45 protein-coding genes and 2 pseudogenes are annotated in these 48185 nt (G+C 71.6%); 14 read left to right on the forward strand and 33 right to left on the reverse strand.

The window, feature by feature from the left end:
• Positions 1 to 5: 5 nt before the first annotated feature.
• Positions 6 to 452 carry a DMT family transporter gene (locus tag BM396_RS07910; RefSeq protein WP_043385103.1) on the reverse strand — a complete coding sequence of 149 codons (447 nt, stop codon included), beginning with the start codon at positions 450 to 452 and terminating at the stop codon, positions 6 to 8.
• 100 nt (positions 453 to 552) lie between these two features.
• Between BM396_RS07910 and BM396_RS07915 the strand changes: the two genes are divergently transcribed.
• Entirely contained in the window at positions 553 to 1446 is an 894-nt protein-coding gene (locus tag BM396_RS07915) for a LysR family transcriptional regulator (protein WP_043385101.1), read from the forward strand.
• A 5-nt stretch (positions 1447 to 1451) separates the two neighbouring features.
• Here BM396_RS07915 and BM396_RS07920 read toward each other — a convergent pair whose 3' ends face one another.
• The 10 genes from BM396_RS07920 to BM396_RS07965 all read right to left on the reverse strand — a co-directional run bounded on the left by BM396_RS07920 (position 1452) and on the right by BM396_RS07965 (position 15483).
• Positions 1452 to 2045, reverse strand: coding sequence for a biliverdin-producing heme oxygenase (locus tag BM396_RS07920; RefSeq protein ID WP_043385097.1), 594 nt, complete (start codon positions 2043 to 2045; stop codon positions 1452 to 1454).
• Positions 2042 to 4657, reverse strand: coding sequence for a histidine kinase dimerization/phosphoacceptor domain -containing protein (locus BM396_RS07925; protein WP_043385094.1), 2616 nt, complete (start codon positions 4655 to 4657; stop codon positions 2042 to 2044). The genes BM396_RS07920 and BM396_RS07925 overlap by 4 nt, the downstream gene beginning before the upstream one ends.
• A gap of 84 nt (positions 4658 to 4741) precedes the next feature.
• The gene (locus BM396_RS07930; RefSeq protein WP_043385160.1) at positions 4742 to 6127 is read right to left on the reverse strand and encodes a dihydrolipoyl dehydrogenase; all 1386 of its coding nucleotides are present in this window, start codon (positions 6125 to 6127) and stop codon (positions 4742 to 4744) included.
• A 134-nt stretch (positions 6128 to 6261) separates the two neighbouring features.
• On the reverse strand, positions 6262 to 7278 hold the full coding sequence (gene truB, locus BM396_RS07935) for a tRNA pseudouridine(55) synthase TruB (protein ID WP_051044951.1): 1017 nt from the start codon (positions 7276 to 7278) through the stop codon (positions 6262 to 6264).
• 67 nt (positions 7279 to 7345) lie between these two features.
• Positions 7346 to 7774: a 30S ribosome-binding factor RbfA gene (gene rbfA, locus BM396_RS07940; RefSeq protein ID WP_043354641.1), complete on the reverse strand. Its 429-nt coding sequence runs from the start codon at positions 7772 to 7774 to the stop codon at positions 7346 to 7348.
• 103 nt (positions 7775 to 7877) lie between these two features.
• Positions 7878 to 10808: a translation initiation factor IF-2 gene (gene infB / locus BM396_RS07945; protein WP_043385089.1), complete on the reverse strand. Its 2931-nt coding sequence runs from the start codon at positions 10806 to 10808 to the stop codon at positions 7878 to 7880.
• 76 nt (positions 10809 to 10884) lie between these two features.
• A complete protein-coding gene (locus tag BM396_RS07950; RefSeq protein ID WP_043354654.1) occupies positions 10885 to 11607 on the reverse strand; it encodes an RNA-binding protein in 723 nt (240 codons plus the stop codon).
• 25 nt (positions 11608 to 11632) lie between these two features.
• A complete protein-coding gene (gene nusA, locus BM396_RS07955) occupies positions 11633 to 13276 on the reverse strand; it encodes a transcription termination factor NusA (RefSeq protein ID WP_043354656.1) in 1644 nt (547 codons plus the stop codon).
• Positions 13277 to 13340: 64 nt separating this feature from the next.
• Positions 13341 to 14105, reverse strand: a complete 765-nt coding sequence (gene rimP, locus BM396_RS07960) for a ribosome maturation factor RimP (RefSeq protein ID WP_043385087.1) — start codon at positions 14103 to 14105, stop codon at positions 13341 to 13343.
• Positions 14106 to 14472: 367 nt separating this feature from the next.
• Positions 14473 to 15483 (reverse strand): aldo/keto reductase, encoded by a 1011-nt coding sequence (locus BM396_RS07965; RefSeq protein WP_043354665.1) that lies wholly within the window; start codon positions 15481 to 15483, stop codon positions 14473 to 14475.
• Between the two features lie 209 nt (positions 15484 to 15692).
• Between BM396_RS07965 and BM396_RS07970 the strand changes: the two genes are divergently transcribed.
• The 3 genes from BM396_RS07970 (at position 15693) to BM396_RS32115 (ending at position 17574) form a co-directional block, all read left to right on the forward strand.
• Positions 15693 to 16622 (forward strand): protein-methionine-sulfoxide reductase heme-binding subunit MsrQ, encoded by a 930-nt coding sequence (locus tag BM396_RS07970; RefSeq protein ID WP_051044952.1) that lies wholly within the window; start codon positions 15693 to 15695, stop codon positions 16620 to 16622.
• Between the two features lie 68 nt (positions 16623 to 16690).
• Entirely contained in the window at positions 16691 to 17086 is a 396-nt protein-coding gene (locus BM396_RS07975; protein ID WP_043385158.1) for a hypothetical protein, read from the forward strand.
• A 110-nt stretch (positions 17087 to 17196) separates the two neighbouring features.
• A complete protein-coding gene (locus BM396_RS32115) occupies positions 17197 to 17574 on the forward strand; it encodes a hypothetical protein (RefSeq protein ID WP_139239466.1) in 378 nt (125 codons plus the stop codon).
• Between the two features lie 12 nt (positions 17575 to 17586).
• Here the strand turns inward: BM396_RS32115 and BM396_RS32695 are convergent, their stop codons facing one another.
• Entirely contained in the window at positions 17587 to 17763 is a 177-nt protein-coding gene (locus BM396_RS32695; protein WP_164706367.1) for a hypothetical protein, read from the reverse strand.
• Positions 17764 to 17900: 137 nt separating this feature from the next.
• Entirely contained in the window at positions 17901 to 18299 is a 399-nt protein-coding gene (locus BM396_RS07980) for a DUF4174 domain-containing protein (RefSeq protein ID WP_043385084.1), read from the reverse strand.
• A 124-nt stretch (positions 18300 to 18423) separates the two neighbouring features.
• Between BM396_RS07980 and BM396_RS07985 the strand changes: the two genes are divergently transcribed.
• Both BM396_RS07985 and ssb read left to right on the forward strand, forming a co-directional pair.
• Positions 18424 to 19443 carry an NADP-dependent oxidoreductase gene (locus tag BM396_RS07985; RefSeq protein WP_043385082.1) on the forward strand — a complete coding sequence of 340 codons (1020 nt, stop codon included), beginning with the start codon at positions 18424 to 18426 and terminating at the stop codon, positions 19441 to 19443.
• 168 nt (positions 19444 to 19611) lie between these two features.
• Positions 19612 to 20187 carry a single-stranded DNA-binding protein gene (gene ssb / locus BM396_RS07990; protein WP_043354664.1) on the forward strand — a complete coding sequence of 192 codons (576 nt, stop codon included), beginning with the start codon at positions 19612 to 19614 and terminating at the stop codon, positions 20185 to 20187.
• Between the two features lie 304 nt (positions 20188 to 20491).
• On the opposite strand, the gene BM396_RS07995 is transcribed toward ssb, so the two are convergent.
• The 7 genes from BM396_RS07995 to xth form a co-directional block, all read right to left on the reverse strand.
• A complete protein-coding gene (locus tag BM396_RS07995) occupies positions 20492 to 20968 on the reverse strand; it encodes a hypothetical protein (protein WP_043385080.1) in 477 nt (158 codons plus the stop codon).
• Positions 20969 to 21131: 163 nt separating this feature from the next.
• Complete coding sequence (locus BM396_RS08000) at positions 21132 to 21431, reverse strand: GCG_CRPN prefix-to-repeats domain-containing protein (RefSeq protein WP_043385077.1); 300 nt, start codon at positions 21429 to 21431, stop codon at positions 21132 to 21134.
• 139 nt (positions 21432 to 21570) lie between these two features.
• Positions 21571 to 21885 carry a hypothetical protein gene (locus BM396_RS08005; RefSeq protein ID WP_043354509.1) on the reverse strand — a complete coding sequence of 105 codons (315 nt, stop codon included), beginning with the start codon at positions 21883 to 21885 and terminating at the stop codon, positions 21571 to 21573.
• Positions 21886 to 21974: 89 nt separating this feature from the next.
• On the reverse strand, positions 21975 to 22262 hold the full coding sequence (locus BM396_RS08010) for a hypothetical protein (protein WP_244538838.1): 288 nt from the start codon (positions 22260 to 22262) through the stop codon (positions 21975 to 21977).
• A gap of 91 nt (positions 22263 to 22353) precedes the next feature.
• Entirely contained in the window at positions 22354 to 23136 is a 783-nt protein-coding gene (locus BM396_RS08015) for an SDR family NAD(P)-dependent oxidoreductase (RefSeq protein WP_043385070.1), read from the reverse strand.
• A gap of 277 nt (positions 23137 to 23413) precedes the next feature.
• The gene (locus BM396_RS08020; protein WP_043354517.1) at positions 23414 to 24292 is read right to left on the reverse strand and encodes an SDR family oxidoreductase; all 879 of its coding nucleotides are present in this window, start codon (positions 24290 to 24292) and stop codon (positions 23414 to 23416) included.
• A gap of 276 nt (positions 24293 to 24568) precedes the next feature.
• A complete protein-coding gene (xth, locus tag BM396_RS08025; protein WP_043385065.1) occupies positions 24569 to 25378 on the reverse strand; it encodes an exodeoxyribonuclease III in 810 nt (269 codons plus the stop codon).
• A 160-nt stretch (positions 25379 to 25538) separates the two neighbouring features.
• Here xth and BM396_RS08030 point away from each other — a divergent pair, with 160 nt between their 5' ends.
• Entirely contained in the window at positions 25539 to 26279 is a 741-nt protein-coding gene (locus BM396_RS08030; protein WP_043354521.1) for a lysophospholipid acyltransferase family protein, read from the forward strand.
• Positions 26280 to 26288: 9 nt separating this feature from the next.
• Here the strand turns inward: BM396_RS08030 and BM396_RS08035 are convergent, their stop codons facing one another.
• Both BM396_RS08035 and BM396_RS08040 read right to left on the reverse strand, forming a co-directional pair.
• Positions 26289 to 27200: a LolA family protein gene (locus tag BM396_RS08035; protein WP_043385062.1), complete on the reverse strand. Its 912-nt coding sequence runs from the start codon at positions 27198 to 27200 to the stop codon at positions 26289 to 26291.
• A gap of 283 nt (positions 27201 to 27483) precedes the next feature.
• Positions 27484 to 30747: a DNA translocase FtsK gene (locus BM396_RS08040; protein WP_091994749.1), complete on the reverse strand. Its 3264-nt coding sequence runs from the start codon at positions 30745 to 30747 to the stop codon at positions 27484 to 27486.
• 343 nt (positions 30748 to 31090) lie between these two features.
• Between BM396_RS08040 and BM396_RS08045 the strand changes: the two genes are divergently transcribed.
• The 3 genes from BM396_RS08045 (at position 31091) to BM396_RS08055 (ending at position 34186) form a co-directional block, all read left to right on the forward strand.
• Positions 31091 to 33154, forward strand: coding sequence for an NAD(+) synthase (locus tag BM396_RS08045; RefSeq protein WP_043387802.1), 2064 nt, complete (start codon positions 31091 to 31093; stop codon positions 33152 to 33154).
• A 116-nt stretch (positions 33155 to 33270) separates the two neighbouring features.
• The gene (locus tag BM396_RS08050) at positions 33271 to 33501 is read left to right on the forward strand and encodes a hypothetical protein (protein WP_043351157.1); all 231 of its coding nucleotides are present in this window, start codon (positions 33271 to 33273) and stop codon (positions 33499 to 33501) included.
• A 280-nt stretch (positions 33502 to 33781) separates the two neighbouring features.
• The gene (locus BM396_RS08055) at positions 33782 to 34186 is read left to right on the forward strand and encodes a PilZ domain-containing protein (RefSeq protein WP_043351152.1); all 405 of its coding nucleotides are present in this window, start codon (positions 33782 to 33784) and stop codon (positions 34184 to 34186) included.
• 3 nt (positions 34187 to 34189) lie between these two features.
• Here the strand turns inward: BM396_RS08055 and BM396_RS08060 are convergent, their stop codons facing one another.
• Positions 34190 to 34627 carry an HIT family protein gene (locus BM396_RS08060; protein WP_043387800.1) on the reverse strand — a complete coding sequence of 146 codons (438 nt, stop codon included), beginning with the start codon at positions 34625 to 34627 and terminating at the stop codon, positions 34190 to 34192.
• A 193-nt stretch (positions 34628 to 34820) separates the two neighbouring features.
• On the opposite strand from BM396_RS08060, the gene BM396_RS08065 reads away from it, so the two are divergent.
• Both BM396_RS08065 and BM396_RS08070 read left to right on the forward strand, forming a co-directional pair.
• Positions 34821 to 35780, forward strand: coding sequence for a cation diffusion facilitator family transporter (locus BM396_RS08065; protein ID WP_043351145.1), 960 nt, complete (start codon positions 34821 to 34823; stop codon positions 35778 to 35780).
• Positions 35781 to 36327: 547 nt separating this feature from the next.
• Positions 36328 to 36588, forward strand: a complete 261-nt coding sequence (locus BM396_RS08070; RefSeq protein WP_236952722.1) for a PepSY domain-containing protein — start codon at positions 36328 to 36330, stop codon at positions 36586 to 36588.
• A gap of 74 nt (positions 36589 to 36662) precedes the next feature.
• On the opposite strand, the pseudogene BM396_RS31835 reads toward BM396_RS08070, so the two are convergent.
• The 6 genes and pseudogenes from BM396_RS31835 to BM396_RS08095 form a co-directional block, all read right to left on the reverse strand.
• Positions 36663 to 36758 (reverse strand): annotated as a pseudogene (locus tag BM396_RS31835) (IS1595 family transposase); the annotation flags it as partial.
• Positions 36758 to 37612, reverse strand: coding sequence for an SDR family oxidoreductase (locus BM396_RS08075; protein ID WP_043387799.1), 855 nt, complete (start codon positions 37610 to 37612; stop codon positions 36758 to 36760). The gene BM396_RS08075 and the pseudogene BM396_RS31835, both read right to left, overlap by 1 nt.
• A 10-nt stretch (positions 37613 to 37622) precedes the next feature.
• Positions 37623 to 37802 (reverse strand): DUF1328 domain-containing protein, encoded by a 180-nt coding sequence (locus BM396_RS08080; protein WP_043351142.1) that lies wholly within the window; start codon positions 37800 to 37802, stop codon positions 37623 to 37625.
• Positions 37803 to 37914: 112 nt separating this feature from the next.
• Positions 37915 to 39285 (reverse strand): chloride channel protein, encoded by a 1371-nt coding sequence (locus BM396_RS08085; RefSeq protein WP_170867473.1) that lies wholly within the window; start codon positions 39283 to 39285, stop codon positions 37915 to 37917.
• A gap of 112 nt (positions 39286 to 39397) precedes the next feature.
• The gene (locus BM396_RS08090) at positions 39398 to 39685 is read right to left on the reverse strand and encodes a GCG_CRPN prefix-to-repeats domain-containing protein (protein WP_043351140.1); all 288 of its coding nucleotides are present in this window, start codon (positions 39683 to 39685) and stop codon (positions 39398 to 39400) included.
• A 284-nt stretch (positions 39686 to 39969) separates the two neighbouring features.
• The gene (locus tag BM396_RS08095; protein WP_043387797.1) at positions 39970 to 41358 is read right to left on the reverse strand and encodes a deoxyribodipyrimidine photo-lyase; all 1389 of its coding nucleotides are present in this window, start codon (positions 41356 to 41358) and stop codon (positions 39970 to 39972) included.
• A gap of 541 nt (positions 41359 to 41899) precedes the next feature.
• Here BM396_RS08095 and BM396_RS08100 point away from each other — a divergent pair.
• On the forward strand, positions 41900 to 43012 hold the full coding sequence (locus BM396_RS08100) for an NHL repeat-containing protein (RefSeq protein WP_043387796.1): 1113 nt from the start codon (positions 41900 to 41902) through the stop codon (positions 43010 to 43012).
• A gap of 115 nt (positions 43013 to 43127) precedes the next feature.
• Here BM396_RS08100 and BM396_RS08105 read toward each other — a convergent pair whose 3' ends face one another.
• A complete protein-coding gene (locus BM396_RS08105; RefSeq protein ID WP_043387794.1) occupies positions 43128 to 44540 on the reverse strand; it encodes a phosphatase PAP2 family protein in 1413 nt (470 codons plus the stop codon).
• Between the two features lie 138 nt (positions 44541 to 44678).
• The gene (dctP, locus tag BM396_RS08110) at positions 44679 to 45812 is read right to left on the reverse strand and encodes a TRAP transporter substrate-binding protein (RefSeq protein ID WP_244538839.1); all 1134 of its coding nucleotides are present in this window, start codon (positions 45810 to 45812) and stop codon (positions 44679 to 44681) included.
• Between the two features lie 147 nt (positions 45813 to 45959).
• Between dctP and BM396_RS08115 the strand changes: the two genes are divergently transcribed.
• Positions 45960 to 46529 carry a tyrosine phosphatase family protein gene (locus BM396_RS08115; protein WP_043387791.1) on the forward strand — a complete coding sequence of 190 codons (570 nt, stop codon included), beginning with the start codon at positions 45960 to 45962 and terminating at the stop codon, positions 46527 to 46529.
• Between the two features lie 12 nt (positions 46530 to 46541).
• Here the strand turns inward: BM396_RS08115 and BM396_RS08120 are convergent, their stop codons facing one another.
• Both BM396_RS08120 and BM396_RS08125 read right to left on the reverse strand, forming a co-directional pair.
• Positions 46542 to 47678 (reverse strand): branched-chain amino acid ABC transporter substrate-binding protein, encoded by a 1137-nt coding sequence (locus tag BM396_RS08120; RefSeq protein ID WP_043387790.1) that lies wholly within the window; start codon positions 47676 to 47678, stop codon positions 46542 to 46544.
• Positions 47679 to 47828: 150 nt separating this feature from the next.
• Positions 47829 to 48185, reverse strand: a pseudogene (locus BM396_RS08125) (sugar transporter); the annotation flags it as partial.

A 48185-nucleotide genomic window follows, 5' to 3' on the forward strand; every position in this document is an offset into this window, starting at 1 on the left:
CGGCTCTACCGGCGGATCAGCACGACGCCGCCGATCAGGAGCGCGACCCCGAAGAGGCGGGGCAGATCGACGGGCCGTTGCGCCAGGCCGAGCAGACCAACCTGATCGAACAGCACCGAGGCGAGCATCTGGCCGGTGACCAGAAGGGCGAAGAAGGTCGCGGCGCCGAGCTTCGGGACGAGCAGGATGGCGAACCCGATGAACAGCGCGCCGAACAGGCCGCCGCTCCAAGTCCACCACGGGATCCGCCCGGCCACGCTTACGGCCGGGGCGGGATCGCGCAGGGCTACGGCGAGCAGAGCCATGCAGGCGAGACCGACCGCGTAGCTGGAGACGCCAGCCCAGGACGCCGAGTCGAGGCCCGCGCGCAGGTTGGCGTTCAGGATCTGCTGCAGGACGAGTCCGGCGCCCGCCAGGACGGCGAGCAGGGCGGAGAGTGCGAAGGCGAGCATCGAGAACGGGCCTCTCGGGTCAGGGTGCCGGGCCTCATTGACAACCGGCACGGTCGATGCCGTCAAATGCCGCCAAGACCCGATTCCATGCACGTTCGGCATGATCAACCCCGCGCATCTCGACCTCTTCCGCGCCGTGATGCGTCACGGCGGCATGACGCGTGCCGCCGAGGTCCTGGGGATCGGTCAACCCCACATCAGTCGTGCCATCGCACAGCTCGAGGCGACACTCGGCTTCACGCTGTTCGTGCGCGGCCACGGCAGCGCCCTCCCGACCCCGGAAGGCGAGGCCTTCGCCCACGAGGTTGCGCAGACGTTCGCCGGGCTGGATCACCTGCGACAAGCCGCGTGCCGCATCCGCGAGCGCGGCACCGGCGGTCTCCGCGTTGCCTGTCAGCCTTCCCTGGCCGCCGGGCTGCTGCCCCGCGCGATCCGGCGGCTCGACGCGGAATGCCCCGGTCTCCGCATTTCCGTCCACGTCCCGAGCCCGGACACGATCTGGTCCTGGGCCGCCTCGGGCCAATGCGATCTCGGACTGGCCCGGCCGCGGTCCGGCCATGCGGGCGTGATCGCCGAGACGTTCCTGCGGGTCGCCGCCGTGTGCGTGCTGCCCCGCGGGCACGCCCTGGCCCGCCGACGGGCCATCACGGCGGCGGATCTCGCCGATGTGCCGTTGATCGCGGCCGGATCGAGTCCCGTGCAGGCGGCGACCGAGGCGGCCTTCGCGCAGGCCGGCGTGACCCCGCATTTCGCCCTGATGGCCGAGTACACCGCGGCGCGCTGCGGCCTCGTCGCCGAGGGTCTCGGAGTCGCCATCGTCGACCCGGTTCCGGCCCGAGCTCTCGGCGGATGTCCCGTCGTGCTTCGGCCGTTCCGGCCCGAGATCCCCATCGAGACCGTGCTGGTGCGGCCGGCGGGACGGCCGCCGGGGCGCCTCGCCGAGCGGCTGATGGTCCATCTGGCGGCGGAGCGTGACGCCCTCGGCGTACGCTGATCGGCTCAGGCGGCGACCGGAGTCTCCGGACCGGGACCGAGCCACGCGCCCATCGCCGAGAAGGTCGACACGGCCGCGCCGGTGAGCGCGGCCTCCGCGGCCGGGTCCTCGCCGAAGATCTCCAGGCGCGTCCGGAAGGCTGCCCACATCGCCCCCGCGGCGGGCCCGTGCGCCCGGTAATAGGCGAGGCCGTCGCCGGAGAAGCCGTGCAGGCCGGCGATGTGGCGGCCGATCAGCTGGCCGCCCAATGTCGAGCCTTCCAGCACGTAGAGCGCGCCCATGGCGGCGGCCGGTCCGTCGAAGACCAGGGAGGTCGGTCGCGGGAGCGCCGCGACCGCGGAGGGCGTCAGGCCGAGATGGTCGAGATCGGCGGCGAGGCGCGTGAGACGGCGGCGCGGCGCCAGGAAAACCTCGTCGGCGAGCCCGGACCCGATGGCGGATTCCCAGACCGCGTGGAACCCGTAGAGACGCCCCAGCAGGTTGCGGTAGCCGCTCAGGGTCGCGACCCGCGCCTGCCAGTCCAGGGACGCCTCCAGCGCCCGGTGAGCCGGATCGGTCGCGGCACGCAGCCGCGCATGCAGGCCGTCGCGGGTTCTCACGCGGTGATCGTGAAGCAGGCGCCGGGATTGTTGGCGACGGTGAGCTTGGCGTTGATCTGATCGAGCATCGCCCGGATCAGCTTCATGCCCAGTCCCGAGCCCTTGCTCCGCGCCTTGGCGTCCGCCCAGTCGTCGGGCAGGCCCGATCCGTCGTCGCAGACCCGCAACTGGACCTCGCCGGGGCCCGATGCCGAGACGCTGACCTCGACACGGCCGCCGCCTGTCGGGTTGGCCGCATACTTGAAGGCGTTGGTGACGAGTTCCGTCGCGATCAGCGAGAGCGCCACCGCCTTGCGGTAGGGCACCATCAGGCCCGGCTCCGCAGAGAGATCGACGGCATGCCCGTCGCCTGCCAGCCCCGCGAGGTCGTTGCACAGGCTCTCGATGGTCTGGCCGAGATCCACCTCGTCGAACCGGTCGGCCTGGTACAGGCTGTCATGCACCCGCGCGACGCTCATCACCCGCGCGGAGGTGTCGGCGAAGGCCTGCCGCGCCTCGCCGTCGGCGATCTGGCGCCGCTGCATCTGCAGGAAGGCCGAGACGATCTGCAGGGAGTTCTTCACCCGGTGGTCGATCTCCCGGGTGAGCAGATCCTTCTGCTCGAGGAGGCGCTCCTTCTCGGCGAGCAGGCCGGTGAGCTCGTCGATCTTGCGGCGTTGGCGCAGCACCACGCCCTCGACGGCCTCCGCCAGGGAGCCGGCGAGGTGGACCTGCCATTCCGCCCAGGGCGCGGCGAAGCCGGTGCGCTCCTCGACCCAGCGCTCGAAGGAGCGGCGGGGCAGCACCGCCACCGGGCCGCTGCCGGCCAGGACGGGCTTGCGCGGGTCGCCACCCCAGGTCACCGTGCTGGGCACCTCCGGCCGGAACCACAGCAGCAGGTTCTCGCGCGAGGCATCGACGAAGACGGCGAGCAGGCCGCTGGCGATCTCCCGATGCGGACCCGCCTCCGGATAATCCGCGGTGAAGCTGTCGCTGCTGTAGGCGACCTCGCCCGCCGGCACGCCCGCCCGCAGCCAGCCCGCGATCGCCGCCACCATGTCGACCGGCGGCGTCCGCCCGATCCCCGTGACCCGGTCGCCTGAAACGATGCCGGCGCCGGTGGCGCCGAACAGGTCGAGCAGCGTCGTCGTGCCGCCGGTCAGGGCCGCCACGAAATCGTCGGATCGGGTCAGGCCGCGCACGAGACGCCCCTCGACGTCGAGATGAGCCTGCCGCTCGGCCCAGAGCCGGCGCGATTCGATCTCCTGCACCCGCATGGCGAAGGCGTCGGTCAGCACCGTGGCGGCCGCACGGGTCTCCGGCGTGACGTAGTGCGGGCGGCGATGGTGCCCGATCATCAGGCCCCAGAGCCGCCCCTCGACCATGATCGAGATCGACATGGAGCCGTTCACGCCGAGATTGCGCTGGTACTCCAGGTGGATCGGCGACAGCGTGCGGTGCTGAGCGAAGGTCAGGTCGATCGGGCCGTTGCCGGCGCCGGGCGCCGAGACCAGCCCGACGGGCACGCTGTCGCGATCGATGACGAAGCGGCTCTTGGCCTTGGTGTAGAGGGCCCGGGCCTGGGCGGGGATGTCGGAGGCGGGGAAGCGCAGGCCCAGCAGGCTGCGCGACCAGTCGGGCACCTTGTCCTCGGCCACGGCCTCGCCGTTCCAGTCCGGGTCGAAGCGGTAGACCAAGACCGCCTCGAAGCCGGTGAGCGCCCGGATCTCGAGGGCTGCGATCCGGGCGATATCCGCCAGGGTCCCGGCCTCGCGCAGGCGGCCGACGGCGAGTTCGGTATCGGCCTGACTGGCGGTGGCGAAATCGTCGGCCGAATCGGGCTCCAGCTCCATCTCCACGATGAGGCGGCCGGCATGGGCATGGGCGACGGCGTGATAGGCGGTCCCGCGGCCCGGGAATGCCAGGGTCCGGCGCAGGGACGCGCCGTCATGGAGGGTCCCGCGCGCCAGACGGGCGCGGATCGCCGCAACGAAATCCGCCGGCAGCACGTCCGCGAGGGGGCGCCCCGCCAGAGGCGGCTCGATCGGATCGACGATCTCGCCGACATTGGCCGAATAGGCGACCACCAGGAGCGTCCCGGCGTCGGCGGCGAGCATCACGGCATTGGGCTGGATCGAGCCCGGGATGTGGATGGGCTCACGCTCGCACAGGCTGGCATCCACCGGCTCGGCGCGCACCCGCCGGCCGATCGCCGCCATGACGGCCTCGCGCGAGTGGTCGGCCCCCAGGCTCTCCACCGGATCGATGGTCAGCCATGTCACCGGGCTGCCCCCGGCGATCTGGCCATGGCGCATATGGATCCGGGCCCGCAGAGGCTGCGGCAGCCGGCCGAAGACGTAGTCGAAGGTCTCGTCCAGCGTCCCGCGGCGGGCCCCTGCCAGAAACCGGCCCCGGAAATTCGGCACGTTGGTGCCCGGCATCACGTCGCGGAAATAGTCCCGCCCCAGCACGGCCTCGCGCGAAAGGCCCGAGATGGCGCTCGCGCCCTCGCTGAAGGCCACGACGGTGCCAGCCGAATCGAGCCCGATCACGCCCTGGTCCAGGCGGTCGAGCGCGTCCGGCGCGATGGCGTCGAGATCGACGTCGGTATTGGGGGCCTGGCTGGGCGGCATCAGGAGCGAAACCGGCTCATTCAACTGGGTATGGCGACGGGATGGGCCGAGCGCAATGCTTGTGATGTCAGCAAGATCAAAACCTCAAGTGCTCTGTACGATCTTAGACATCGCCCTGAACAGCCCTTCCTCAACCGTAGGGTGGTACACTGGCTGATCGTGCAGGGTCTGGGCGGTCTGCTTGTGCGCGACTGCGTAGGTGAGCAGGTGCGCGAGGTGCTCTACGGACGGTCCGAGCATCTCGCCGCCGAGGAGGTGCCCCGACCGGTCGGCCCAGAGCCGGATGCCGCCGCGATTCGTCCCCTCGACGCGGGCGCGGCCCTGATCCGAGAAGTCCATCGTGCCGACGACCCGTCCCGCATTCTCCGGATCGTAGGGGGCGCCGATCACCGCCGCCTGAGGATGGGTGAAAACCATGGCGAGGCGGGTCCAGGGGGCGCGGGCCGCGACCGGGCGGCCCGCGGCCAGGGCGGCAGCGTTGCCCCCCGCGATCCGGCCCTGGCGGCTGGCCTCGTGCAGGACAGGGCGCCAGCCGTCGGCATCGCCCGCGATCAGGATCGGCGCGCCCGCGCAGACGAGGCTGTGCCGGTCGAATTCCGGCACTCCGTCTTCGTCGCGGCGGAGGCCCGCCGCCTCAAGCCGCAAGGCATCCAAGTTGGGGGCCCGGCCGGTGGCGGCCAGCACCCGCGACGCCCGCGTGACCTGTTCGCGCCCGTCACGGTCGATCCAGTGCAGGGATACGCCGTCGCCGTCCGGCGCTGCCGTCCGAACCTCGGCACCGAGGTGAAGATCCAGGTCCGCGCCGAAGATCGCGGCGGCCTGCCGGGCGAGTCCCGGCTCGCTCAGGCCGGCGACGGTGTCACCCGCATCGATCACCGTGACGGCGACACCGAGCCGCGCCATCGCCTGGGCGATCTCGATCCCGACGGGCCCGGCCCCGAGAATGGCCAGCGAATCCGGGAGATCGGGGATTTCGAAGAGGGTATCGGTGGTCAGGACGCGCGCGCCGAGACCCTGCAGGGCTTCCGGCACGATCGGGCTCGACCCGGTGGCGATGACCGCCGCCCGGAAGCGGATCCGGATGGCGTCTCCGATCACCAGCGTGCGGTCGCTCTCGAATCGGGCGGTGCCGCGGAGGCGTTCGTCCTCGGGGAGATCCGCGAGACCGTCGACGACGCTGGCGACGAACCGGTCGCGCTCCGACCGGAGACGCCGCAGCACCGCAGGCCCGTCCACCGTGACGCCGGAGACCCGGATGCCGAACAGCCCGGTGTTGCGGGCCGCGTGGGCAGCAGCGCCCGCGGCGATCAGGAGCTTCGACGGCATGCAGCCGACGCGCGCGCAGGTCGTCCCGCCGGGCCCGCGCTCGATCAGCACCGACCGCGCCCCCGCGGCCGAAGCGGCGCGATGGGCGGCGATGCCGGCTGTGCCGGCACCGATCACCGCCACGTCGTAGTCGAGTTCGCGCATGAGCATCCCGGACCGTTCGCCGGAGCCAAAGCGGTACGGCCGAGGTTCGTTCCGCCTGCGCGATCACGTCTCAGGGCGGCACGGACCGGGCGGGGCTCCGCACGCACCGGACGGGGCGGTGCGGAGCCGGCGTTTCAGGCGCTGCGGCCAGGAGCCGTGCCGCCGAGGTGGAACACCCGGTGCGGGATCAGTTCGCCGCGCTCCACATCGCCGACGGCGACCAGGATGCCAGCACAGGTTGCGAAGGCCTTGCCTTCGACGGGGGCGTCCCGGCCCCGCAGGATCACCGGCTGGCCCCGCATCAGGCGCAGGCCCAGATCACGGGAGACCGCGACTTCCGGGATGGCATCGAGGGCCGTCTCCACCGGTCGCAGATAGGCGAGCGCCGCCTCCGGGCTGCCGTCGGTCAGGGCCGAGACCGGGCAGGCCTCGGCCTCGGAGAAGGGACCGACGCGGGTCCGGCGCAGGGCCGCCACATGGCCGTAGCAGCCGAGCATCCGGCCGAGGTCGCGCGCCAGCGCCCGCACGTAGGTGCCCTTGCCGCACTCCGCCTCGATCACGGTGCGCTCGCCGTCATGCTCGACCACCGCGAGCCGGTCGATCTGCACCGGCCGGGCCACGAGTTCCACCACTTCGCCCTCGCGGGCGAGGTCGTAGGCGCGCTCGCCCTGGATCTTGATCGCCGAGTAGCGCGGCGGCACCTGCTCGATGGCGCCCACGAAGGCCGGGAGCGCGGCCTCGACCGCCGCACGGTCCGGGCGGGTCTCGCTGGTGGCCACGGGACGCCCCTCGGCATCGTCGGTATCGGTCTCGATGCCCCACTGCACGGTGAACCGATAGGCCTTCCGGCCGTCCATCACGAACGGGACGGTCTTGGTCGCCTCGCCGAGGGCGATCGGCAGGATGCCGGAGGCCAGCGGATCGAGGGTGCCGGCATGGCCCGCCTTCTTGGCGTTGAAGGCGCGCTTCACCACCGCGACCGCATGGGTCGAGGTCATGCCGACATGCTTGTCGAGGATCACCCAGCCCGAGACGTCCCGGCGCTTCGGGCGGTCGGGACGCGGCCCGCGCTGCGGACGGCGGCCCTCCGGGCCACGACGCTCAGCGCCCGGCACGGGAGCCTGGTGCTCGGCCGGCGGAAGATCTTCCATGGAAACCGTCATGTCCGCGTTGTCCCCCGGGGTCGATGCCCCGTCCCTTTCTGTTGGGTATCGGGACTCAATGCCCCGTCCCGGTCTCCGGTTCGTCGTCCTCGTGCCCGGTCTCAAGGTCGCGCTGGACCCGCTCGTCCCGCAGCAGCTTGTCGATGCGGGCCGCCTCGTCGAAGGTCTCGTCCCGTCGGAACCGCAGCTCCGGGGCGAATTTCAGGTTCACCCGCCGCGCCACCTCCTGGCGCAGCACCTTCCGGTGACGCTCCAGGGCGGCGATCACCGGCGCCTCGTCGAGACCGCCGAGCGGCATCACGTAGGCGGTGGCGAGCTTCAGGTCGGGCGACATCCGCACCTCCGGGACGGTCACGACATGCGTGCCGAGCACCGGATCCTGGATATCGCCGCGCTGGAGCACCTCGGCGAGCGCGTGGCGCACGAGTTCGGCCACGCGCTGCTGGCGCTGCGAGGGGCCGGTGGAAGTCGGTTTCTGGGCCATTCTGTCTCGGGCCTTTCCGCCGGAGCGGACGGCTCACGTCCTGAAAACGAAAAGACGGCCGCGGCAGGTGCCGCGGCCGCCCTGTCCGGATGAGTCCGGCGTGTCAGAGGGTGCGGCGGATCTCCTCGACCCGGTAGCACTCGATCACGTCGCCGGCGCGCATGTTCTCGAAGTTCTCGAAGGCCATGCCGCACTCCTGGCCGGAGGTGACTTCCTTCGCATCGTCCTTGAAGCGCTTGAGGGTCTTCAGCTTGCCCTCGTGGATCACGACGCTGTCGCGGATCAGGCGGACATGGGCGCCGCGCTCGACGATGCCGTCCTGGACGCGGCAACCCGCGACCTTGCCGACCTTCGAGACCTCGAAGACCTCCTGGATGACGGCCTCGCCCAGGCGCTCCTCGCGGAGCGTCGGCGGCAGCATCCCCGACAGCGTGGCTTTGATGTCGTCCACGAGGTCGTAGATGATGTTGTAGTACCGGATCTCGATGCCGGCCCGCTCGGCGGCCTCGCGGGCCTCCTTGAGGGCGCGCACGTTGAAGCCGATAACCACCGCCTTGGAGGCCTGCGCCAGGGTGATGTCCGACTCGGTGATGCCGCCGACACCCGCCAGGAGGATGCGGGCCGCGACCTCGTCGTTGCCGAGCTTCTCCAGCGCGCCCGAGATCGCCTCGACCGAGCCCTGCACGTCGCCCTTGATGACGACCGGCAGTTCCTTCCGGCCGGCGCCTTCCTTGAGGTCGCGCATCATATCGACGAGCGACCGGTTGGCGCCGCCGGTCCGGGCGTTCTGACGCTCGCGCTTCTGGCGAGCGCGGTACTCGGTGACCTCGCGGGCGCGGGCCTCGCTCGGCACCACGGTCACGCGGTCGCCGGCGTCCGGCGTGCCGTTGAAGCCCAGCACCTCCACGGGGACCGAAGGCCCGGCGTACTGGACGTTCTCGCCGAGGTCGTCGATCAGGGCGCGCACGCGGCCCCACTCGGCGCCCGCCACGACGATGTCGCCGGTGAACAGGGTACCGCGCTGGACCAGGACCGTGGCCACGGGGCCGCGACCGCGGTCGAGCTGCGCCTCGATGACCGTACCCTCGCCGTCGCGCTTCTCGTTGGCGCGCAGGTTCATGATCTCGGCCTGGATCTGGATACCCTCCAGAAGCTCCGGCAGTCCTTCGCCGGTCTTGGCCGAGACCTCGAACTCGAGGGTCTCACCGCCCATCGACTCGACCTGGATGTCGTGCTGCAGCAGCTCCGTGCGGACCCGCTCCGGCTTGGCATCCGGCTTGTCGATCTTGTTGACCGCGATGATCAGCGGGACACCGGCCGCCTTGGCGTGCTGGATGGCCTCGATGGTCTGGGGCATGACGCCGTCATCGGCCGCGACCACGACCACGACGATGTCGGTGACCTTGGCGCCGCGGGCGCGCATCGACGTGAACGCCGCGTGGCCCGGGGTGTCGATGAAGGTGATCATGTCGCCGGACGGCGACGCGACCTGATAGGCGCCGATGTGCTGGGTGATGCCGCCGGCCTCGCCCTCGACCACGTTCGCCTTGCGGATCGCGTCGAGCAGCGACGTCTTGCCGTGATCGACGTGGCCCATGATGGTGACCACCGGCGGACGGGGATCGAGATCCTCCTCCAGATCCGGCTCGTCGGACGACAGGCCCTCCTCGACGTCGGATTCGGCGACGCGACGGACCGTGTGACCGAGCTCCTCGGCGATGAGCTGGGCGGTGTCCGAATCGATCACGTCGGTGATCTTGTGGATCTGGCCCTGCTTCATCAGCATGCGGATCACATCGACGGCCCGCTCCGACATGCGGTTGGCGAGTTCCTGGATCGTGATCGTCTCGGGGATCGTCACCTCGCGGGACAGCTTCTCCTTCTGCTCCACCTGACCGCGGCCGCTCATGCGCTGCTGGCGGCGGCGGAACGAGGCGACCGAGCGTGTCCGCTCGTCCTCGCCCGAGGTGGCGTTGGCGATGGTCAGGCGACCGCGGTTGCGGTCGCCGCCCGGCGACTTCGGCGTCTTGGGCGGCGTGATGATCTTGAGCGGCATGCCGGGACGGCGGATGACCCGCTTGGTCTCGGACTCGTCGTCGTTGGTCTGGGCACCGCGACCGGCCGGCCGCGCCGCGGCGCCGGCACCGGCGGGACGGGCGGCGGTCGCTGGCGTCGCGCTCTTCTCGGGCTCGGGCGCCGGAGCGGGCTTGGCCATGAAGTTGAGATCGCGCGGCTTGCGCGAATCGGCCGTGATCGTCTTGCGCGGCTCGCCCGTGGAGGGTCGGGGCGTCAGCGGGGGGCGCGGCGCGGCCGGAGCCGCGGCGGGCGCAGCCGGACGCGCGGCGGCCGGACGGGCCGGCGCAGCGGCCGGACGCGCGGGCGCAGCCGCAGCCGGACGGGCAGCGGCAGGCGGCGCGGCAGGCGCTTCGGCCGGACGGGCAGGTGCAGCAGCGGCAGGCGCAGCGGCGGTGGGGGCGGGAGCGGGCGCGGGAGCGGCCGCCTGGGCTTCGGCTGCCTTTTCAGCAGCCTTGGCGGCCTCAGCCGCCGCAGCGGCGGCTGCCGCAGCCGCGGCCTTGCGCTCCTCCTCCTCGCGGCGGCGGGCCTCGGCGGCCTCGCGTTCGCGGCGGGCCTGCTCCTCGGCTTCGCGGCGGCGCGCCTCGGCCTCGGCCTCGGCCTTGCGGCGGGCCTCGGCCTCACGGCGCTGCGCGTCGGCGAGGGCTGCCGCGCGGGCGGCGCTCTCCTGTTCGCTCAGCGTGCGCAGGACCACACCCGAGGCCGGCCGCTGGGCCGGACGGGGGGCCGCGGCCGCGGGCGCGGCCGGTGCCGGACGCGGTGCGGGTGCAGGCTCACGGGCAGGAGCGGCCGGAGCCGCGCCGATCACGCGGCGCTTCACCGTCTCGACCACGACCTGCTTGGAGCGGCCATGGGAGAAGCTCTGACGCACGGTGCCCGCCTCGATCGGCCGCTTGAGGGAAAGCGGCTTCGGGGAAGTCCGATTCAGAGTCTTGTCGCCCGGGTTATTCGTATCGCTCATTCAGCCTGAACCCTGAGGGTTTCCATCGTCCCGTGAACCGACGCCCGGTGGCGCCGGCCAAATCCGTCCTGCGTCGTCAACGTGAGGCTTCATCGATCCCGCCGATTCGGGCTGGATCGGGCTCCCCGGTCGCCGCGGCGGCGCCCTCGAAGGAGCGTAGCCGACGCCAACGCGACAGGCAGCCGGCGGCTCCGGCTCCTGCGACGAGCGCAGCGTGTATCACATGACCCCGACCTAAAGCCATGTCCAATTCGTCTTCGAACAGGTCATCGATGATCGGGATCCTTGACATGGCCTCGCCATGGCGCCTGTGCAAGGCCGACGCAATCTTCCGCCGGCCATCCGGGCTCGCCTCGGCGGCGTGGATCACCGCGATGGCACCGGGCTGACCGCCGATCGCCGCCTCGACCTTCGAGAAGCCCGCGACGATGCAGCCCGCCTTGTTGGCGAGCGCGATGGCCTGCCGCAGATCCTCCCGGAGCCCCGCGGCGATCCGGTCCGGCAGATCGGGCGCGGCCGGGGTCGGCCCCTTGAAGGCCCGCGAGAAAAGATTCTTGCGCACGGCGGTGGCGACCGCCTCGCGCCGGGCGCTGATCCAGGCGCCGCGCCCCGGGAGCTTGGCGCGCAGGTCGGGGACGACGCTGCCGTCCGGCCCGCGCACGAACCGGATCATCGCCTCCGGCGCCTGGGCGACGCGCGTGACGAGGCAGGTCCGCTCGGGCGCGCGGCGGCCAGGGCCGGCATCGAGCCCCCCGGCAGCCAGCCCGTCCTCGGGCAGGGTCGTGTCGTCCGCGACCATCGCGTTTCCGCCGCCGGCCTTCGGCTCAGCCCTCGGCCCGGGCGGCTTCTTCGCCCTCGGCCGCCTCGGCCCCTTCCTCGGCCCCTTCCTCGGCACCGTCTTCGCCTTCCGGCTCCGGCAGCGCCTCGATCCAGCCGGCCTTGAGGCGGGCGGCCATGATCAGAGCTTCCGCCTCGGCGCGGGACAGGTCGAAGCCGTCGAGGTAGCCCGCATGACGCACCGCTTCGGGGCCGCGGCCTTCCGTGTAGCCGACGAGATCATCGGTGGCGCAGCCCGCCAGATCCTCGACGCTCTTCACGTCGTTCTCGCCAAGGGCGACCATCATGGGCGTGGTGATGCCCTCGATCTCGCGGAGCTCGTCGGCGACGCCGAGCTCGGTGCGGCGGGCGTCGTGGGCCTGCTCGATCCGGGCGAGGTGGTCCTGGGCGCGGGCCTGGATCTCGGTGCCGGTTTCCTCGTCGAGACCCTGGATGCCGGAGAGCTCCTGGATGTCGACGTAGGCGATCTCCTCGACGTTGCGGAAGCCTTCCGCCGCGAGCAGCTGGCCGACGGTCTCGTCGACGTCCAGCGCCTCCATGAAGACCTGGGTCCGCTCGGCGAACTCCTTCTGGCGGCGCTCCGACTCCTCGGCCTCGGTGAGGATGTCGATGTCCCAGCCGGTGAGCTGGGAGGCGAGGCGCACGTTCTGGCCGCGGCGGCCGATGGCCAGCGACAGCTGGTCGTCCGGCACCACCACCTCGATGCGGTCGGCCTCCTCGTCGAGCACCACCTTCACCACCTCGGCGGGCTGGAGGGCGTTGACGATGAAGGTCGCCTCGTCCTCGGACCACGGGATGATGTCGATCTTCTCGCCCTGCAGCTCGCCGACCACGGCCTGCACGCGCGAGCCGCGCATGCCGACGCAGGCGCCAACCGGGTCGATGCTGCCGTCACGGGAGATCACCGCGATCTTGGCGCGGGAGCCCGGGTCGCGGGCCACAGCCTTCACCTCGACGATGCCGTCGTAGATCTCGGGCACTTCCTGGCCGAACAGCTTGGCCATGAACTGCGGGTGCGAGCGCGACAGGAAGATCTGCGGCCCGCGCACTTCCGAGCGCACGTCGAACAGGTAGGAGCGGATGCGGTCGCCCGGCCGGAAGGTCTCGCGCGGGATCATCTCGTCCCGGCGCACGATGCCCTCGCCGCGGCCCAGATCCACGATGACGTTGCCGTACTCGACCCGCTTCACGATGCCGTTGAGGATCTCGCCGATGCGGTCCTTGTACTCGTCGAACTGGCGGGCGCGCTCGGCGTCGCGCACCTTCTGGACGATGACCTGCTTGGCCGACTGGGCGGCGACGCGGCCGAAATCGAAGGGCGGCAGGGTGTCGGAGATGACGTCGCCGACGAGGGCCCCCGGGTTGTAGCGGCGGGCCTGGTCCAGGGTGATCTCGCGGGCGTCATTCTCCACCTGATCGACGACCAGGAGGTGGCGCGAGAGGCGCAAAGCCCCGGTCTTCGGGTCGATCTCGGCGTGAACGTCGGTCTCGGCGCCGTAGCGGGAGCGCGCGGCCTTGGCGATCGCCTCCTCCATCGCGTCGATGACGATGGAGCGGTCGATCACCTTCTCGCGGGCGACCGCATCGGCGATCTGGAGGAGTTCGAGCCTGTTGGCGCTGACGACGGCCATCGGTGTCGGTCCTTCTCTTCCGTCAAATCTTCGAGCCGGCCGCCGGGCGGCCGACATTGGGGTCTCAATGCAGCGAATCGCGGTCCTTCAGCCGGGACGCCTTGGTCACGACCGGCTTCTTCGGACCGGTCCGCGCCGGCTTCTGGAGCTTGGCCGCGGGGCTGGCCTTCCGGGGCCCCTTCGGCTGGAAGGGGCTGCGCGCCGGCGGCGCCGCGCGCTCCTCGGCGGGCTCCGCGTCATCCGTCTCCTCGGCCTCGTCCGCGGGGGGCGGTCCGCCGCGGCGGAGCGATTCGCGGATCAAGTCGTCGGTGAGGACGAGATGGGCCTCGGCGAGGTCCTTGAGCGGCAGGTCGATGCGGCTCGGCAGCCCTTCCTTCACGTCGGGCAGGTCGATCGGGACCGTCTGCCTGTCCAGATCCGGCGCGCCGAGGATGCCGCGGAAGCGCTTGCGCCCATCGAGCGGCGGGCTCAGCTCGACCTTGGCCTCGTAGCCGACCCAGCGGGCGAAGTCCGAGATCCGCACCAGCGGCCGGTCGATCCCCGGCGAGGACACTTCCAGGTTGTAGGCGCCGCCCACCGGATCGTCGACGTCGAGGATCGGCGAGATCGCGCGGCTCACCGCCTCGCAATCGTCGATGGTGAAGGAGCCGTCCGGCCGCTCCGCCATGATCTGCACGGTGCAGCCGTTGATGTTGGACATCTTCACCCGGACCAGCCGGAAGCCGAGGCCTTGGAGCGGCCCCTCGATCGCCTGCGCGACGCGCGCGGCGACACCGGCCTCGCGGACGAGGCGCTTTTCGGACAGATCCGCTTCGATCTCGGACGACATGGGTTTGAGCGCGCAACCTTCGCGGCGTTCTGCGTGGCCCGCCCGCGGCGTGCGGCCTTGTGCGGCGAGAGGCTCTGCGGCGAAAAAAAAGAGCGGACCCGGTGGGGCCCACTCCCGAACCGCAGCCTCTCGACTGCCATCAGAACTGTTGAGAGCTAGATAGCGACCCTCGGCCGGGAGCGCAAGACGGATCAGGCGCACGACGCAGCCCTGTTCGTCCCGATCTCGGCCTCATCCTGAGGTGCCGGAGCGTCGCGGCGGCCTCGAAGGAGGCCTCGAAGGCGGTCTCCAGGGATCGCGCGCTGTCCGGAGGGCTCCTTCGAGGCGCGCGCACCTCTGGATGAGGGGGTTGGGGATCGGCTGCCTTTCAGCCGCCGCGCGGCACCCGCCCCTCGAGCGGATAGGCGGGATCGTTGTAGCCCGGCGTGGTCGGATGGCCCGCAGCCACGAACCCGTCCACCAGCGCCTCGTCCTCCGGGGTGAAGGCGTAGTCGAGGGCGCCGAGATATTCCTGCCACTGCGCCTCGGTGCGCGGCCCGGCGATGACGCCGGTGACGAGGCGGTTGTTCAGCACCCAGGCGGTGGCGAACTGGCCGGCCGTGATGCCCCGCGCCTCGGCGTGCGCCTTCAGGGTCCGGGCGATGCGCAGGGATTCCGGGCGCCACTCGGTCTGCATCATCCGGGTGTCCTGGCGACCGGCGCGGGATTCGGCCGGCGGCGGGGCATCCGGGTCGTACTTCCCGGTGAGCACGCCGCGGGCGAGCGGCGAGTACGGCACGACGCCGAGCCCGTAATGGGCGCAGGCCGGCAGGTGCTCGGTCTCGGGCATGCGGTTGAAGGCGTTGTAGTAGGGCTGGCTCACCACCGGCCGGTCGATCCCCAGCTCGTCGCAGAGCCGGCAGATCTCGGCGACCCGCCAGGAGCGGTGGTTCGAGACGCCGAAATGGCGGATCTTGCCCGCCCGCACGAGGTCGGCCATCGCCCGGACCGTCTCGGCGAGCGGCGTATCGTGGTCTTCCTTGTGCAGGTAGTAGATGTCGATGACATCGGTGCCGAGGCGGCGCAGGCTGTCCTCGGCGGCCTTCATCACGTGGACCCGCGACAGGCCGCGGTCGTTGACGCCCTCGCCCGTCGGGTTGGCGACCTTGGTGGCCAGGATCCAGGCGGCGCGGTCGCCCTTGATCGCCCGGCCGGTGATCTCCTCCGAGCGGCCCTCCGTGTAGACGTTGGCCGTGTCGATGAAGTTGATCCCCGCCTCCCGGGCGCTGCCGACGATGCGGCCGGCGGTGGCCTCGTCGGTGGGGCCGCCGAACATCATCGTGCCGAGGCAGATCGGCGAGACCTTGAGGCCGGAGCGGCCGAGTTTGCGGTACTGCATGGGATCCATCCGGTGTCCGTCGCCCCGCTATCTCGCCGCGGCGCGGCCGAGGTCAACCGTGCCGGGCGACAGGCCCGTGTAACCTGCGCCCGGCCGCGGCGAACCGACCCGTGCCGGCACCGGAGCCCGGGGGCGGCCGTTCTCGCCGTGGCGCATGTCGCTGGCGGGTCGCCGCCGTCCCTCACCGAAAAAGAGCCTGTCCGAGACCCATGATCGACCGCTCGGCCGTTCTCCCCGCCATCCCCCGCCCCTGGCTCGACCGGGCCGGTCGCCTCTCCTGGCTGAAGCTCGCGGTCTTCCTGGCCTGCATCGCCCCGGCCCTGTACCTCGCGGCCGCCTACCGGCTCGACGCGCTGGGCGCGAAGCCGATCACCGCGCTGATCCACGCCACCGGCGAATGGGCGGTCCGCTTCCTGCTGTTTTCCCTGGCGATCTCGCCGCTCCGCCGCATCGCCGACTGGGCGAAGGTCATCGCGGTGCGGCGGATGCTCGGCATCACCGTGATGGCCTACGCGGTGGCCCATCTCACCCTCTACGCCGTCGACCAGAACCTGATCCTCACCAAGGTCGTCTCGGAGATCGCCCTGCGGCTCTACCTGACGATCGGCTTCGTGGCGCTGATCGGCCTGATCGCCCTCGGCCTGACCTCCACGGATGCGGCGATCCGGAACCTCGGCCCGAACTGGAACCGGCTGCACCGCCTCGTCTACACGATCGCCGTCCTGGCCCTCGTCCATTACTTCCTGCAGTCCAAGATCGACGTCACCGATCCGGTCTTCTCGGCCGGCCTGTTCCTGCTGCTGATGGGCTGGCGGGTGATGCGGCGGTTCAAATGGCCGGAGCGGCCCTGGTCGCTCCTGCTGCTCGCGATCCTCGCCGGCCTCGCCACCGCGGGTCTCGAGGCCGCCTGGTACGGGCTCGCCAGCGGCGTCCCGGCCAGCCTCGTGCTCGCCGCCAACCTGGACTTCTCCGGGCCGATCCGGCCGGCCTGGTGGGTGCTGGCGGTCGGCCTGTCGCTGCCGCTCCTGGCGCTGGTGCGCGGTCCGAAGGCGCGCGCCGCCGGCCCGGCGCCGACGAGGCGGCCGGCCGCCACGCCCCGCCGGGATCCGGTCCGGGAGCCCTTGTCGCCGCGGGCCTGATGCCGCAGAACCCGCTCCCGGTCCTCCGCCGCCGGCGGCCCCGGGCCCAGCGGAGCTTTCAAGACGCCATGCGCGGCACGCTTCTCCTGATCGCGGGCTTGCTCGCGCCGACGGTCGCCCTCGCGACACCGCCCGCACCCGCGAAGCCGGCCGCCAAGGCGGCTCCCGCCGCGCCGCCCCCGGCGGCCGCGGCACAGGCCGTCGCAGCCTGCACGGCGCCCGAGCCGCCGCCGGCCTCGGCCCGCCCGACCAAGCCGGCGCTGCCGCAGAAGCCCGCCTGCCTCGACGCCAAGGAGGGCTGCCCGGGCTGGGAGGGCTACAGCTACAACGACGCGATCAAGGCCTATAACCTGCAGGCGCAGGCCTTCCGGCCGATCGCCGAGGCCTACCTGCAGAAGCTCAACGCCTACGTGAAGGCGAGCGCGGACTACGCCCAGTGCGAAGTCAACGCGATGCAGAAATAGCCGGCTGAACGGCACCCGACAGCACCACACGGGGAGGGTTCAGGCGCATTGGCGCTAGCTCCGGTGATGATGGCCGCGATCCCCGCGCGCCCGCTCACGCCGAGGCCCCCGTGCCCGCTCGTCGTTCCCTCGTCCGCACAGCTTTCTGCGCCCTGCTCCTCGCCACGGGCCCGGCGCTGGCCGCCGATTTCGACGGTCCCTACGCGCCTCCTCATGGCTATGGCGATCCCGCTCAGGAGGAGGAGCCGGAGCGCCGACCGCCGCCGCCGCCGCCACGTCCCGACGCCGCGTTCCGCGGCCCCCGCTTCACGGCGGCGCCCCCCGAAGCATGCCGGGAATTCGTGCGGCGTCGGTTCGATCCGGATGGCGCGCCGGTTTTGCGCCGGGTGCGGGTCTGCGACGAGCCGGTCGTCGACCGCGGGCCGCCCCCGCCGCCTCCGCCGCCGGAGGACATTCCGCCCCGTCGCTGGGGCGGACCGCGCTGGTAGCGTCGCGCCGGCTCAGATGCGGGCCGGCGCCTTCTTGAGGGCGGCCGCGAAGGCCTTGAGCTGGCGGTTCAGATCCGCCAGTTCGTTCAGCGCGATGGTCTTATGGCCGTCGCGGACCGCGCGCTCGATATCCTCGACCTGCAGGTCGACGAGGCGGCGGATGGCGGTGGCGACTTGTTGTCGGGTCATCGATTCGAGCGTCTCGTCCGAGCGTCCTGGCGGGCCTCAACGGACGGCCGATACGCGGCCGTCGACACGTTTCGGTGATAGGCCGGTAGGCTTAACCGTTGGTGTCCGCACCCCGTCGGTTCACAGGGGATCCGGCCCTAGCGGCGCTCGCGCATCTCGGCGCGGCGCATCGGCATCGCGTCGATCGTGGCGAACAGCGCCTGCGGGGCGATCGGCTCCTCGGCGGTGAGCTTGGCGCCGCCGTCCTTGCCGATCAGAACGGCGCGGAAGCTGTCCGCGGGCAGGCCGAGCCGGGTGCGCAGGGCCTGCGCCTGCGCCCCGGACCCGACCGCTTCCAGCACCACGAGGTCGCGGTCGGCGAGACCGGTGCGGGCCGAACCCAGGGCCGCCCGCTGCGCCCGGAGATCCGCGTCCCCGGCCTCGGGCGCCGACAGGACCAGCACCCGCGCGCGGTCCCGATAGGCGTCGAGGGGACCGGCCAGGGCGGCCCCTGTCGCCATCGCCGCCAGCCCGAATCCCAGTGCCGTTCCCCGCATGCCGCCGCTCCGCGCTCCCGAGACGGGACAACGCGCGAGCCGTCCGGGAGATCACAGCCGCGCCTTTGCCTCCACGGTCCGGCGCCCCAGATCGGAGGCGACAGGCAATAACCGGGAGTTCGCCATGACCACCGCCATGAACCGACGCATCGTCCTGGCCTCGCGCCCGCACGGTGAGCCGCGGCCCGAGAACTTCCGCCTGGAGGAGGTGCCGGTGCCGCAGCCCGGACCCGGCCAGGTCCTCCTGCGCACCCGCTGGCTGTCCCTGGATCCCTATATGCGCGGCCGGATGAGCGACGCGAAATCCTACGCGGCGCCCGTCGAGATCGGCGCGCCGATCACCGCCGAGACGGTGGGCGAGGTGGTCGCCTCGAACCACCCGGACTATGCCGTGGGCGAGATGCTGACCGCCTTCGCGGGCTGGCAGGACTATTTCGTCACCGACGGCAAGGGCTCGCGCAAGGTCGATCCCGCCGCCGCCCCGCCCTCGACGGCGCTGGGCGTGCTCGGGATGCCGGGCATGACCGCCTATACCGGCCTCCTCAACATCGGCCGGCCGAAATTCGGCGAGACCGTCGTGGTGGCCGCCGCCGCCGGCCCGGTGGGCTCCCTGGTCGGGCAGATCGCCAAGATCCACGGCGCCCGCGCCGTCGGGATCGCGGGCGGCCCCGAGAAGTGCCGCTACCTCACGGAGGAACTCGGCTTCGACGCCGCCGTCGATCATCGCGGCCCCGACCTGCCCGGCGCGCTGGCCGCCGCCTGCCCGAAAGGCATCGACGTCTACTTCGAGAATGTCGGCGGCGCGGTCTTCGCCGCCGTGATGCCCTTGCTCAACCCCTTCGCGCGGATCCCGGTCTGCGGCCTCGTCTCGGCCTACAACGCCACCGAGGTGCCCGCCGGCCCGGACCGCCTGCCCGGCCTGATGCGTGCGGTCCTGACCAACCGGCTGCACATCCAGGGCTTCATCGTCTGGGACTTCGCCGAGCAGGCCGAGACGTTCCGCAAGGAGGTCGCCGGCTGGATCCAGGACGGACGCGTCCGCTATCGCGAGGACGTGGTCGAAGGCCTGGAGAATGCCCCGGAGGCGTTCATGGGCCTGTTGAAGGGCCGGAATTTCGGCAAGCTCGTCGTTCGCGTGTCCTGACGGCTTCTTGCCGCCGATCTGGAACGGATATAGAACAAACAGACCCGACGGCGCTGCGGAAAGCGGGCACAAGCCCGCCCCGCAGGTTGCCGCTCCGGAGGCCCGGGCGCATGGTTCGCGCGCCGCCGGGCAAGTGCCCAGTGAGATCCGTACGACTAGGAGAGAGCGATGGCGGGCAGCGTCAACAAGGTGATTCTGGTGGGCAATCTCGGGCGTGATCCCGAGATGCGCCGCCTCGGGTCGGGCGACCCGGTCTGCAACCTGCGGCTCGCGACGTCGGAGTCGTGGAAGGACAAGGCGACCGGCGAGCGCAAGGAGAAGACCGAGTGGCACTCGGTCGTCATCTACAACGACAACCTCGCCCGGGTGGCCGAGCAGTACCTGCGCAAGGGCTCGAAGGTCTATATCGAGGGCCAGCTTCAGACCCGGAAGTGGACCGACAATTCCGGCGTCGAGAAGTACACGACCGAGGTGGTGCTCCAGCGCTTCCGCGGCGAGATGACGATCCTCGACGGGCGCGGCGGCGGCGGCGACTTCGCCGGCGAGGAAGAGGGCGGCGGCCAGATCAGCCGCGGCGGGGATTTCGGGGGCGGCCGGGGCGGTGACCGCGGCGGCGATTTCGGAGGCGGTCGCGCCCAGGGCGGCGAGCGGCGTCCGGCTCCGGCCTCCTCGGGCGGTGGCGGCAACGGCGGCGGCGGCGGAAGCCGCGGCGGCTACGACCTCGACGACGACATCCCGTTCTAGGCGCCGTCGGTCCGGTCGGGACAGCGCCGCCGGCGCCGGTCGTGGCGCCGGCGGCGTCTCTGCAGGCTCGGATGCTTTCCCATCTCGGGCCGCTGCATGCTCGCCTCCCCTCGCGGTGAGGAACCGAAGGTGGGGGCGACGCCGGATCGCGCGATCCGGTGCCCTCTCCACCAATCCCAACCCGGCCCCCCTCCCCGCCAGAATCAGGGGGCCGGTCGCATCGCTTCGACCGTCGGGGCCTGTCTTGTCGGGCGCCAGGTCCGAGCGGGATCGGGACCCTCTCGGGCCGCGACCGCGAAGCGGCTCAGCCCTTGAGCTGCCTGTTGCAGGCCGAATAGTAGCCGCCGCCCTTCTCGATCCACTTCATGCCGCCCAACGTGCCGGCGGCCTTGGCCGCGTTGTAGCTGTCGAGACAGGTGTGCATGCGGGCCTTGCCGGCCGATTCCTTGGCGTATTTCGGATCGATGGCGCGGGGGAAGGCGGCCGATCCGGCGGCGGCGGCCGGTGTCGTTCCGGCGCGCGAACCGGCCGCCGGCGGGGCCGCGGGCGCGGCGGTCGTCGCGGTCGGCGACACCGGGTTGGGGGCGGTCGTCGGGGCGGTATCGGCCGCCGCGCCGCACTCGGCCTTGCGGAAGTCGTTCCACTTCTGCCCGTTAAGCGTCCCCGCCTGCTTGGCGGCCTGATACTTTGCCGAACACTCCTTGGTCGACAGGGCAGCGGCCGGCGAGGCACCGGCCGCCACGCCGGCAATCATCAGGGATGCAAATACATAGCGGCGCATATCGAAAAATCTCCGGGACACTATGTGTCGTCCCGGAAGAGACTAATACGGCTCTATCCCGTCGTGAATATGCGGGTGTCCGTTCCGGCGGGACAAGTCGGCAATCAAGTCCGGATCCGGTCCGATCCGGATCCGGGGTATGGTCCCGAGCCGGCCGCGCGGGCTACCAGCCGCCGTGGAACCGGCGCGGGCCGTCATAGCCGCCATAGCCGCGCTCGTAGCCGCCGTAGCCCGGCCGCCCGTAGGGCCCGCGGGGACCGCCCCAGCCCCAGCCGCGCTCGTTGGGCCGGCAATGGCCCCAGGGATTGGGGTGGAAGCCGGGACCGCAGCCGCCCGCCACGCGCTCGATCACGACCCCGGCATCGGGGGGGCCATAGCCGAACGGTGCCGCGTTCGCCGCCGTGGCGGTGGCGAGCCCCGCCGTGACCACCGCGACCAGGCCGAGCATCTTGGAGCGCATCATGACACGATCTCCTGAACCAGCGGGCCGGACGCACCGGACCGATGGCAGGAGGATGCGCCGGTCGCCGTGAACCGGGACAGGTCCGGCCATTCATCAACCCGACGGGATCGGCCGGACGGGCCCACGCGCAACGGATCGGTCAGGCGGCCTGAAGCCGGACCGGGGTCGGCGCGGCGGCCCGTGAGCGCGCGTAGAGGTCGGCGCCGACGGCTTGGCCCGCCGCCTTGACGAGCGTGGCCTCGTCGCAGGACCGCGCCACCTTCAGGCCGAGCGCCGCGAGCCGCGCGTTGTCGGCGCAATAGGCCGCGATCCGGGCTCGCCCATAGGCCGGCATCGGGGCGAGCAGCCGGTCGCGCTCCGCGTCGTCGGCGCGGAACAGCGCCGAGATCAGCTCGATCGGAACCGGGTACCGCGCCAGGGCGCTGGGATGGGGGCGGTTTCCGTCGCGCGTCATGGATGCCTCTCCGCTTCGCTGTGCGGTGGAAGGTTCGACAACCATAGTTAACGATCAGTTGTGATGGTCGCCGGCCCGAGGCGGATGTCTCAGCGGCGCGGCGGGTTCACCCAGGCGCCGCCGTCGGCGTGGTGCGGCCGATCCGTGTCCGCGCCCGGGATCAGGAGCTGCGCGTCCGCCCAGCGAGACGCCGCGCCCGGCGCCGCCGCTGTGATCGCCCCCGTCGTGACCGGATCGATCCAGGCAGGCGGGCCTTCGGCGAGTGACGCGCCCGGATCCGGCAGATTGCGCTCGTAGCCGACGACGACCGCCGTGAGGGCGATCGCGGCCAGGAGGAACGCTAGACCGTCGAGGATCATGGAGCCGAGTCTCGGCATGGCACCCGCGCCTGTTGACCAAGCTTCGGGGCTACGGCGGCAGGGTTAACGAACCCTGTCCGAAACCGGGAGATCCGGCCCTGCGGCGGGCTCAGGCGTTCCGTCCGCCGCGCAGGGTCTTCAGGCCGATGCCCGTCGCCTCGAAACCGCCGTCGACGGCGAGCTGCTGGCCGGTGATGTAGGAGGCGCGCTCCGAGCAGAGGAAGACGATCGCCTCCGCGAGTTCCGTCTCCAGCCCGTAGCGGCCGAGCGGGACGGTGTCGTGATAATCCGCCCGGATCTCCGGGCTGTGGACCGCCTTGGCCATCGCGGTATCCACCGGGCCGGGGGCGACGGCATTCACGCGGATGCCCCAGCGCGCCAACTCGACGGCCTGCTGCTGGGTGAGCTGCGCCAGCGCCGCCTTGCTGGTGCCGTAGGCCGTCCGCAGGGTCGAGGCGCGCAGGCCCGAGATCGAGGTGACGTTCACGATCGCCCCGCCGCGCTCGGACAGGAGCGGCACGGCGGCCTGCGTGCACAGGAACGGACCGGACAGGTTGACCGCGAGCACCCGCGACCAGTCCGCAAAGGTGGTCTCCATCAGCGGCTTGAAGATCGCGATGCCGGCATTGTTGACCAGGGCGTCGAGCCGCCCGAACCGGTCGCCGACCTGCCGGATCGCCGCCGCGACCGCCTCGGGCTCGGAGACGTCGGCCGTCACCGCCAACGCGGCCTCCGGACGGCCGAGCCGCTCCGTCGCCGCGGCCACGCCCGGGCCGTCGATATCGAGCAGGGCGACGTTCCAGCCGTCCGCGAGGAAGCGGGTCGCTGTGGCGAGCCCGATGCCGCGGGCAGCCCCCGTCACCAGTGCGGTCCGGGTCTGGGCATCGCTCATCGTCGTCTCCGTCGGGGGCGGCCGCACCCGGATGGCGCGACGCGGCGTTCAGGTCCGCAGCGGTGCGACCGCCGCAGGCCAAGCCCGGGACACCTACAGGTCCCTCCCGCCGTTGAAAACCGATCCGCCGTCGATGTCCCATGCATCGCGCGGGCGCCGTCGCGCCTGTCGGCCACCGACCGGTCCGCGGCGGCTGCCAGGCGCGCCGACACAACCGAGGCGGCTTCCCCCTCTCGGGATGCGAAGATGGGCTTGCGCCTCCGCGCGGACCCGGCGCTCAGAGCATCGGGATGCCGCCGGTGACCGGCACCAGCGCCCCGGACATGTAGCTGCCCTCGCGGGAGGCGAGCAGCACGTAGGCCGGAGCGAGTTCCGCGGGCTGGCCGGCGCGGCCGAGCGGGGTCTGCGCGCCGAGCTGCTCGATCTGCTCCGGACTCTTCACGATCGGCTGGATCGGCGTCCAGACCGGCCCCGGGGCGACGCAGTTCACCCGGATCCCCTTCGGCGCCAGCAGGTTCGACAAGCCGATGGTCAGGCTCGCGATCGCGCCCTTGGTGGCGGCGTAGATCAGCATGCTGGGATCGGCGACCTTGGCCTGCACGCTCGTGCTGTTCACGATCGCCCCCCCGGGCTTCATGTGCGGCACCGCGGCCTGGGCGAGGTGGTACATGGCGAAGACGTTGGCGCGGAACGAGCCCTCGATGTCGGGAGCCTTCACGTCGTCGAGGCTGTCGTTCACCACCTGGGCGGCGGCGTTGTTCACGAGGACGTCGAGGCGCCCGAACGCCGCCACGGTCCTCGCCACGAGGTCGCGACAATGGTCCTCGTCGCGGATGTCGCCGGGAAGGAGCAGGCAGCGCCGGCCGGCCTTCTCGACCCAGGCCTTCGTGTCCTCGGCATCCTCCTGCTCGACGTCGAGATAGGAGATCGCCACGTCGGCGCCTTCGCGGGCATACGCGATGGCCACCGCCCGACCGATGCCGGAATCGCCGCCGGTGATCAGCGCCGCGTGGCCCGTGAGGAGCCCCTTGCCGACATAGCTGTCCTCGCCGTGGTCGGGCCGCGGCGTCATCTTCGAGGTCAGGCCCGGCCGGGGCTGCTGCTGGTCGCCGGGAAAGGGCGGCTGCGGCCCGGCCTCGCGCGGATCGTCGGTCATCGGGGAGGCTCCGGCTCGTGGGCGATCCACGGGATCTAGGGCTGCCTCCAGGGCCGCCGCCTGCGCCCGGCCGTCACAGGCCGGGCGAGGGTACCGAACCGTCTCAGAAGGCGCGGGTGCGCCCGGAATGCGGGCCGCCGTAGCGGCGGCGCAGGAAGGAGACGACCTTGGGGAGGAGGAAGGCGATCAGGATCTTGCGCATCGGGGCTCGCTCACGTCACGGGTTCGTGAGCGGGCAATGCTCGGACCGCACCCCGGTTCCGTGCGGGCGCCGGATCAGAGTTCGAGGGTCAGGGTGACCGGCGCGTGGTCGGAGGGACGCTCCCAGGCGCGGGCCTCGCGCAGCACCTCCACCTTGCGGACCGTCCCGGCGAGGTCCGGGGACACCCAGGCGTGGTCCAGGCGCCGCCCCTTGTTGGCCGCCGACCAGTCGGGGGAGCGGTAGCTCCACCACGTGTAGATCTTCTCGGGCTCCGGGGTGAGGTGGCGCGCCGCGTCGATCCAGCCCGCCTCCCCGCGCAGGACCTCCAGCGCCTCGGTCTCCAAGGGCGTGTGGCTGACCACGTCGAGGAGCTGCTTGTGCGACCAGACGTCGTGCTCCAGGGGCGCGACGTTGAGGTCGCCCACGAGGATCGCCGGCCCGGAGACGCGCTTGCCGCCCCAGGCGCGCAGTTCGGACAGGAAGTCGAGCTTGTGGGCGAATTTCGGGTTGAGGTCGCGGTCCGGCACGTCGCCGCCGGCCGGGACGTAGAAATCGTGCAGCACGATGCCCGAGGCCGCCCCGGCCTCCGGCCCCAGCACCGCCGAGATGTGGCGGGCGTCCTGGCGCTCGCAGAACCCCATCACGGCGCGGGTGTGCAGGGGGAAGCGGGAGAGGATCGCGACGCCGTTGTAGCCCTTCTGGCCGGCGAACATCACGTGCTCGTAGCCGGAGCCGCGCAGGGCCTTCAGCGGGAAGGCGTCGTCCGGGCACTTGGTCTCCTGGAGGCAGAGCACGTCCGGCTTGTGCTCGGCCAGGAAGCGCAGCACGAGGTCGATGCGCAGGCGCACCGAGTTGATGTTCCAGGTGGTGACGGTGAGCTGCACGGGCGGCGCCGGGGTTCGGTCGGAGGTGCGCTCCGATAGCCGATTTCGCGGGCCGCGACAGTCCGCTCGACGCCGGCGGCGCGAAATGCCGTGCGTCGGTGCCCGGCAGGCGCTATGCCCGTGCCCTGCCCTGTCCCGGGCCCCTCGTCGAGGCGCCGCCATGGCACATGCCCGCTCGCTCCTGTTCGCCGCCTACTGGGCCGCCTGGACCACCCTGTTCCTCGCGCCGCTCGCGGTCTTCCTCCTGTCGGGGTCCCCCGAGCGGCCGATCCGACGGGCGACGCGCCTCTGGGCGCGCGGCATCCTGGCCGGGCTCCGGCACATCGTCGGCCTGCGCTACGTGGAGGAGGGCCGCCAGCACCTGCCGGCCAAGCCCTGCCTGATCGTCGCCAACCACCAGTCGACCTGGGAGACCCTCGCCTTCCTGGTGCTGGTGCCGGACGTGGCGATCGTCGCCAAGCGGGAGCTGCTGGCGATCCCGGTGGTCGGCTGGTTCCTGCGACGCTCGCCGATGATCGTCATCGACCGCGGCAACGGTACGCAGGCCTTGCGCACCATGATCGACGAGGGCCGCGCCGCTGTCGCGGCGGGCCGGTCGGTGCTGATCTTTCCGGAAGGCACCCGCGGTGGCATCGACGCGCCGCTGCGCTTCAAGCGCGGCGTCGAGCTGCTCTACGGACGGCTCGGCCTGCCGGTGGTGCCGGTGGCGCTGAATTCCGGGCTGTTCTGGCCGGGTGGCATGGCGACCCGGGCCGGGACCGTGGTGGTGAGCTACCTCACGGCCGTCGCGCCGGGCCTGACGGCCGCGGAGTTCCTGCGCGGCACCGAGGGGGCGATCGACCGGGAGCTCGACCGCTGGCGCCCCATCGGCCTCGACGGCCTCGGCGCGAAGGCGGCCTGAGGGCGCCCCCTAGGGCTGCGCTTGCTGGATCTGCTGCTGCACGGCCTTGTCCTCGGCACGCCCGTAATTGATGAAGAACAGGTTGCCGTCGACGCTCTTGCCCTTCTGGAGATTCGAGAGCGTCACCGTCGTGATGTAGCCCTGCGGATCGGTGATCCGCCACTGCGACAGGGTCTTCACGTCGGCATCGAAGAACAGCTGGATCTTCGAGGTGCCGCCGAGGGTGGCGCGGTCCTCCAGGCTGATGCGGACGCCGCCCGGATCGTTGGCCACGTCGGTGACGGTGAGGTCGCGGGCGAGGTCGATCTTCTCGCGCAGCAGGAATTTCAGCGGCGTCTGGGCGATGAAGTAGAGGTCCTGCGTGTTGAGCTTGCGGTCGCGCACCGCCACCGAGGTGCCGTCGGCGATCACCTCGAGCGGCGAGGGCTGGTCGTAGTCGAAGCGCAGGCGGCCGGGCTTGGCCAGCGTCAGCTTGCCGCCGATCCGGCGCCCATCGGCGCCGATCTGCATGAAGTTGCCCGTCAGGGTGTTTATCCCGTTGAAGTAGGCGTTGGCCTGGGCGAGCAGCGTCGCGGCATCCGCGGGCTCGCCGGGGGCGATCGCCGTCGGCGCGCCCACCGCCGCGACCTTGGGCTCGGCGGCCTTGTGCTCGGCCTTGCCGGACTTGGCACTGGCCGCCTTCGTGTCCTTGCCCGCCGGGTCCTTGCCGGAATCCTTGCTCGCCTCCTTGGCCTTGGGCGCGGGCTTCTTGGTCGGCGCGGGGGCCGGCGGGGCAGCCTCGGGCTGCGGCGCGGGCTCCTCCTTGTGGCCGAACAGGCTGTCGATGAAGGCGCCCACCTGCGCCTCGGCCGGGTTGGCGGTCGCGAGCCACAGCCCGGCGGCGATCAGGGAGCCGGCTGTGCGGATGCGGCGGCCGATCATCGGCAGAGTCTCCTGGGGAACCACGGCGTGGGCTCCGGCGGCAAAGGGAAAGCGGAACGCGACGTCAGCGAGCGGGTGAAGACGTCGCGCCCCCCGTCGTCTGCGCGAGCGGCGCGCGGCAACCCAGGAGCTCCACGGTGCCGGACGGCGCGCTGCCCTGGGCTGCTTCGCTCCGCTCTCACGGACGGGACGGGTTTCGCAGCGGCCCGTTAGAACCCCGCCCTGTGGCGAAGATGCGACGTCCGGGCCGCTCCCATGGGGGAGCGGCCCGGGGCGCGGCGTCTCACTCGTCGTCGTACACGCCGCTCGACATGTGGGCTGCGCCGGCGACCAGGATCTCGCGCTTGCCGGCATGGTTGGCCGGGCCGACGATCCCCTCGATCTCCATCCGCTCCATGATCGAGGCGGCGCGGTTGTAGCCGATCTGCAGACGGCGCTGGATGTAGCTCGTCGACGCCTTCTGGTCGCGCAGCACCACCTCGATCGCCTGCTTGTAGAGGTCGTCGGACTCGCCGCCGGTCGCCGCCGCGAAGGCGCCGATGTCAAAGACGGGGGCCTCCTCCTCGGGCTCGTCGCCGCGCTCGGCCTTGTCGGCCGCGGCGGCCTTGCCCCGGCCCGACCGGCCGCCCTCCTTGGCGGGCTCCTCGGGCGAATCGTCGGCCGTGACGGCGTCGAGGTAGCTGGGGCGGCCCTGGCGCTTGAGATGCGCCACGACGGTCTCGACCTCGCTGTCCGAGCAGAACGGCCCGTGCACCCGGGTCGTGCGCCCGCCGCCGGCCATGAACAGCATGTCGCCCTGGCCCAGAAGCTGCTCCGCGCCCATCTCGCCCAGGATCGTGCGCGAGTCGATCTTGCTCGTCACCTGGAAGCTGATCCGGGTCGGGAAGTTCGCCTTGATCGTCCCGGTGATGACGTCCACCGAAGGCCGCTGCGTCGCCATGATCAGGTGGATGCCCGCTGCCCGCGCCATCTGCGCCAGACGCTGGATCGCCCCCTCGATGTCCTTGCCGGCCACCATCATCAGGTCGGCCATCTCGTCGACCACGATCACGATGTACGGCAGCGGCGCCAGATCCATCGCCTCCTCCTCGAACACCGCCTCGCCGGTGTGGCGGTCGAAGCCGGTCTGCACCGTCCGCGTCAGCACCTCGCCCCGCGCCCCCGCCTCCGCCACCCGGGCGTTGTAGCCGTCGATGTTGCGCACCGCGATCTTGGCCATCTTCTTGTAGCGCTCCTCCATCTCGCGCACCGCCCACTTGAGGGCGATCACCGCCTTCTTGGGGTCGATGACCACGGGGGAGAGCAGGTGCGGGATGCCGTCGTAGACCGACAGCTCCAGCATCTTCGGATCGACCATGATCAGCCGGCACTCCTCGGGCTTCAGCCGGTAGAGCAGCGACAGGATCATGGTGTTGATCGCCACCGACTTGCCCGAGCCGGTGGTGCCGGCCACCAGCAGGTGCGGCATGCGCGCGAGGTCGGCGATGATCGGCTCGCCGCCGATGTTCTTGCCCAGGCACAGGGCCAGCTTGTGCTTGCTCTCGGCGAAATCCGCCGACGACAGGAGCTCCCGCAGATACACCGTCTCGCGCGTCGCGTTCGGCAGCTCGATGCCGATGACGTTCCGGCCGGGCACCACCGCGACGCGGGCCGAGACCGCCGACATCGACCGGGCGATGTCGTCCGACAGGCCGATCACGCGGCTGGACTTGGTGCCCGGTGCCGGCTCCAGCTCGTAGAGGGTGACGACCGGGCCCGGCCGCACCGCCAGGATGTCGCCGCGCACGCCGAAATCCTGGACCGTCTGCTGCAGGTTGAGGGCGTTCTGCTCCAGCACGTCGGCATCGACCTCCTCGCTGCCGCCCGGCGCCGGCAGGGCGAGCAGTTCGAGGGACGGCAGCTCGTAATCGGCGTTCTCGATCGGCGCGATCTCGAGATGGCGGCCGGCCGGGATCAGGTGGGCGCGGGGCGCGACGAGCGGGACCGCAACCGGCGCGGGGGCCGGCAGGGCGGCGACCGGCTCGGACGGCTCGTCCGCGACGGGCTCGGCCTCGCTCTCCACCTCGGCTTCGACCGGCTCGGGCTGCGGCGCCAGCTTGCCCCGGAGCAGGACCGGGCGCGGGGTCATCGGGATCACCACGCGCTCGGCTTCGGCGCGCGCGGCGGCCGGCGCGGCCGCAACCGGGGCCACAACCGGGGCCGGGACGGCTTCGGGCTGGGCCGGGGGCGCCGGCGGGAGGGTGCTCGGCTGGCCGGCCGCGCGGATCGCCGCCCGAGCCGCCATGGCGCTGAGCGCCGGGGCCCGGCGCGGAGCCTCGGAGACCGGCGCGGCCGGAGGCTCGGCGGCGGCGCTGCCGGGACCGAAGACCAGCGACAGGCCGGAGGCCGGGGCCGCGGCGGGGGGCAGGAAGGCGCTCCGGATCGCGGCGGCCTCCTCGGTCCGCGGGCCGGAATCCGTGCCGTTATCCTGCCCGTCGGCGGGGCGCGGCGGCTGGTCGAACCGCACGAGCCGGTCCAGCACGTAGACCGGCCGCGGCGGCAGCGAGCGCAGGTGCGAGATGTCGAGGGGCATCGAGACGAAGCGCTCGTCGGACGCCGCCGGCGCGGCGACAGCCTCCGGGGGCGGGGGCGCCTCGGCGGACTGCGCCTCCAGGGCCGACCAGGCCTCGACGGACGACCAGTCGCCGCCGTCGAACCAGGGCTGGACCTCGGACCAGTCGGGCAGGTCGGACCAGTCGCGGGCCGGGGCCTCGGCGACGGTTTCGACGCTCTCGGCGACGAAAGGCGCCGCCGCGACGGGGGCGATCACCGCCGTGGACGCGGCCAGCTCGACGGCGGGCCGGACCGGGCGGCGATCCGGCGTGCGGAAGAAGCGGACGCCCGGCGGGGCGACGAAGGGCTGGCGCCACAGGGGCACCGGCTCCGCGTCCGGCGCGGCGGCTTCGGGCGGGACCGGCATGACGGCGACGCGCTCCGCCGCCTCGGCGGCGGTCTGCTCGTGCGCGATGCGCGCCCGCTCGGCCTCCTCGCGGGCGGCCCGCTCGGTCTCCAGGGCGAGGGCGGCCGCCTGCGCCTCGGCGCGGGCGCGCTCCAGGGCGACGCGCTCGGCCTCCAGGGCGCGCTGGCGGCGCTCCTGCAGGACCGAATCGGGGGTGCGGGTGTAGCGCACGGCCGAGGGGGCGGCGGCCTGGACCGAGGCGGCGACCGGCGCACCGGCCGGCACGCCCTCGGGGGCGATGGCGGCGGGGCGGCGCGGCTGGCGCACCAGCACGCCCGGCGAGGACGCGCTGCGGTCGATCCGGCTCTCGAAGGCCGGCGCATCCAGGGCGTCGAGGCTCGCCCGGTCGTCGAAGACCTGGTCCGGCCAGTGCGGTTCGGGCGCGGCCGCGCGCGGGGCGCGCTCGGCGGCCTCGCGGCCGACCATCGCGCCCGGCGGCGTGAGCCAGCTCGGCTCCGCCCGGCGCCCGGGGGCACCGTAGGACGGGCGGGCGGGGAGTCCGGCCGGGGAGCCGGACAGGCGGCGGGTGAGGCTCGCGCGAAGCGCCATCAGCCGGTGCGCCAGGGCTCCCAGGGAGAGGCCCGAGCGGTCGCCGCCGCGGACGGGGCGGGCGGGGTCACGGTGGGAGTACGGAGGCCGTCCCGATGCGCGCATGGGTTCTCAGACGATACTCGAAACAGGGATCCGCCGACGCGCGGCGGCTGTTCCTGAGTTAGGCCATTCGTCGTTAATGGAGGCTTGCCACGGGCCGCGCTGCGGAAACCATGCCGGGAACAGAGCGGTTCGTGCGCCGTGCAGCCAACCCGCCGCGGGCGCCGACCGCGTCCGATCGCCCGTGCCGGGCCGCATGCCATATGATACCCGCAGCCATTCCTCATCCGGACAGGTGCCCGTGTCTCCAGCCACCTCCGAATCGCCGGCGCGCTTCCGCTCCCTCTACCGCCACGGCTTCGCCCGGGTTGCGGCCTGCACAGGCCGGAGCCACCCGGCCGAGCCCGAGCGCAACGCCGACGCGATCCTCGACCTCGCCCGGAGGTGCCACGATTCGGGGGCCGCGCTGGCGGTCTTCACCGAACTCGGCCTCTCGGCCTACGCGATCGAGGACCTGCTGCTCCAGCAGACCCTGCTGGACGCGGTCGAGGCCGCCGCCGCCCGGGTGATCGCCGAATCGGCCAATCTCCGGCCGCTGCTGCTGGTCGGCGCGCCGCTCCGCTGGCGCCACCGCGTCTACAATACCGCGCTCGCCATCCAGGGCGGCCGCCTGCTCGGCGTCGTGCCGAAGACCTTCCTGCCGAACTACCGGGAGTTCTACGAGAAGCGCCACTTCGCCTCCGGCGCCGGGATCACCGCCGAGACCATCCGGGTCGCCGGCCGCGAGGCGCCGTTCGGCACCGACCTGCTGTTCCCGGCCGAGGACCTGCCGGGCCTCGTGGTCGGGGTGGAGATCTGCGAGGATCTGTGGGTTCCGGAGCCCCCGGGCATGCGCGCGGCCCTCGCCGGCGCCACGGTGCTGGCCAACCTCTCGGGCAGCCCGATCACCGTCGGCCGGGCCGAGTCGCGGGCGCTCCTCTCGCGGGCGGCCGCGATGCGCGGCGCCTGCGCGTATGTCTATGCCGCCGCCGGCCAGGGCGAATCGACCACCGACCTGTCCTGGGACGGCCAGACCAGCATCGACGAGCTGGGCGTGCGGCTGGCCGAGGGCGAGCGCTTCCCCGCGGGCCCGGTGACGACGCTCGCCGACATCGACCTCGACCTGATCGCCCAGGAGCGCCTCCAGGCCGGCAGCTTCGACGACGACGCCCGGCGCCAGGCCCTGCCCTATCGCCGGGTCCCGTTCCGGCTCGACCCGCCGGAGGCCGATCTTGGGCTGATCCGGCGGATCGAGCGCTTTCCCTTCGTGCCCGCCGACCCGACGCGCCTCGCCCAGGATTGCTACGAGGCCTACAACATCCAGGTCGCCGGCCTCGCCCAGCGCCTGGAGGCCACCGGCACCCGCCGGGCCGTGATCGGCGTCTCGGGCGGCCTCGATTCGACCCACGCGCTCATCGTGATCGCCAAGGCCTTCGACCGCCTCGGTTATCCGCGCTCGGACATCCTGGCCTACACGCTGCCGGGCTTCGCCACCTCGAACGCCACCAAGACCAATGCCCACGCCCTCATGAAGGCCCTGGGCTGCACGGCCGCCGAGATCGATATCCGCCCGGCCGCCCGGCAGATGCTCGCCGACATGAACCACCCCTTCGCCAGGGGCGAGGCGGTCTACGACGTGACCTTCGAGAACGTGCAGGCGGGCCTGCGCACCGATTACCTGTTCCGGCTGGCCAACCAGGCGGGCGGCATCGTGGTCGGCACCGGCGACCTCTCGGAGCTGGCGCTCGGCTGGTGCACCTATGGCGTCGGCGACCAGATGAGCCACTACGCGGTCAATGCCGGCGTGCCGAAGACGCTGATCCAGCACCTGATCCGCTGGGTGATCGGCCACGGCGAGGTCGGGCCGGACGAGGCGCGCACCCTCCAGGCGGTCCTCGACACCGAGATCTCCCCCGAGCTTGTGCCGGTGGACCAGGATGACAGCCCGCAGAGCACGGAGGCCACGATCGGCCCCTATGCGCTGCAGGACTTCAACCTGTTCTACACGCTGCGCTACGGGTTCCGACCCTCGAAAATCGCCTTCCTGGCGCTCCACGCCTGGGGCGACAGGGACAGCGGCTTCTGGGCGCCGGACTTCCCCGAGGCCAAGCGGGTCGCCTACGACCTGCCCGAGATCCGCCGCTGGCTCGGCGTGTTCCTCACCCGCTTTTTCGGCTTCAGCCAGTTCAAGCGCTCGGCGCTCCCCAACGGGCCGAAGGTCTCGGCCGGCGGCTCCCTCTCGCCCCGGGGCGACTGGCGCGCGCCCTCCGACGGGTCGGCGCGCATCTGGATCGCGGAGTTGAACCGAAACGTCCCCGAAACTTGACCGACACAAACTCGACCGATTGTGCCATTATGAGCACGGTCAAGCCGATTCTTCGCAATGCAAAATACCGTATTGGGAAAATTTGGCTTTGAGGGCGGCCAGGCGGAGGACTTCGGATGCGAAGCTACAACCTGTTCCAGCTCAAGAGCGTCGAGGGTCTCTGCTGCGCGGTGCCTGAGGCCAGCACCGTCCCGCCTTTCATCGGCGCCGGCCGCTGGACCTTCGGCGGCAAGCTCTGCGACGGCAGCCGGCAACCCCTCGACTTCGACGACCGAGCCGCCGACACCGCCGTGCGCTTCAACGGATTCTACCTGTTCCAGACGGTGGACCGGCGCTTCATCGCGTGAGCGGGGGCATCGGGAAGGACTCAGCGCGCCCATGCGGCGCGCGGGCCGAGCCGCCGGCCGGCGTTCCGCAACGCAGCACGAAGAACGCCGTCCGCCCGGCGGCGCCAGCCGCGCCGGCTTGAAACCGGATCGCCCCGCGCGCCGAGCCGGGACCCGGCGATGGGCCCCCCGTCGGCAGGGATCCCGCCGCGCGGCGGGCCCCGACTCTGCGATCGCAACGAAGATTCCTTAAGGGCTGGCGTGCAGGACTGGCGGCATCGTCAGCTTCGGAGCCGGCCGCATGTCGGAGCATCGCAGAGAGGCGCGCCAGAGGGTCTTCCTCAAGGGTCGCATCGTCTTCAACAACGGCTCGTCGAGCTTCGATTGCCTCGTGCGCGACATGTCCTCCGCCGGTGCGCGGCTCGTCATGAGCGACGCCACCACGCTCCCGGAGGCCTTCGATCTCTACATTCCGCAGAAGGATCGGACCTACCGGGCCATCCTGCGCTGGCGCCGGGAGGACGGCATCGGCGTGACCTTCGAGCAGCCGGCCAGCGCCGCGCCCGCGGCGCCCGTTGCGGCCGCGACGGACGCCTCCGTGACCCTGCTGCTGAAGCGCGTCAGCGAACTCGAGACCGAGAACGCCGCCCTGCGCCGCCTGCTCGCCAGCATGGCCCAGTCGGCCGATCCGGCGAGCGCGGCCTGATCCTCAGCCCTGCCCCTCCAGGGCCGCGCGGATGCGTGCGGCATGCTCGGCCAGGACCGCGTTGTCGGCCATCCCGCCCTCGTGGCGCTTGAGCGGCACGCCCTCACGCCGCGGGATGATGTGGACGTGCAGGTGGAAGACGGTCTGGCCCCCGGCCGGCTCGTTGAACTGGAAGAGGGTCAGCCCCTCGGCCTGGAACGCCGCCTTCACGGCGCGGGCGACCTTCTGGACGCGCGCCATCAAGACGCCGAGCGACTCCGGATCGGCATCGAGCAGGCCCCGCGCCGGCGCCTTCGGGATCACCAGGGTGTGGCCTTCCCCCTGGGGCATCACGTCCATGAAGGCCAGCGTATGGTCGTCCTCGTAGACGCGGTGGCAGGGGATCTCGCCCCGCAGGATCTTGGCGAAGATGTTGTCGGGATCGTAGGGGGCGTCGGCCATGCTGCCTCCGGGTCTCCGTGAGCGGTCGTCGAGCGGTTGCAGGTTGCACGGGCCACCCACCCGCGTCCACACGGGAACAAGCGGCCTGCCGCAACGCTTGCCTCGCCACGGCCGCAGCGCCGTGCCGGGCTCCGTCGGTCCGGCTTCCAACGAGGCGCGCAGGTCGGCACGCGGCGCGCGCAAGGAGTTCCGGATGGCGCACGAGAGCACGGGGGCGATCTACGCGGCCGCGGGGGCCAATCTCGCCATCGCGGCGGCGAAGTTCGTGGGCGGTGCGCTGACCGGCTCGACGGCGATGCTCGCCGAGGGCGTGCACTCGGTGGTCGACACGGCCAATCAGGTGCTGCTGCTCGTCGGCATGAAGCGGGCCGGGCGCCCGGCCGATGCCCGCCACCCGTTCGGCTACGGGCGCGAGATCTACTTCTACGCCTTCGTGGTGGCGCTGATGATCTTCCTCGGCGGCGGCCTCTTCGCGATCTACGAGGGGATCGAGCGGATCCGCCATCCCGAGCCGGACGTCGATGCCGAGCTGTTCGGCTATCGGCTGCCGGGCCTCTGGGTGAATGTCGGGATCCTCGGCTTCGCCATCGCGGCGGAGGGCACCTCCTTCTTCGTGGCGATGCGCCAGTTCTGGGCCGAGAAGGGCCAGCATTCGGCCGTGCGGGCGATCCGGCGCAGCAAGGATCCGACCCTGTTCACGGTGCTCGCCGAGGACACCGCCGCCCTGATCGGCCTCGTCATCGCGCTCGCGGGCGTGGCCCTGTCGCATATCCTGGAGATGCCGAGCCTCGATGGCTGGGCGTCGGTGGGCATCGGCCTCGTGCTCGTCGGCATGGCGGTGTTCCTCATGGTCGAGACCCACGGCCTTCTGATCGGCGAGGCGGCCGATCCCGAGATCGTCGCGGCGATCACGGAGCTGGCCCGGGCCGAGCCGGGCGTGCTCCACATCAACGAGGTGCTGACCCAGCACCTCGGCCCCTCCGACATCCTGGTCAATCTCAGCATCGACATGGCCGACGACCTCAGCGCCGGGGATGTCGAGAGCCTCGTCACCCGCCTCGACCGGGCGCTGAAGGCGCGCAGCCCCGACGTGACCCGGGTGTTCATCGAGATCCAGCACCACGGCGACCACACGGTGCGGCGGGCGGCCTGAACGGGACTCGCTGGGCCCCCGGCCCGCAGGTCTCGCATCTGAAGCGGCGAAGCCGGATCGCGGCGTCGATCCCGCGTCCTCACGCGGGGACGCATCAGACGGCGGCCGGTCGAGCATCCGGGCGAGGAGGGTCGGCCCCTCGCCGGGACGGCCATGACAACGTGCGGTGCCCCCGATCTCGTGGCGGAGATCGCCGCGCTTGCGACCACCCACGTCATCGCCCGCGGGGCGCTGCGTCCCTTGTGCCCTCTCGGGCGAGGGTCAGGGTCGCCCGGCTCGTCCCGATGACGGCCTGTTCCACGCCTGCACGGCTGCCCCCTTCGAAGGACGCGGCGTCTGCGAGACAGACCTGAGTTCGGCCATCTCCTGCATCGCGACGAGAGCGGCGTCGTGACATTGGCTCAGTCTTTCGGAACGGCAATTCTATCGTTCGGCCGTCCGCCAGGGCCGGTGACTGAAGCGGCCGGCAGAAAATGACGATGCGATACCCCCCGGATGACTGGGGCGCCCTAGATCATTCTCTGCGTGACCTCATGAGATACAGACAATGATCAAGCGAACGATGCTCGCACTCGTCCTTGCCCTCGGCGCAAGCGCGCCCGTCACCGCCATGGCCGATCAGCCGGGGCCGGACTGGATGCCGGTGGAACAGGTCAAAGCCAAGCTTCTATCGTCGGGCTACACGTCGATCACGAAAATCGAGGCCGACGATGGGCATTGGGACGGCGAAGGGATCAAAAACGGACAGAAAATGAAGTTCGAGCTTGATCCCAAGACGGGGGAAATCCTCGGCGAGGCCCCCCATTAGGGAGGCCGAGGGCGGACCATGCGTTGCGGGTGTGCCGCCGGATCGTCGGTCGTTCGTGCTTCGACCTGACGTGTTTTCGGCTTGCCGGGCTCAACGCCGATGAAGGTCTCGTCCGCGTCCACGAGACCAGTGCTGCCAGCCGGCGCGTCCATCGGGACGGGCGCGCCGTTCAGTCGCTCCGGCCGACCTGCTGGAGGCTGAGAGCCCAGAGCCGTTCCTGCACCGCCTCGTCGCGGCTCTCGGCCGAGGAGACCTTCGGCTGCCCGTGCGAGAAGTAGCGGCCGGTGACGCCGTCGAGGTCAGGGGCGCTGGCCACGCGGAGGGAGGTCCGGGCGCCCTTCTCGGGCGTGATCAGGAACGGCCGCATCAGGGCCCAGGCCGCGCCGAACAGGCCGCCGGTGTTCTTGGCGAAGCCGGTGTTGACCACCCCCGGATGGACGGCGTTCACCGTGATGCCGCTGTCGCGCAGCCGGCGGGCCAGGGCATAGGTGAACAGCACGTTGCCGAGCTTGGCCTGGGCATACGCCCCCATCGCCCGGTAGCGCCGGGCGCCCTCGATGTCGTCGAAGTCGATATGCCCGCGGTAGTGGGCCGCCGAGGCGACGTTGACGATCCGCGGCCTTCCGCCGGCCGCCGCCGCTTGCCTCAGGGGATCGAGGAGTTCCAGGGTCAGGAGCACGTAGCCCAGATGGTCGAGCGCCCAGGTGCGCTCGATGCCGTCGGCGGTCAGCGTGCGCCGGTCGAAGATCGCGCCGGCATTGTTCACCAGCACGTCGAGGCGCGGATAGGCGGCCCGCAGGGTCTCGGCGAGCCGGCGGATCTCGGCCTGCGCGGACAGGTCCGCGCAGTGCGGCTCCACGGCGGCACCGGGCACCGCGGCGCGCATCCGGTCGGCGCAGGCCTGCAGCTTCCCGGCGTCCCGGCCGACGATCGCGACCCGCGCGCCGAGGCGCGCGAGCCCGAGGGCCGTCTCGTAGCCGATGCCGCCGGTCGCCCCGGTGACGAGGCAGACCGTGCCGCGCACGGCGCCGGCCTCAGAAGACCGCCTGACCGACCGCGAAGGCGATGACCACGATCACGATGGCGATGACGAGGAACAGCCCGAACAGGATGCGGGCCAGCGAGCCGGCTCCCGATGCGATGCCGGTGAAGCCGAGACCGCCGGCGATCAGCGAGATCACGAAGCAGATGAGGGCCCATTTCAGAAGGGTCATGACGTCACTCCGGCTGCGGCCCGGCGTGGGGCCTGTCGCTTCTGCCTCAACCGACGCCAAGCGAGACCGTTCCGCGGATTCCGGCCCGCGCCGCTTATAGTCTTACGTGAGGTCAACCGGTATTCGCCACGGGCTGCGCCGGCACGTCGGCGCGCTCCAGCATGATCTCCGCCAGGGTGTGGTAGAGCCCGCCCCGGCAGACCGCCTTGGAGGCGGCGTCGGCCAGGAGGGCCGCGACCATCAGCGGGATCACCATCGCGTGGTTCTGGGTCATCTCGGTGACGATGACGAAGCTGGTGATCGGCGCCTGCAGCACGCCGGTCAGGTAGGCCACCATCCCGATCAGCACCACGGCGCCCACGGGCATGTCCGGCAGGAGGCCGTGGACCGTGCCGCCGAGGCCGGCGCCGACCGCCAGGGACGGCGCGAACAGGCCGCCGGGGATGCCGCTGATCGAGCTCAGCACGGTGGCGCCGAATTTCAGGGGCGCGTAGGTCCAGCCGGCCGCCGCATCCCCGTGGAGGATGGCCCGGGCCTCCTCGTAGCCGGTCCCGTAGGCCGCGCCCCCGGAGGCGAGGCCGCAGAGGGCGACGCACAGCCCGCAGCCCGCGGCGAACACGACGGGCCGCCGCCGGATCAGCCGCCCGGCCGCCCCGGGCAGGCCGCGGGCGAACAGGATCACGACGCGGCTGAACAGCCCGCCCGCGAGGCCGCCGACCACGGCGACGAGCGGCACGATCCAGGCCGCCGCCAGCGGCAGGGCGGCATCGGTCGTCCCGAAATAGGTGTAATTGCCCAGAAGCCCGAGGGAGGTCAGGCCCGCCGCGACGATCCCGGCGACGATCAGGCCCGAGGAGCGCGCCTCGTAGGCGCGGCCCAGTTCCTCGATGCCGAACACGATGCCGGCCAGCGGCGTGTTGAAGGCCGCCGCGACGCCGGCCGCGCCGCCCGCGAGCAGCAGCCCGGGCAGGCGCTCGGGCGTCAGGCGCCCGAAGGCCGCCATGATCGCCGCGCCCACCTGCACGGTGGGCCCCTCGCGGCCCGCCGAGGCGCCGCAGAGCAGGCCCAGGAACAGGACCAGCACCTTGCCCACCGCCACCCGCGGCGAGATCAGGGAGAAGCGGAAGCGCGCGTCCCGGGCATGCCGGGCGGCGATCACCTGCGGGATGCCCGACCCTTGCGAATTCGGGAAGACCGTGCGGGCCAGGAGCGCCGCGAGGGCGAAGCCCGCCGGCGTCAGCACCAGGGCGATCAGCGGCGAGGGCGCGGTGAGGCGCCGGAACCCGTCCTGCGCGAGGTCGGCGCCCTTGGCCATCAGCACGGCGGCGAGGCCCACGCCGATGCCGCCGACCAGGAAGAGCAGGCGCCCGCGCCAGAGGGGAAAGGCCTCCATCGAGGCCGACCGCAGGCGCATGATCGAGCGGCGGTAGCGCGAGCGTTGCGGCGGCGGGGCATCCCGGGTGTCCCCAACGTCGTCCCGCATCTCGACCATGAAAGAGCACCTCGTCCGCGCAGCCGGTGCGGACGCTATAGCGCAACGGTCGAGGAAAGACCCGTTTCAAGGGAGGCCGGCACGCGCGTGCCGGCCCCACCGCTCACCAGCGGTAATGCCACGCGGCCCGACGCCAGCCCCCATGATGGTGCCAGCCCCAGGGGCGGTGCCAGCCGACCCGGCGCCAAGCCCAGGGACGGTGCCAGCCGTAGACCACCGGCCGCGCGTAGTAGACCGGGCGGTAGGCGTAGGGACGCCAGTTCGGCTTGCACCAGCCGGACCAGCCCCGGTGGAAGCCCGGGCCGCAGCCCTGGGCGGCGTCCGCCGTGCCGACCGTGGCGGTCAAGGTTCCGAGCGCGAGGAGTGCTGCGCCTGCAAGCTTCATTCGCATCGTCGTCCTCCTTTCAGTCGCAAGCTATAGCGATGATCCGGTCTCGGTCGGACCGAGATGTCACCGGATGATGTCCGGCCGTTTGCGAAGAGCCGGAAGTGCGCTCGAAACACCCGGAGCCGGGACAGCGTTTCTTCACAAACCTGTGTGCTGCAGAGGCCCGGGATCCGGCCGAAGAAAGCGTTGCAATACGGTGGGGGACCGCACGGACCGGGCGCGCCGTCGCGCGATGATTGCGACGATGCTCCTGCGCCCGGAAAACGCCGGACGGGCGGCGCGCCCCCTCACCCCTCGGCCGCGCAGAGCGTCTCCACGGCCCGCACATAGGCCTTGGCGTCGAACTTCTTGAGCGAGTTCTCGCTCTGATACCGCACGGTGCCGAAGATCTTGCGCTTCTGCCAGGGCCGGTCGTGCAGGCCGTACACCCAGGCGACGTTGGTGAAGGAGTTCGGATCGCGCCCGTCGAGGAAGTAGCGGTTGTTCAGCCGCAGCGTCCGGGCGAAGCCTTCCTTCGGCGACGGGGACCATTCGAGGATCTTCTTGCCCCAGTACATCCGCAGCTGATTGTGCATGTAGCCAGTCTCGCGCATCTCGCGCATCGCGGCGTTCCAGTAGCGGTCGTGGGTCTCGCCGGCGGCGAGCTGCTTCTCCGAGTAGGCGTGCGGGCGCGCGTCCGTCGCGTGCTCGGCCAGCGTCTTGCGCGCCCAGTCCGGCACGGCCTTGTCGTAGTCGTCGTACCCCTCCGTGTAGAAGACGTGGTTCATGGCGAGCTCGCGCCGGACGATCAGCTCCTCCAGATAGGCACCGCGGTCGTCGGAATCGCCGATCCCGGCCTCCCGGACCGCCAGGGCGATCTCGACCGGCGAGATCTGCCCGAAATGCAGGTACGGGCTCATGTGCGAGGCGGCCGCCGCCTCCGGCCTGTTGCGCCCCGCGCCGTAGCCGGCAAACCCATCCTTCAGGAACGCCTTCAGGCGCTTGCGGGCCTGCGTCTCGCCGCCGGTGAACCGCTTCACCGGCCCGACCGCCCGGTCGAGGCTCATCCCGGCGAGCACCGCCTCCGGATCGGAGACGTCGACCGCGCTCTTCAGCTTCAGGCGATCGGCCTTGTGCTTCACCGTGCGGGGCTTCAGCGCCGCGATGAACGGGTCCCACAGCCGGTTCAGCTTCGGCCGCAGCGTCCGGGCGGCGTATTCGTGCTTTCCCGAGGCCGTCTCGACCGGCACGACGACGTCGCCCTCGACCTGGACGATCCGCGTCGTCACCGCCTCGGCGATCTCCCGGTACCAGCCCTTCTGGATGGCGAGATAGCCGCGGTCGAGGACGAGGAGCGCCGCATCCGCGGCGAGGTCGATGGCGATTTGCGCGGGCGAGACCTTGCGCATGACGAAGCCGATCCCGCGCTTCTCCAGGCCCGCCTTCGCATCCGCGAGCCCCTGCAGCAGGAAGGCGTAGTGCCGGGCATTGGCTTCGGGAAAGCCGCTGGCGCCGTCGAGCAGGCCGAAGCAGGCGACCACCGGCAGGCCGAGGCGGTTCGCCTCCTCGATGGCGAGTTCGAGGGCCGGGTTGAACGTCGCCCGGTTGGCCTGCTGCAACAGGTACAGGACGTAGGCGCCGTCTCCGCGGGGCTCGACATCGTTGAGGATCCGGATCCGCTCACCCTGGATCGCCATGCTGACCTGCCCCTTGCTTGGCGCGCCGCGCCGGAAACTTGGCTGGAGAAGGTAGAGCGTTCGGGCAATTCGTCCGTCCGGACGGCGCGGATGAAAAGCCGCAGTCGAACCCTCGGGCCGGGCCCGGGTTCGATCCTGCAAAATCGCGATACATCAGCGGCTTGCGCAATGATCGATCGGATTCCGTGGACACAAAGCAGGTTTCGATCGGGCCGGCCGATCTGCGACATTTTCAACACAGGCCTGCGGCGATGCGTGCGCGGGCACACAAAGGACAGCCCTGCTGTCCTGAATGCCCTTGAATTTTCCGTCCAGGGGCGCAGATTGTGCAGCGCGGGAAGGCGATGGCGTCGCCCTCTCGCAGCCCTTCTTGGGCGTTTCCTCCCTAGACTTCGGGCCGCTCCTTCGGGAGTGGCCTTTTTTCTGTCCGGATGGTGGTCGGGCAGCCTCTGTCACCGAAGCGCGTGCGTCCCGCTGGATCCCGCCGGACCCGGCCGCCAGACTGGCGGTGAGCGCCGGGACAGGCGCCGGAGGACACGCCATGAGAATCGTCACCGCCCTGCCGGCGCTCGCCTGCCTGCTCGCCCTCGCGGGCCCTGCGACCGCGGAGCCGCCGCGGTTCCAGGTCGACCCGTCCTGGCCGAAGCCGCTGCCGAACGACTGGATCATGGGTCAGGCGGCCGGCGTCGCCGTCGACGCCCAGGATCATGTCTGGGTGGTCCAGCGGCCGCGGACGCTCACCGACGACGAGAAGGCGGCCAGCCTCGATCCGCCGCGCACGAAATGCTGCAGGCCCGCCCCGCCGGTTCTGGAATTCGCCCAGGACGGGACGCTGCTGCGGAGCTGGGGCGGCCCCGGCACCGGCTACGACTGGCCGTCCAACGAGCACGGGATCCAGATCGACGGCCAGGGCTTCGTCTGGATCGCCGGCAACGGCGAGCAGGACGGCCAGCTCCTGAAATTCACCCCCGAGGGCAAGTTCGTCCTGCAGATCGGCAAGTCCGGTCCGCAGACCGACAGCCAGGACACGACCCGCCTGGGCAAGCCCGCCAACGTCGATTTCGACATGGCGGCCAACGAGGTCTACGTCGCGGACGGCTACTTCAATCACCGCATCATCGTCTTCGACCGGGACACGGGCGCGTTCAAGCGGATGTGGGGCGCCTACGGCAAGCCGCCGACCGACGACAAGCTCGGCCCCTACGATCCGGCGGCGGCCCCGTCCCGGCAATTCGCCAACCCGGTCCATTGCGTGCGGATCGCCCGGGACGGCCTGGTCTATGTCTGCGACCGGACCAACGACCGCATCCAAGTCTTCAAAAAGGACGGGACCTTCGTGAAGGAGATCCTTGTCGAGAAGAACACCCGGGCCAACGGCTCGGTCTGGGAACTGGCCCTCTGGCCGGACGCCGACGAGACCTACCTGCTCAATGCCGACGGGGCCAACAACGAGGTGCGCACGCTCGCGCGGGATACGGGTGAGGTGGTCGGCGCCTTCGGCCGGAACGGGCGCATGGCGGGCCAGTTCCACTGGGTCCACAACCTCGCGATCGACTCGCAGGGCAACGTGTTCACCACCGAGGTCGACACGGGCAAGCGGGCGCAGAAGTTCCTGGCCCTGGGACAGTTCGTCCTGCGCAAGCGGACGCCGTAAGCGGCGGCGCCGGGATCCGCGGCGGCGCCCTCGGCCCTGTCCCGACGGCGCCGGCCGCGCCGGCGTGCCGTCGTTCCGGCCCGGGTGGAGGGAGCGGTCGAGACCGCCGGGCCCCTCAGCGCGTCGCGCTGGTCGCCGCCCGTTGCGCCGCCAGCGCGGCGGCCTTGCCGGCCGCCGTATAGAGGTCGAGGCGGGCGTAGACGCCGAATTCCGAGCCGTCGTCGAGGAAGCCGCCGCCTGGTCCCTGCGTCTCGGTGAGGATGGCGTTGGCCTCGTCCAGCGTCAGCGCCGGGAAGGCCGCGGTAAGCAGGTGCCCGGCCTCCGGGGCGATCTTGGCGACATCCTCCTTCCGGCCGGCGGTCTCCGGGTGCACCACCGGCAGGCCGTAGGTCTGGGTCGCCGCGTAGAAGGCCGCGTTGGCGGCCGGGTCCTTGAAGCGGCCCGTATCCTTTGCGGCACAGGCCGCCACCGTATCGCCGCAGCCGGCCTTCAGCGCCTCGGCCATCGCCGCGCGGGCCTCAGCCAGGAGCGCCCGGTAATCGGTCACGCCCACCGTCCTGTCGGCCTCGGCGGTCGCCTGATCGAGGACGGCCGGATTCTTCCGGATCTGGCCGACATAGACCGGATCGTTGGCGAGCAGATGGGCCAGGGCGTGCAGCGAGGTCGCCCGGCCGCCCAGCACGTCCATGGCGTAATGCGCCCCGACGATGATCCGGTCGTTGCCGTACTCGGCGGCGCGGGCGACCATCTGCTGGTAGCGCTCGGGGACGAGGAGCGCGAGCACCATGGACTCGGTGTAGCCGTAGGTGGTGTGGCCGCTCGGATAGGACGGGCTGTTGACGAGATCCTGCGCGGGGCCGCGCAACCAGTCGAGGCTGTGGGACGGAGCGCCGAAGTAATCCTGGCCGCGATAGGCCCGCAGGCGCGGCAGGGTCTGGAACGGGCGCGAATTGCCGTAGCGGTCGGCGCCGGGGCTGCCGGCGGGCCGGTCATAAGCCTTGCCGAACACGTCGGTCACGGCGCCTTCCGCCAGGATCGCGGCAGCCGCGTCGGAGACCGGAGTCTTGCCGTTGGTGGTGGCGTTGGCGAAGAAGTATTTGCCGGAATTCGAATCCGATTTGGTGACGTTGTTGGTGTAGCCGATCAGGTTGGCCACCGCCGGCGCGATGCTCGTGAAGGTCTTGTAGTCGCTGTAGGTCGCCTTGGCCTGGTAGGCCTGCGCGAGGGTCGTGCCCAGACCGTCCGCGAGGCCGGCGGCGTTGCCGTCGGTGATGAAGCAGTCCCGCAGGGCGAGCTGCTGCTGTTCCGGGAACGGCAGGAGCGTCGGCTGCTTGAGGTCGCCGGTCTGGATGTCGCCGGTGACCTGCAGGTTCGCGTCGAGCGCCGCCTTGCCCGCGGGCGAGGCCTGCAACCGCGCCACCGGGACCAGCCCGCGCAGGGCCGTCAGGTTGGCGGCCGATTGTGCGACGGCCTGAAGGGGCAAGGCCGCCCCGAGCAGCGCCAATCCGACCCGCAGCGTCCCGAACATGCAGCCGTCTCCCTCGCCGAAGCCGTGCCGGACGCTAGAGCCGGCCGCCCTCGCGTTGCAATCGCGCGCGGCCCCGGCATCCCCATCTTTGACGGGGCCCCCGAGGCCGGAGCCGGATCCCCTGCGGCGGCGCGCGCTTCAGCCCCGCGCCCGGGCGCGGATCATGAAGTTGTCGTAGGTGTATTCCGCCACCTGGAACCAGAGGTACTCCTCGTTGCGGAAGGTGCGCATCGCCTCGTAGACGCGACGGAAATCGGCGTTCTTGGCGGCGATCTCGGCGTAGACGTCGTTGGCGTTCTTCAGGGCGGCTTCCATGACGTCCTGGGGGAAGGGCCTCAGCTGCGCACCCCCGGCCACCAGCCGGCGCAGGGCCTGCGGGTTGCGGGCGTCGTACTTGGCCTGCACGTCGGCGCCGACCTCGGCGGCGGCGGCCCGGAGGATCGCCTGGTAGGATTTCGGCAGCGCCTTCCACGCCTCGGCGTTGAACCAGAAGTGCAGCATGGCGCCGCCCTCCCAGAAGCCGGGATAGTGGTAGATCGGCGCGACCTTCTGCAGGCCGAGCCGCTCGTCGTCGTAGGGGCCGATCCACTCGGCGGCGTCGAGCTTCTTGCTCTCCAGCGCCGCGTAGATCTCGGGTCCCGGCACCGCCTGCGGCTGGACGCCGAACTTGGTCAGCACCTGGCCGCCCATGCCGCTGATCCGGAACTTGAGGCCCTGGAGGTCCGCGAGACTCTTGATCTCCCGGCGGAACCAGCCGCCCATCTGCGCGCCGGTATTGCCGCCCGGCAGGCAGACCAGCCCGGCCTTGGCGAAGATCTCGCCGAACAGCTCGGCCGCGCCCCCGGCCAGCCACCACGCGGCGGCGCCCCGGGCGTTCAGGCCGAACGGCACCGCGGTGGCCAGCGCGAAGGTCGGATCCTTGGCCATGCCGAGGGTCGCGGGCCCATGGCCCATCTCGACGGTGCCGCCGGCCACGGCGTCGAGCAGCCCGTCGGCCGGCACCGGCTCGCCGGGGCCCTGGACCTGGATCTGGAAGCGCCCGTCGGTGGCCTCGGCGACGATCCGGCTGAGCGCCTCGGGAGCGCCGTACAGGATGTCGAGCGTCTTGGCGTAGGCGGAGGACAGGCGCCAGCGCAATTCCGGGGCACTCTGGGCCCGGGCCGGGGCGGCGAGCGGCCCGGTGAGCGCCGCGGCCGCGCCGAGGCCGGCGGTCAGCACGCTCCGGCGCCGGGTCCCGGCCGAGGGGGATCGCGCGAGGTGAGGTTCGTCCAACGGCATCTCGTCCGAACAGGTCCGGTCCGACCGGGGCCGGATCGGAGGTCGCAGGTAGCACGTCCGTGCCGGTACTCGAAAGCCGCGGGCGCCGGGGCGGTTCCGTCGCGCCTCGAAACCGGCCTCCGCCCGTGCTAGGCGCCGGGGATGCGAACCGAGCCCGCCGTCACCCTGCACACCGTCTGCGGCCTGGAGGAGCTGGCCGGCCACGGCGCCCGCGGCGTCAGCCACGTCCTGTCGCTGCTCGATCCCGGAACGCCGGAGCCCGAGGCCTTCACCGCCTACGGCGCCCATGCCCGCACGACCCTCCGGTTCCACGATTGCCTCGCCCCGGGCGAAGGCCTCACCCCGCCGGAGCCCGAGCATGTCGGGGCGATCCTCGATTTCGGGCGGCACCTCGACGGCGCCGGCCATCTCCTGGTCCATTGCCATTACGGCCTGTCGCGCTCCACCGCGGCGCTGCTGATGTTGTTCGCGCAGGCCGAGCCCGCCACCCCCGCCGCCGCTCTGGTCGAGCGTCTCCACGCCCTGCGCGAGCCCGCTTGGCCGAATGCGCGCATGATCGGCTTCGCCGACACGATGCTGAATCGGGAGGGACAGCTCAGCGCGGCGGTGCGGCGGCTGCACGCTCTGCAACTGCAGGTCCGCCCGCATCTCGCCGAGCTGCTGCGCGGTCTCGGCCGCGGCGCCGAGGTCGAGGCCGCGCAGGCGCTGTGAGCGGCGGGGCGCTCACTTCCCGGCCGGCGTGAAGCTCCCGTCCTTCCAGACATAGAGCACATAGCCCTGCGCGGTGACGTCGCCCTTGGCGTCGAAGCCGACCGTGCCGAGCACGAGATCGAACCGCTCCGTATGCAACGCCTGCGCGATGGGGCGCGCCTCGGTTGAATGGGCGAAGTTGCCGGCCGCAACCAGGGCCTGCATCGCCGCATACCCGTAGATCGTCGAGCCGGTGGGATCGACGCCCTCGGCCTTGAAGGCCTTCACGACGGCCGCGGCGGCGGGCTGCCGGCTCGGGTCGAGGTAGAAGGTCATCAGCACGCCGTTGCTCGCCGATCCGGCGGTCTTGGCGAAATCCGGCGTGGCGATGGCCGAGGTGCCGAACCATTGCGGCCGGTAGCCCCGGTCCGCGGCGATCTTCACCAAGCGGCCCATCTCGGCGGCGTCGCCGCCATAATAGACGACCTCGATCCCCGCGCCCTTGAGGCGGTCGGCCAGGGCGGAATCGTCGGCGTCGCTGGGCGAGAACGACAGGAACAGCGCCTCGTTCACGCCGATGCGGTTGAGATTGTCCTTCGTGGCGGCGGCGAGGCTGCGGGCGGCGGGCGTCTGGTCCTGGATGAGAGCGATCTTCCGGTCGCGGAACCGCTCGGCCAGAACGGCGGCGGACAGGCGGGCCTGATCGTCGTCGCGCCCGCACACCCGGAAGATCGTCGGCAGCCCCCTGTCGGTGAGCCGCGCCGCCACCGAGGCCGCGGAGATCATCACCACGCCGTTCTGGGCGTAGATGTCGGAGGCGGCGATCGAGGCGTTGGAGCAGACATGGCCGACCACGAGCCGGACGTTGCCGCGCACGAAATGGTTGGCCACCGCCGTGGCGGTGTTGGAATCGCAGGCATCGTCCTGCACGTCGAGGGTGACGGGCTGGCCGTCGAGCCCCCCCATGGCGTTGGCGTCCCGGGCCGCAGCCTCGACCCCCCGTAGCACCTGCTCGCCGACCGCCACGTAGGGCCCCGACCGCGGGACGGCCACGCCGATCACCACGTCGGCCGCCGCAGGAGTGGCCGGCAGGAACGCGAGACACAGGCTCAGGGCGATCAGTGCGGGCCGGAGCGGCCCGTGGGCGGGGACGAAACGTCCGATCTTCATCGGGCTCTTCTGGGCATCCTTGCGCGGCGGGTCAGCGCGACGGCGGATGCGGCTCCGTAGCCCCGATCCCGCCCCGCACCCTGTGCCCATACGCGAGGACGCGGAGAAACGCGATTTTTTTCCGCCGCTGTCCCGTATGCGGACCGCCTCCTACTTGGCGTAGGAGTAGGCCAAGGCGGCGGAGGAGACCGGTCCGGTGATGCCGCTGAAGACGGTGAGCACCTTCTGGACCTCGGTGAACGGCGCGTTCGACACGTAGACCAGATCGCGGTTGCGCATGCGGAACGCCTGGGAGACGAACAGGCTGTTGGGATCGCGCATGTCGATCCGGTAGACCACCGGCACCAGCGGCGTGCCAAGCAGCCGCGAGCTGGGGCTGAGGCGCCGCACGACGCTGGCCGGCTCGAACCGGAAGATGAACGTCCCGGCCGGGTCGGCGGCGAAGTCCGACAGGCCGCGCGCCTTGGCCAGCGCCTGGGCCAGGGTGATGCCGTCGGCCTGGAACGG

The organism is Methylobacterium sp. UNCCL125, assembly GCF_900116795.1.
GTDB lineage: Bacteria > Pseudomonadota > Alphaproteobacteria > Rhizobiales > Beijerinckiaceae > Methylobacterium > Methylobacterium fujisawaense.

Bases quoted from the DNA above. Each gene is read 5' to 3' on its own strand.
- BM396_RS08065 (WP_043351145.1), top strand. From the start codon at position 34,821: ATGGCGCACGAGAGCACGGGGGCGATCTACGCGGCCGCGGGGGCCAAT.
- BM396_RS07980 (WP_043385084.1), bottom strand. From the start codon at position 18,299: ATGCGGGGAACGGCACTGGGATTCGGGCTGGCGGCGATGGCGACAGGG.
- ssb (WP_043354664.1), top strand. From the start codon at position 19,612: ATGGCGGGCAGCGTCAACAAGGTGATTCTGGTGGGCAATCTCGGGCGT.
- BM396_RS08095 (WP_043387797.1), bottom strand. From the start codon at position 41,358: ATGGCGATCCAGGGTGAGCGGATCCGGATCCTCAACGATGTCGAGCCC.
- BM396_RS07910 (WP_043385103.1), bottom strand. From the start codon at position 452: ATGCTCGCCTTCGCACTCTCCGCCCTGCTCGCCGTCCTGGCGGGCGCC.
- BM396_RS08070 (WP_236952722.1), top strand. From the start codon at position 36,328: ATGATCAAGCGAACGATGCTCGCACTCGTCCTTGCCCTCGGCGCAAGC.
- BM396_RS08050 (WP_043351157.1), top strand. From the start codon at position 33,271: ATGCGAAGCTACAACCTGTTCCAGCTCAAGAGCGTCGAGGGTCTCTGC.
- BM396_RS07915 (WP_043385101.1), top strand. From the start codon at position 553: ATGATCAACCCCGCGCATCTCGACCTCTTCCGCGCCGTGATGCGTCAC.
- rbfA (WP_043354641.1), bottom strand. From the start codon at position 7,774: ATGGCCCAGAAACCGACTTCCACCGGCCCCTCGCAGCGCCAGCAGCGC.
- BM396_RS07930 (WP_043385160.1), bottom strand. From the start codon at position 6,127: ATGCGCGAACTCGACTACGACGTGGCGGTGATCGGTGCCGGCACAGCC.
- BM396_RS07985 (WP_043385082.1), top strand. From the start codon at position 18,424: ATGACCACCGCCATGAACCGACGCATCGTCCTGGCCTCGCGCCCGCAC.
- BM396_RS07975 (WP_043385158.1), top strand. From the start codon at position 16,691: ATGCGCGGCACGCTTCTCCTGATCGCGGGCTTGCTCGCGCCGACGGTC.
- BM396_RS08115 (WP_043387791.1), top strand. From the start codon at position 45,960: ATGCGAACCGAGCCCGCCGTCACCCTGCACACCGTCTGCGGCCTGGAG.
- rimP (WP_043385087.1), bottom strand. From the start codon at position 14,105: ATGTCGTCCGAGATCGAAGCGGATCTGTCCGAAAAGCGCCTCGTCCGC.
- BM396_RS07970 (WP_051044952.1), top strand. From the start codon at position 15,693: ATGATCGACCGCTCGGCCGTTCTCCCCGCCATCCCCCGCCCCTGGCTC.
- BM396_RS32695 (WP_164706367.1), bottom strand. From the start codon at position 17,763: ATGACCCGACAACAAGTCGCCACCGCCATCCGCCGCCTCGTCGACCTG.
- BM396_RS08035 (WP_043385062.1), bottom strand. From the start codon at position 27,200: ATGATCGGCCGCCGCATCCGCACAGCCGGCTCCCTGATCGCCGCCGGG.
- BM396_RS08005 (WP_043354509.1), bottom strand. From the start codon at position 21,885: ATGACGCGCGACGGAAACCGCCCCCATCCCAGCGCCCTGGCGCGGTAC.
- BM396_RS08010 (WP_244538838.1), bottom strand. From the start codon at position 22,262: ATGCCGAGACTCGGCTCCATGATCCTCGACGGTCTAGCGTTCCTCCTG.
- BM396_RS08105 (WP_043387794.1), bottom strand. From the start codon at position 44,540: ATGTTCGGGACGCTGCGGGTCGGATTGGCGCTGCTCGGGGCGGCCTTG.
- BM396_RS08015 (WP_043385070.1), bottom strand. From the start codon at position 23,136: ATGAGCGATGCCCAGACCCGGACCGCACTGGTGACGGGGGCTGCCCGC.
- BM396_RS08085 (WP_170867473.1), bottom strand. From the start codon at position 39,285: ATGCGGGACGACGTTGGGGACACCCGGGATGCCCCGCCGCCGCAACGC.
- BM396_RS08040 (WP_091994749.1), bottom strand. From the start codon at position 30,747: ATGGCGCTTCGCGCGAGCCTCACCCGCCGCCTGTCCGGCTCCCCGGCC.
- BM396_RS08055 (WP_043351152.1), top strand. From the start codon at position 33,782: ATGTCGGAGCATCGCAGAGAGGCGCGCCAGAGGGTCTTCCTCAAGGGT.
- BM396_RS07995 (WP_043385080.1), bottom strand. From the start codon at position 20,968: ATGCGCCGCTATGTATTTGCATCCCTGATGATTGCCGGCGTGGCGGCC.
- infB (WP_043385089.1), bottom strand. From the start codon at position 10,808: ATGAGCGATACGAATAACCCGGGCGACAAGACTCTGAATCGGACTTCC.
- BM396_RS07950 (WP_043354654.1), bottom strand. From the start codon at position 11,607: ATGGTCGCGGACGACACGACCCTGCCCGAGGACGGGCTGGCTGCCGGG.
- BM396_RS08060 (WP_043387800.1), bottom strand. From the start codon at position 34,627: ATGGCCGACGCCCCCTACGATCCCGACAACATCTTCGCCAAGATCCTG.
- BM396_RS08100 (WP_043387796.1), top strand. From the start codon at position 41,900: ATGAGAATCGTCACCGCCCTGCCGGCGCTCGCCTGCCTGCTCGCCCTC.
- BM396_RS07965 (WP_043354665.1), bottom strand. From the start codon at position 15,483: ATGCAGTACCGCAAACTCGGCCGCTCCGGCCTCAAGGTCTCGCCGATC.
- BM396_RS08080 (WP_043351142.1), bottom strand. From the start codon at position 37,802: ATGACCCTTCTGAAATGGGCCCTCATCTGCTTCGTGATCTCGCTGATC.
- BM396_RS08020 (WP_043354517.1), bottom strand. From the start codon at position 24,292: ATGACCGACGATCCGCGCGAGGCCGGGCCGCAGCCGCCCTTTCCCGGC.
- BM396_RS08000 (WP_043385077.1), bottom strand. From the start codon at position 21,431: ATGATGCGCTCCAAGATGCTCGGCCTGGTCGCGGTGGTCACGGCGGGG.
- truB (WP_051044951.1), bottom strand. From the start codon at position 7,278: ATGGAAGATCTTCCGCCGGCCGAGCACCAGGCTCCCGTGCCGGGCGCT.
- BM396_RS08120 (WP_043387790.1), bottom strand. From the start codon at position 47,678: ATGAAGATCGGACGTTTCGTCCCCGCCCACGGGCCGCTCCGGCCCGCA.
- nusA (WP_043354656.1), bottom strand. From the start codon at position 13,276: ATGGCCGTCGTCAGCGCCAACAGGCTCGAACTCCTCCAGATCGCCGAT.
- BM396_RS07925 (WP_043385094.1), bottom strand. From the start codon at position 4,657: ATGCCGCCCAGCCAGGCCCCCAATACCGACGTCGATCTCGACGCCATC.
- BM396_RS08030 (WP_043354521.1), top strand. From the start codon at position 25,539: ATGGCACATGCCCGCTCGCTCCTGTTCGCCGCCTACTGGGCCGCCTGG.
- BM396_RS08090 (WP_043351140.1), bottom strand. From the start codon at position 39,685: ATGCGAATGAAGCTTGCAGGCGCAGCACTCCTCGCGCTCGGAACCTTG.